Origin of the sequence: Kribbella sp. NPDC048928 (assembly GCF_043197975.1) — a bacterium.
Lineage (GTDB): Bacteria > Actinomycetota > Actinomycetes > Propionibacteriales > Kribbellaceae > Kribbella.
Genome location: NZ_JBICUC010000006.1, coordinates 483,618 through 539,564 on the forward strand (window position 1 = coordinate 483,618; position 55,947 = coordinate 539,564).

Below are 55,947 nucleotides of genomic sequence, written 5' to 3' on the forward strand. Positions count from 1 at the left end.
TTGTCCTTCTACCCGGCCGTCATGTGCCGGGGGGGGGTGGCCCCCCTCGTATTTCTCTTGTTGGTGTTTTGGGGGGGGCGGCTGTTGCCCCCGGGCCCCCCTACTCGCGTCTACCCACCCCACGCCGCCACCCCACGCCGCGCCGCGGCCGCCCCGGCCGCCCGGCCGCTGCATGCCGCGCTGCCGCCCGCCGCCCGCCCCAGCGGCCGCCCGCCCGTCCGCCGCCCTGGCCACCGCGCCCCGCTCCTCCACGCAAGCGGATATCCACTCGGGTTGGGGGTTCTCCGCTGGTATGCAGGCAGAGAACCCTCAGCGGGAGTGGATATCCGCTCGCGTTGGAGGCGCCGGGGGTGGGACGGGGCGGGAGGTTGAGGGAGCGGGGCCGGGGGCGCGGGCGGGGGCGGGCCGGGAGTGGGGGGCGGGAGTGGGCTAGTGGGAACTGCGGGCTATGGCGGTTATTTCGTTGCGGTTGTGGTGGAGCTGGCGGGCGTGGAGTACGTCGTACTGGTCGTTGAGGACCTGGAGGCCGCGGCGGGCGCCGTCCAGTGGGTTCTTGCCGCCGCCCTTGAGCGTGACGATCGCGAGACCGCCGCGGTGCAGGTGGGCGGCCGCGTCGAGCATCATCCGCGCGCTCGTCACCTGATCCATGCGCATGTCGTTCACCACGACGTCGAACGTGACCCGGTTGGCCGCGAAGAACCGCCCGGCGGTGGTCGCCTCGTGATGGATCCGCCGATCGCCGCGCAGCCGCGGGTCCAGCGCGCCGGGGTCGACCGACCACACCTCCTGCCCGTGCAGCCGCAGGATCCGCGTCCAGCCGCCCGGCGAGGCGCCGAGGTCCAGTGCGTTGCCGCCGTTCGGCAGGTCCAGCCCGAAGGTCGCGATCGCCTCCTCCAGCTTGAACTCCGACCGCGACACCCGCTCCTCGCCCCGAGCCAGCCGCATCTGCCCACCAGGCCAGTCCGACAGGCTGTCCGCGAGCCGGTTCACGCCGATCAGTAGCTGCTTGCCGGCGACAGCCCCCGACACCACAACGTCCTGCCCGGAGCGCTCGACGGCGACGCCGCGGCTCTCCAGGGCCCCGGCGATCAGCCGCCGGTACGAACCGCCGGTGCCCGCGCCGTCGATCCAGGTCTGTACGGCGACCGTCCGCGCCGAGAACTCCTCGAGCAGTGTCGTCGCCAGCTCGGACTCGGTCGGCAGCTCGTCGAGCGGGTAGCCCGCAACCTCCCGCGTCAGGTGCCGGACGAACATGATCCGCCCCACATCGCACGCCGCGGCCAGCTCGCCCACCGGGACCCCGTCGACCCGCCCGAGCTCCGCCCCGACCCGCTTGATCCGCACATCCCGCCCGAACTCGCCCCGCAGCTCGCGCACAGCCAACTCGTAGCTGTCGGCCGCGGCCGAGAACAACACACTCCTGCCGCCGCTCACCCCGGAACCGTACCGAACGACAGGACGTAGTCATGTACGTAGATGCCCCCGCACGCCTGGCGAGCCGCGCCACCTCGGCGCCGGAGGGGACCACCTCCTGTCCTTCGGTACGCGTTAGCCTTCCGGGCGTGGAGGAATTGACGGTTGAGGTGCTGCGCGCCTGGGCCCGGACCGCGCTGGCCGACCTGGCCGGGGCGCGGACCCGGATCGACGAGCTGAACGTGTACCCGGTGCCGGACGGCGACACCGGCACGAACCTCTACCTGACCTGGGAAGCCGCCTGCGACGCGCTGCCCAAGGGCGAGCTGACCTTCACCGAGGCGATCCAGGCCTTCGGCCGCGGCGCCCTGCTCGGCGCCCGCGGCAACTCCGGCGTGATCACCTCCCAGCTGATCCGCGCCTGCGGGAACCGCCTCAGCGAGAACCTCCCACGCGACAAGGCCGACAGGGCCGACAACGCCGACAACGCCGACAGGGCCGACAGGGCCCACAGCGCCAACCGGGCCGGCGGAGTCCTCGCGGACCTCCCGATGAGCGAACCCGCCGCCTTTGCCGACGCGCTCCAGTACGCCGCCGACGCCGCGTACGGTGCGGTGGCGCAACCCGTCGAAGGCACCATGCTGACTGTCGCCCGGGCCGCCGCGACCGGCGCGATGACCGCGGCCAGCGACGGGAAGACACTCGCCGACGTCTGCCTGGCCGCCGTCGCGTCCGCCCGGCAGGCCCTCACCAGAACGACCGAGCAGCTCGACGTACTGCGGCTTGCGGGCGTCGTCGACGCGGGCGGTGCTGGTCTGGTCGTGATCCTGGGTGCGATGGAGTCCGTGCTCACCGGGCGGCAGGTGCGCGTCGACGTACCGGCGCGGGTCGAGCCGCACACCGAGGGCACCGCGAGGCTGGACGGGCCGGCGTACGAGGTGATGTACCTGCTGGACGCTGCGGACGACAAGATCGGCGACTTCCGGCAGAGCCTGGCTGCGCTCGGCGACTCGGTCGTCGTGGTCGGCGGCGACGGGCTGTGGAACGTACACGTCCACACTGACGACGTCGGCGCCGCGATCGAGCACGGCATCGGCATCGGCCGCCCGCACCGGATCCGCGTCACGCACTTCGACGACCAGGCGCACCACCACGACCCGGCCCCGGGACGCGCCGTGATCGCGGTCGTCGCCGGCGAAGGGCTGGCCGGGCTGTTCGCCGAGGCCGGCGCGCGGATCATCCGCGGCGGTCCCGGACGGCGCTGTTCGACCGGCGAACTGCTGCAGGCGATCGAGCAGTCGCAGGCGCCCGAGATCGTGATCCTGCCCAACGACCACGATTCGATCGCGGTCGCCGAGGCCGCCGCCACCGCCGCGCGTCAGGACGGCATCCGGGTCGCCGTGATTCCCACCCGCGCGCAGGTCCAGGGGCTGGCCGCGATCGCCGTCCATGATCCGGAGCGCAGCTTCGACGACGACGTCGTGCACCAGTCGGCCGCCGCCGGGCAGACCCGGCACGGCGCGGTGACGATCGCGGTGAAGGACGCCTGGACGATGGCCGGCCGCTGCCGGATCGGCGACGCGCTGGGCGTCGTGGACGGTGATTTCGCGCTGATCACCGATGATTTGCAGGCGGCCGCGCTGCAGGTCGTCGACCGGCTGCTCGGCGGCGGTGGTGAGCTGCTCACGATCGTCACCGGCCGGGACGCGGACCCCGCGCTGGCCGTCGCGGTCGAGCGGCACGTCCGGCGGCAACGCAAAGATGTCGACGTCGTGGTGTACGACGGTGGGCAGGACAGGTACCCGTTGCTGATCGGGGTGGAATGACGGTGTTGACATGAAGGCCGACATGGACCGGAAGCTCCGCGACTTCCTCGGCGCCAAGACAGCCAAGACGTTCGCCGAGGTGCTCGAGATCGAGACCGTCGGCGAGCTGCTGCGGCACTACCCGCGGCGGTACCTGAAGAAGGGCGAGCTGACGCCGTTCGACGAGCTCGAGGTCGGCGACCAGGCGACCGTCAACGGCCGCGTCAAGAAGGTCACGGCCCGGGCGCTGGACAGCAAGATCGAGATCAAGCCCGACCAGGTGCAGCGGTTCCGCAAGCAGCGGACCATCACCAAGGTCGTGGTCACCGACGGGCGCAACGACCTGGAGATCGCGTTCTTCAACCAGCCCTGGCTGCTGACCAAGCTCACGCCCGGTACGTCGGCGCTGTTCTGGGGCGAGGTGACGAAGTTCCGCGACACCCTGCAGCTGAAGGGCCCGGGCACCGAGATCCTCGACTCCGAGGACCTGACCGAGGCCGAGATCGAGCGCCGGGCGCGGCCGTTCCGACCGCTCTACCCGGCTACCGCGAAGTTGCCCACCGCAACCATCGAGCGGTCGATCAAGATCGTGCTGGACAGCCTGGACGACCGGCTGGAGGACCCGGTCCCGGACCGGATCCTGCAGACCGAGAAGCTGCTCGGGCTCCGGGATGCTCTGCAAATGGTGCACCTGCCGGACACCGAGAAGGACATCCACGACGCGCAGCAGCGGTTCCGGTTCGAAGAGGCGCTGGTGATGCAGACGATCCTCGCCCAGCGTCGCGCCGTGACCGACGAGCTCAACGCCGTGCCCCGGCCGCGTACCGAGGGTGGGCTGCTGGACGCCTTCGACGAGCGGCTGCCGTTCGCGCTGACCGAGGGGCAGGCGGAGGTGGGGGAGGAGATCTTCGCCGATCTCGCCCGTTCGCATCCGATGCACCGGCTGCTGCAGGGTGAGGTCGGTTCCGGCAAGACCGTGGTCGCGCTGCGGGCGATGCTGTCCGTGGTCGACAACGGCGGCCAGGCGGTGCTGCTGGCACCGACCGAGGTGCTCGCGGTGCAGCACCACAAGACGCTCACCAAGATGCTCGGTGAGCTGGCCGAGCAGGGCATGCTCGGGGGCGCGGACAACGCGACGAAGATCGGCCTGCTGACCGGTTCGCTGAACGCGGCAGGTCGCCGGACGGCGATGCTCGACGCGGCCAGTGGCGCAGCCGGGATCGTGGTCGGGACACACGCCCTGTTGGAGGACAAGGTCCAGTTCGCCGATCTCGGGCTGGTGGTGGTGGACGAGCAGCACCGGTTCGGCGTCGAGCAGCGGGCCGCGCTGAGCGCGAAGTCCGGTGAGAACACCCCGCACGTACTGGTGATGACCGCGACCCCGATCCCGCGGACGGTCGCGATGACGGTCTTCGGCGACCTCGCGGTGTCGACGCTCACCCAGCTCCCGGCCGGCCGCTCGCCGATCCAGTCGTCGGTGGTCCCGGCCAAGGAGAAGCCGGACTGGCTGCAGCGCGCCTGGACGCGGGTCCGCGAGGAGGTCGGCAAGGGCCATCAGGTGTACGTCGTGTGCCCGCGGATCGGCGACGACGTCAAGAACGCGGCGGACGAGGAGGGCGAGCTGCTCGAGACCGACGAGGGCGGGAAGAAGCAGGCCCGCCCGCCGATCTCGGTGATGCAGGTGTACGACGCGCTCACGGAGATCCTGCACGACCTGCGCGTCGAGATCCTGCACGGGCGGCTGCCGGCCGACGAGAAGGACGCGGTGATGACCCGGTTCGCGGCCGGCGACATCGACGTACTGATCGCGACGACGGTGATCGAGGTCGGTGTCGACGTACCGAACGCATCGACGATGGTGATCATGGACGCCGACCGGTTCGGTATCTCGCAACTGCACCAGCTGCGCGGCCGGGTCGGGCGCGGCAAGGTGCCCGGGCTGTGCCTGCTGGTCACGGACATGCCGATGGCGGCGAGCCCGTACCAGCGGCTGGTGGCGGTCGCCTCGACGACCGACGGGTTCGAGCTGTCCCGGATCGACCTCGAGACCCGGCGCGAGGGTGACGTGCTCGGCGTCGCGCAGTCCGGGAAGCGGACGAGCCTGAAGCTGCTGAGCGTGCTGCGCGACGAGGACATCATCCTCTCCGCCCGGCACGAGGCGACCCAGATCGTCGGCGTCGACCCCACCCTGTCCGAGTTCCCGGCCCTCCGATCGGTCATCCGCAGCGCCTTGGAGTCCGAGACAACGGAATACCTGGAGAAGACTTGACTGTATTGGATGCCGCGACTCCGTCGCGGCGGTCACGGGGCTCCAACTCCCGGTCTTCCCTCGTCGCTCCGCTCCTCAGTCCAGACCGGGAGGCCCCGTGACGCGAATTGTCGGTGGGGTGGCTGGGGGGCGGCGGATCGGGGTGCCGGCGGGGAGTGGGACGCGGCCGACTGCGGACCGGGTGCGGGAGGCGCTGTTCTCGTCGCTGGAGTCGGAGTTCGGCAGTTTCGACGGGCTGGCGGTGCTGGACCTGTACGCCGGATCAGGCGCGATCGGGCTCGAGGCGCTGTCCCGTGGTGCCACGCAGGTCGTCCTCGTGGAGTCGGACCGCCGGGCCGCCGAGGTGATCGCGGCGAACATCAAGGTCGTCGGGCTGCCCGGGGCGAGACTGCTGACCCGCCCGGTGGAGGCGGCGGTCTTCGATCAGGTGTTCGACCTGGTGTTCGCGGACCCGCCGTACAAGCTGGAGACGGCCGAGCTGCAGGACGTACTGACCGGCCTCGCGGCGAGCGGCCGGCTCGCGGACGACGCGGTCGTGGTCGTCGAGCGCGGGAAGCGGGAGCCGTGGGACTGGCCGGAGGGCTTCGCCGCGCTCCGAGACCGCAAGTACGGCGAGGCGCGGCTTTGGTACGGTCACCGCCATGGCCAAGGCGAGAACGGCGAGGTTCCGCAATGAGTAGGGCGGTCTTCCCCGGGACCTTCGACCCGCCCACCGTCGGGCACCTGGACATCGTCACGCGGGCCGCGGCCGCGTTCGACGAGCTGATCGTGGCGACCGGCGTGAACCAGTCGAAGAACCGCCTGTTCGGGCCGCAGGAGCGGGTCGAGATGCTCACCGAGCTGGTCGAGCCGTTCCCGAACGTCCGGATCGGTACGTTCGACGGGCTGCTCGTCGACTACTGCCGGGCCGAGGGCGCCGGGGTGATCGTGAAGGGGCTGCGCTCGGCGGCCGACTACGATTACGAGCTGCAGATGGCGCAACTGAACCGGCGGATGACCGGCGTCGACACGCTGTTCTTCCCGACCGCGCCGGAGAACGCGTTCATCTCCTCGAGCTGGGTGAAGGAGATCGCCCGGCTCGGCGGCGACGTGAGTACGTTCGTGACAGCAGCCGTACACTCCCGGTTACAGAACAAGCTCTGAGTTCCCCCCGGATTGGGTCGTACGGCGGGGAGTTGGTAGTCTTGACAACCGGTCTCGACGAGACCGATATCTTGCCTTGCCCATGCCTGAAAGGTTTGCCCTGAGCGTCCTGGACCCGCGGTCCCCACTCGTGATCGACACGCACGAGCTGACACGCCGCGCCGGGTCCCAGCGCGAAGTCTCCTTTACGGCACCGGCGCCGGTGGATCTCGGTATCGACGTGATCGGCGTCCCCGAAGGCGATCCGATCCAGTTCGATCTACGGCTGGAATCGGTGGTCGAAGGGGTGCTCGTCACCGGAACGGCCCGTGGCCGTCTGGTCGGGGAGTGCGCGCGGTGCCTGGTTGACATCGAGGACGAGTTCCTCGCCGACATCCAGGAGCTGTACGTCTACCCGGAGAGCGAAGCCGAGCCGGACGAGGCCAGCCGGATGGAGGGCGATCTGATCGACCTCGAGCCGGTGCTGAGGGACCAGGTGGTGCTCGCACTGCCGTTCCAGCCGCTGTGCCAGGACGACTGTCCGGGTCTGTGCCCCGATTGCGGGGTGCGCCTGGCCGACGAGCCCGGCCACCGGCACGAGGAGCGGATCGACCCCCGCTGGGCCGCCCTCGGTAACCTGCAGGACCAGCAGGACAACTGAACAGAGCAGTACCGAAATCGTCAGACTGAGCCGGCCGGGTCCCACCAAGGCCTCCGGCCGAACCGAGGAGTCATAACCGTGGCCGTTCCGAAGCGGAAGATGTCGCGCAGCAACACCCGCAGCCGCCGGGCCCAGTGGAAGACCACTGCCCCGTCGCTGGTGACCTGCGTGAACCCCGCCTGCCGCGCGAAGCACCTGCAGCACACCGTCTGCCCGAACTGCGGCCAGTACGGCGCGAAGGGCGAGCGTCGCCAGGTCGTCGAGAGCTAAACGGCACCAGTCACAGTGAATTCGGTCAACGAAACGGGGCTCTACGCCGAGCTGAACGAGCGGCTCGGCGTATCGCTGGCTGACAATTTGCTGGAGCACGCCTTCACCCACCGTTCGTTCGCGTACGAGAACGGTGGGTTGCCGACGAACGAGCGGCTGGAGTTCCTCGGGGACTCCGTGCTCGGCGTCATCGTCACGGAGTCGCTGTTCCGGAACCATCCGGACCTGAGTGAAGGCCGCTTGGCCAAGCTCCGGGCCGCGGTGGTCAACATGCGTGCGCTCGCGGGGGTCGCCCGTGAGCTCAAGCTGGGCAAGTACCTGCGGCTCGGCCGCGGGGAAGAGGCCACCGGTGGTCGGGACAAGTCCTCGATCCTCGCCGACTGTGTGGAGGCGCTGATCGGCGCCGTCTACCTGGATCGCGGCTTCGAGGTCGCGGGCGGGGTGGTGCACCGGCTGTTCGACGACCTGATGGAGTCGTCGGCGCGGCTGGGGGCCGGCCTGGACTGGAAGACCTCGCTGCAGGAGCTGGTCGCCCAGCTCGGCGTGGGCGTCCCGGAGTACGTGATCGCTGAGTCCGGTCCGGACCACGCGAAGACGTTCGAGGCCCGGGTCCGGATCGGCTCCGACACGTACGGTCACGGCATCGGCCGGAGCAAGAAGGAAGCCGAGCAGCAGGCTGCCGAGACCGCCTGGAAGGCTCTGCGCGCCGCGCATCCCGACAGCGTGGACCCTTCGCAGCAGCCGTAGCCGACCTCAGTGCCAGAGCTTCCTGAAGTAGAAGTTGTTCGACGGGGTCTGGCCGGGTTTCTCACCGGCCGGACCGTCGACTCGGTCGAGGTGCTGCATCCTCGCCCGGTCCGGCGTCATGTCGCGGGGCCGGAGGACTTCGTGTCCCGCCTCAAGGGCCAGGTGTTCGCGGAGCCGGCCCGCCGCGGGAAGTACCTGTGGCTGCCGCTGACGTCCGGGGATGCGGTGCTGACGCACCTCGGGATGAGCGGCCAGTTCCGCGTCCAGCCGGCCGGCGCGCCCGACGAGCGGCACCTGCGCGTCCGGTTCCGGTTCGCCGACGACGGTGAAGAGGTCCGGTTTGTGGACCAGCGGATGTTCGGTGGTCTGTCGTACTCCGAGGGTGGCGCGGAGCTGCCCGCCGAGATCGCGCACATCGCCCGGGACCCGTTCGACCCGCTGTACGACGTCGACGCCGCGATCGCGAAGATCCGCCGCCGCCGGACCGGCCTGAAGCGGGCGCTGCTGGACCAGACCGCGGTCAGCGGGATCGGGAACATCTACGCCGACGAGGCGCTGTGGCGGGCCAAGCTGCACTACGCGCGGGCGACCGAAACGCTGAAACCCTTGCAAACAAGGGCAATCCTCGAGCAGGCGCAGGCCGTGATGGCCGAGGCACTGACCGTTGGCGGCACCAGCTTCGACGCCCTGTACGTCAACGTGAACGGCGAATCGGGGTACTTCGAGCGCGGGCTGAACGTTTACGGCCAGGAGGGATCGCCGTGTCCGCGGGACGGCCGGCCGATCCGTCGCGAGCCGTTCATGAATCGTTCCTCGTACCGGTGCCCGAAATGTCAGCCCGTTCCACGGCAGGTTCGCTGGTGAGCGAGGTATCGTTAACAAATGTGGCCCAGGTTGACCCGTCGGCCCCGCCGGTGTCACCCTGAAAGACGGCACAACTTTTCGGCGCTCCCGCATGACCTGGACTGAGGAGCGCGACCGGCCAGAACCCTTCCGGAGGACAGCACAATGGCCAAGGCTCTTCTAGGGCATCTTGGAGGCACTGACCCGCGCATGCTGGAGCAGGTTCGTCTGCTCAACCGGCGTGTCGCCGATCTGGAGGCGCACGTGATGCGGCTTCAGGCAGAGAACGACCACCTGGTGGCTCAGATCCACGAGGGTCGGCTGCTCACCGTCGACGAGGCACTGCGCACCCCCGCTTCCGTCTGACAAAGAGTTACTTTCTTACCGTCCGCTTCATACTCCGAACGGCGGTGGCCCCCGTCCGGGCCTCCGCCGCCGCATGTTGAGTGTGTTCTGTATGTTCACCCAATGTTGTGCTCCCTGATCTACCGCCGGCCGGCTCTGAACGGCTCGGCCTCCGCTGGAATCCGCGAATCTCTTTGTAGACTGCGCAGCGGAACAACTTCCCCCGGGTAGCGGCAGCGTGATGAATAGCTACGACGGTTCCTTAGGTATCGTCTGTCCTTTCACGGGTTGGAGAGCTTCGCCTTGTACCTGAAGAGCATGACGCTCCGGGGTTTCAAGTCGTTCGCGTCCGCGACGACGATGAACTTCGAACCAGGCATCACCTGCATCGTCGGGCCGAACGGCTCCGGCAAGTCCAACGTCGTCGACGCCTTGGCCTGGGTGATGGGTGAGCAGGGCGCGAAGTCGCTGCGCGGCGGCAAGATGGAGGACGTCATCTTCGCCGGCACCTCCGGCCGGTCCCCGCTGGGCCGCGCCGAGGTCGTCCTGACCATCGACAACACCGACGGCGCGCTGCCGATCGAGTACGCCGAGGTGACGATCAGCCGGATGATGTTCCGCAACGGCGGCTCCGACTACCAGATCAACGGCCAGAACTGCCGGCTGCTCGACGTCCAGGAGCTGCTCAGCGACTCCGGGATCGGCCGCGAGATGCACGTCATCGTCGGCCAGGGCCAGCTGGACTCGATCCTGCGCGCCACGCCGGAGGGCCGCCGCGGGTTCGTCGAGGAGGCCGCCGGCGTCCTGAAGCACCGCAAGCGCAAGGAAAAGGCGATCCGGAAGCTGGAGGCCACCGAGGGCAACCTGAACCGGCTCGGGGACCTGATCAGCGAGATCCGCCGCCAGTTGAAGCCGCTCGGGCGCCAGGCGGAGGTGGCGCGACGGGCGGTGACGATCCAGGCGGAGGTCCGGGACGGCCGCGCCCGGCTGCTCGCCGACGACATCGTCCAGGCCCAGTCCGCGCTCGAGGCCGAGCTGCGCGACGAGGCCGCGCTGACCGAGCGCCGGACCGAGACCGAGGCGAAGCTGCGCGAGGCGCGCGAGCTGGAGGCCGAGCTCGAGGACGCGCTCCGCGAGGACGCGCCGGCGCTGCAGGCCGCTCAGGACACCTGGTACCAGCTGTCCGGCTTCGGCGAGAAGATCAAGGGCACCGCGCGGATCGCCGCGGACCGGATCCGTTCGCTGAACGACGAGGCCGAGGAGCCGCGGCCGGGCCGAGACCCTGAGGAGCTGGAGCTCGAGGCCGCCCGGGTCCGTGAGACCGAGGCGCAGATCGAGGCCGAGGTCGAGGCGCACTCCGAGCTGCTCGCCGAGTCCGTCGAGCGCCGCCAGCAACTGGAGGCGCAGGAGGCCGAGGAGGAGCGCCGGATCTCCGCGCTGATCCGGGCCGCCGCGGACCGTCGCGAGGGGCTGGCCCGGCTGACCGGCCAGGTGAACGCGCTGCAGAGCCGCGCGGCCGCCGCCGGGTCCGAGATCGGCCGGCTCGCCAACAACCAGCGTGAGGCGGAGCAGCGGGCCGCCAAGGCGCAGCACGACTTCACCGCCCTGGAGACCCAGGTCGCCGGGCTGGACGCCGGTGAGAAGGGCCTCGACGAGGAGTTCGAGGGTACGCAGGCCGTCCTCGACGAGATGGACGAGCGGCTGGCGAAGCTGCGCGCCGAGGAGCGCGACGCCGAGCGCGAGCGCACCGGCCTGGCCGCGCGGAAGGAAGCCCTCGAGCTCGGCCTGAACCGCAAGGACGGCGCCGGCGCACTGCTGGCCGCCTCGGAGCAGGTCAACGGGCTGATGGGGTCCGTCGCCGCGCTGCTGAGCGTTCGGCCCGGGTACGAGACCGCGATCGCCGCGGCGCTCGGCGAGGCCGCGGACGCGGTCGCCATCACCCACACGGACGCTGCGCTGGATGCGGTCGGTCACCTCAAGGAGCACGACCTCGGCCGCGCCGGGATGCTGCTCGGCGACGCGCCGGCCGACGACTACTCGATGTGGCCGGTCCTGCCGTACGGCGCGTTGTACGCCGTGGATGTCGTCGAGTGCCCCGAGACGCTGCGGCCCGCGCTGCGCCGGCTGCTGCGCAAGGTCGCGGTCGTCGACGACGTGGACGCGGCCCGATCACTGCTCCGGAACCTGCCCGACGTCACCTGTACGACCCGGGTCGGCGATGTCCTCGGAGCGCATTTCGCGTACGGCGGGTCGGATGCGGCGCCGAGCCTGATCGAGGTGCAGTCCGCGGTCGACGAGGCGGCGGAGAAGCTGACCGAGGCGACGGCGCGCAGCGAGCGGCTGCGGTTCGAGCTGCAGGCGCTGGAGGACGAGCGGGCCCGGCAGAAGGAGTCCGTCGAGATCACGCTCGCCCGGCTGCACGAGTCGGACGCGGCGATGGCCGCGGTGGCGGAGCAGCTGGCGCACTTCGGCTCGCTGGCCAAGGCGTCCCGCGGCGAGGCGCAGCGGATGGCCGAGGCGATCGCAGCGGCCGAGGAGGAGCGCGACAAGAACCTCTCCGGTCTGGCCGAGCTCGAGGAGCGCCTCGTGGACGCCGAGGCGTTCGACGAGGACGGCGACGAGCCGGACACGTCGGAGCGCGACCGGCTGGCCGACGCCGCCAAGGCGGGGCGTGCGACCGAGATGGAGGCGCGGCTCGCGCTGCGGACCACCGAGGAGCGGGCGCGGGCCTTGTCCGGTCGGGCGGACTCGCTGGAGCGGGCTGCGCGGCAGGAGCGCGAGGCGCGGGCCCGGTCGATCGCGCGGGCGGCACGGCGCGCGCGGCAGGCGGAGGCGGCCAACGCCGTACATCTGGCCGCCGGTCACGTACTGGCGCGGCTGGAGTCCTCGCTGCAGCTGGCGGCGTCCGAGCGGGCGGCGATCCAGGCGCAGCGGGCCGATCGCGAGCAGGCGCTGGCGCAGGCACGTTCCGCGACCCGGAACCTGAGCTCCGAGCTGGAGCAGCTGACCAACACCGTGCACCGGGACGCGCTGGCGCGGGCCGAGCAGAAGATGCGGCTCGAGGCGCTGTACGAGAAGGCGCTCGGCGAGCTCGGCGTCGAGGTCGACGCGCTCGTCACGGAGTACGGGCCGGATCAGCTGGTGCCGCCGGTGCCTTCGCCGGACCAGGAAGAACAGCCCGAGGGTGAGCCGTTCAACCGGACCAAGGTCGAGAAGCGGCTCAAGCAGGCCGAGCGGGCGCTGAACCAGCTGGGCAAGATCAACCCGCTGGCGCTCGAGGAGTTCGAGGCGATGGAGGAGCGGCACCGCTTCCTGTCCGAGCAGCTCGACGACCTGAAGAAGTCCCGGCGCGACCTGATGGACATCGTCAAGGAGGTCGACGAGCGGGTCGAGCAGGTGTTCACGCAGGCGTACCAGGATGTCGAAATCGCGTTCGAGCACGTGTTCAGCCGGCTGTTCCCGGGTGGTGAGGGCCGGCTGGTGCTGACCGACCCGAGCGACATGCTGGCCACCGGTATCGACGTCGAGGCGCGCCCGCCGGGCAAGAAGGTCAAGCGGCTGTCGCTGCTGTCCGGTGGTGAGCGGTCGCTGGTCGCGGTCGCGTTCCTGGTCGCGCTGTTCAAGGCCCGGCCGTCGCCGTTCTACATCCTCGACGAGGTGGAAGCGGCGCTGGACGATACCAACCTCGGCAGGCTCCTGGAGATCTACGAAGAGCTCCGCGAGAACAGCCAGCTGCTGGTCATCACCCACCAGAAGCGCACGATGGAGGTCGCCGACGCTCTCTACGGCGTCACCATGCGCGGCGACGGCGTCTCCGCCGTAATCTCCCAACGAATCCGCGAGGCGGAACCTGTGTAGCACCGCGTGTCTCATCGCGCTACGCTGGTTCCATGAAGGTAATCACGCAGCGCGAGTTCCGCAATCATTCCGCGGCGGTGATGGATGCCGTCGAGGCGGGCGAGACCTACCACATCACCCGGAACGGCAGCGAGGTCGCGGAGCTGCGGCCGTTGGCCCCACGGCGTCAGCCCACCACCGAGGAACTGCTTGCTGAGGCTCGACTGCTGCCTCGGATCGACGGCGCCGCGATGCGGCGCGAGGCTGACGAGTTCTTCGGCTCCGAGGACCGGATCGGAAACCACGACGATCCGTTCGAACGCGCGTGAGCGGACGGCCTCTGGTGGGTGTGCTCGACACCTGCGCCTATATCGACCTGCTGGACCTGGAGACGACGAGCCTTCCGGAGCGTTGGGAGCTGACGGCCGTCTCGCTGGCCGAGCTACATCAGGGCGTCGGGATGGCCAAGGACCCGTTCACGCGCGCGGCACGCACGGAGGTTCTGAGCTCGGCGCTGAAGAAGTTCGACCCGCTGCCGTTCGACGCGCCGGCGGCGACGCGGTACGGGACCTTGGTCGCACTAACGGTGGCGGCGGGGCGCGATCCTCGGCCGCGGCGGATGGATCTGATGATTGCGGCAACCGCGTCCAGTCGGAACCTTCCGCTGTACACGCGGAACGCCGCTGACTTCAAAGGCTTGGATGGATTGGTGACCGTCCGGTCCGTGTGACGCGTTGTCAGGCCGTGATGGTCATTGACGCCAGTTGGTCGGACTGGACGTCGAAGGTGAAGTGCGAGGGGCCGTTGAAGCCCTCGCCGCCGACCTGGGTCAGGATCGTCAGGGGATTGCCGGCCGTGCTGACCTGGGTGTCGGTGAAGGTGGCTCGTTTGCCGATCAGCTCGTTGGTGCTCCACGAGCCGATCTGGTCGTGGCCGCGGAACTCGCGGCCCCAGTCGTTCACGTAGCCGTCGGGCGCGAACGCGGCCACGAAGGCGTCGTTGTCCTGCGCGTCGATCGCGTCCAGCGCGCGCCGGACCGCGGCGGGAATCTCATCGCTCATGGCGAAACGATAGCCCCGCGGTTGAACCGGTCGGTGGATCCGTACGTGTGCGGGGTGAGGTTCCGACCGAGGAGGATCCAGGATGAAGCGACTGAGCAGCGTGGCAGCGGCCGTCGGGGTGATGGTGCTCGGGCTGGGCGGACTGACGGCCTGTGGTGGCTCGGATTCGGGCGGCACCGACTCGGGCGCACCGGCGGCGCCGAGCAGCCCGGCCGGTCAGCCGGCAGTGAAGCTCGCCACCGCGGACGTCAGCGGCCTCGGCAAGGTCGTTGTCGACGGCAACGGGCGGACCGTGTACGTGTTCGACAAGGACACCGCGGGCAAATCGAACTGTGCGGGCGACTGCCTGGCCAAGTGGCCACCGGTGGCCGCAGGCGACGGCGCACCGCAGCTGGAGGGGATCGACGCGTCCCTGGTCAGCACCGTCACCCGGTCGGACGGCACCAAGCAGCTGGCCATCAACGGGCTGCCGTTGTACCTGTTCGCCAGTGACAGCCAGGCGGGCCAGGCCACCGGTCAGGCGGTCGGCGGCATCTGGTGGGCCGTCGGCGCGGACGGCAAGAAGATCACCACCCAGCCGAGCGGTTCAGGGAATGGCAACGGCTACTGAGGCTCTCCCGGTGTCGGCACCGCCGATACCCGGTATCGTGCGGTCGGTGGGTGAGACCCCGGGGCGGCACGACGCCGAGACCCTGATCCGTGCGCTGTACGCCGAACACGGGCGCAGCCTGCTCGCATACGCGACCCGGCTCACCGGCGACCGTGCGGCGGCCGAGGACGTCGTACAAGAGACCCTGCTGCGCGCGTGGAAGCACGCTGACGACCTGATGTCCGGGCACGGGTCGGTACGGGGCTGGCTGCTGACCGTGGCGCGCAACCTGGTCACGGACCGGGCCCGTGCTCGTGCAGTACGTCCGGCCGAGGTGGCGGACGTGGTGGACAGGCCCCCGGTCGAGGTGGATCACTCCGAGTCGGTGGTGAACACCATGGTGGTGATGGAGGCACTCGACAAGGTGTCGCCCGAGCACCGTGAAGTACTCGTGCAGCTGTACTACCGGGGCCGGACGGTGTCGGAAGCTGCAAAGGAACTGGGCGTTCCGCCCGGTACGGTGAAGTCGCGTTCGTACTACGCCCTCCGAGCTCTGCGCGCGGTGTTGGCAGAGAAAACCGCGGAGGTGTCCCATGAGTGAGCACGATCGTACGCAGCTGGGCGCCTATGCCCTGGGTGCACTGGAACCGGCAGAGGTTGCTGAGCTCGAGGAGCACCTGGCGACCTGCGCGGAGTGCCGCGCGGAGCTGGCCGAGCTGACCGAGCTGAAGGACTTCCTGGGTGAGGTCCCGCCGGAGGCGTTCCTTGACGGGCCGCCGGACGGTGGTGACCTCCTGCTGCAGCGAACGCTGCGCGAGGCGCGCTCCGAGGAGGAGCAGCCGCCGGTCCACGAGCCGGCCCCGGTGCCGGCGAAGCGCCGGTCGCGGTGGTTGCTGGTCGCTGCCGCGCTGGTCGTCGTTGCGGGTGCACTGGGCGGCGGCGTCGCGATCGGACGATCCACGGTGCCGGCCGACGACCAGCCGGTCGCAGGGGCCAAGCAGGTGACAACAGCGGACTCGACCACTGGTGCCACCATGGCCGCCACGGTGGAGCCGCGACCAGGCTGGAGCTGGGTGCGAGTCCAGGTGACGGGGCTGAAGGCAGGCGACCAGTGCGAGATGGTCGTAACGAACAAGGACGGCTACTCGTGGGTCGCGGGTAGTTGGCTGGTGTCGGAGAAGGCCGCCAAGAACGGCAGCACGTTCGGTGGCGGCGTGCTCGTCCCACTCGACCAGGTGCGCTCTGTGGAGATCAGGACCGTACAGGGGAAGCACGTGGTGACAGCCACCATCTAACGCGGTTGCCCGGCACGAGAGGATGGGCCTGTGGCTACTACCTCCGAAGACCTGCGGGAGCGCCGTAAGAACGCGGCGCAGAACTGTGAGCGCTGGCTGTCGAACAGGCGAGTGCCGGCGGCGGACCAGTTGCGCCAACTCGCGGAGGTGGTCACCGACGACCAGCTCGATGCCTACGGCAAAGGTGGCGAGGTAGAGGCTCTGGAGCAGGAAGTGGCCGACCTACTGGGCAAGCCGGCCGCGGTGTTCCTGCCGACCGGCATCATGGCGCAGCAGAGCGTACTGAGGGTGTACGCCGACCGCGCCGGCACCAACCGGGTAGCAGTGCACGGGATGGCTCACCTCCTGACCGCAGAGCTGAACGCTCTGGAGGAGGTACACCACCTGCGCATCGAGCGGATGACGTCAGATCCGAGGCAGCCACGCCCCGATGAGTTGGCTGCGATCCCCGGTCACCTGGCTGCTGTGACGCTGGAGCTGCCGCTGCGGGACGGCGGGTTCGTGCTGCCGACGTGGGACGAGCTGGTGATGTTCTCCGAGACCTGTGCGGAGCGGGGCGTACCTCTGCACCTCGACGGCGCACGGCTGTGGGAGAGCACGCCGTACCTCGGCCACAGCCTCGCCGAGGTCGCTGCACTCGCGTCGACGGTGTACGTGTCGTTCTACAAGGTTCTCGGTGGGATCAGCGGCGCTGCGCTCGCCGGGCCCGAGGACGTGATTGCAGAGGTACGTCGGTGGCAGCGCCGGCTCGGCGGCAACCTCTACTCGCTCTTCCCGTACGCCGTGTCCGCGCGGCACGGGCTGCGAACGGTGCTCCCGCTGATGGACGACCTGCACCAGCGCGCGGTCGAGGTCGCAATGGCCTTGCAGAGCGAGGGATTCCGGGTCTTCCCGGAGCCTCCGCACACGAACTCGTTCCGTCTGTACGCGCCGCGCGCCGCGGAGTCGATAGAGCTGGCCGCCGTCGAACGGATGGAGCGGACCCGCGAGTCGTTGAGTTTCTCGTGGCAGTCGGCCGGCGTCCCGGGCTGGTCGTGGACCGAGCTGGTGATGACGCCGTTGACGCTGGACTGGCAGGTCGACGAAATCGCCAAGGCGTTCGGGGAACTTCTGGCCCGCTGAGGACGTCTGGCTTGGTGTTGGGGCAGGTGGGGAATCCGGGGAGAGAAGTGCTGACATTCGTCGTCACCATGGTGGTTCTGCTGGTTCTGTCGGGGCTGGTGCTCCTGGCTGTAGCGCGGGGTGAGGGAAAACATTTCGGGTAGCCTCACGGCATGCGGAGGCTGATCTTCCAGGAGTACATGACGCTCGACGGCTACGCTGCCGGGCTCGACGGCGGGCTGGAGTTCTTCAGCTCGATCCCGGAGCACCCGGACGACAACCTCGAACTGCTCGAGGGCATCGACACCATGCTGCTCGGCGCGCAGACGTACCGCGAGTGGGTCGACCTCTGGCCGACCGAGCGGATGGCCGATCATCCGATCGCGGTGAAGCTGAACGCCCTCCGGCTCGTGGTCGTGTCCACGAAGCTGCAGGACGCGCCGTGGGGTTCGTACGAGCCGGGTCTGGTGGTCCACGACCTGGATGCGGTGCGCGCGCTGAAGGCGGAGGACACCGGCAAGGACATCATCCTCTGGGGCAGCATCACGCTGTTCCAGTCGTTGCTGCGGGCCGGGCTGGTCGACGAGATCCAGCTCCGGATCTGCCCGATCCTGCTCGGCGCCGGCAAGAGCGCGTTCCCCGCCGGCCAGTCACCCGTCGCCATGGACCTGCTCGAAGCACGCCCCTGGGGTGCCGGCGGCGTACTCCTGCGGTACCGGCCTAGCTGACCGCGTCGACGATCGCCTTCACGATCGGGGCGGCGATGGTGATCGTGGGCAGGACGAGCAGCGCGACCGCTGCGGTGTAGGTGACGGCGGAGAGGGCACGTTCGTTGCCCGCGGGGCCTGCGAGCCGTTGCACCCGCAGTACGGTCGACGACTTGGCTGCGGCGAGGGCCGCGTCCGGCGCCGGTGCGCCCGCCAGTGCGACCAGTGCGCGGGCCAGTGGACGTGGGCCGTTGCGGCGTCGTGCGTCGTCGTCGGCGAGCAGCTCGACCAGGGTGCGCGCTTGCTCCAGCGCTACGTCGCTACGTACCCAGCGGGGGAACGCGTGGTGCAGCGCGGTGAACTCCTCGAGCACCAGGTCGTGGCGGGCACGCAGGTGCGCCTGCTCGTGGGCGAGGACCGCCTTCAGCTCACTGTCGTCCAGCCGGTCCAGTGCGCCGACCGAGACGACGACCCGTGCGCCCCGGAGCGCCGGCAGGCAGTACGCGAGCGGTGTCTCCTCGGCCAGTACCCGGAGTCCTGGGATCAGCCCGTCCGGTGTGGCCAGTACGTCGACCAGGTCGCGGTGACGTTTGCGCCTCGCTCGCGTACCGACGGCTACGCGGCCTATCGCCCACAGCAGCCGTACGACGACCAGGGCGACCATGGCGAGGATCAGCGCGGCCACGAGGTCCCGTACTGACGTGGGGTTGAACCGCGGCTGGCCGGGCCGCCCTGCGATCGAGTAGGACAGTGCGATGCCGGCGCCGAGTGCGGCGAGTACGGCGGCCAGTGCGATCGCCTGCCAGAGGATGACGGCAGCACGGGGGACCCGGTAGGGCCAGTCGGAACGAGCCAGCAGGGCCGGGGCCGGGCCGGTGAGCACCAGCGCCAGGACGGCCAGCAGGACCGCTGCGGTCACCCCTGCTCGTCCAACCGGGACAGTGCATCGCGCAGCAGCGCAGCCTCCTCGTCGGAGACCTGACCGACGAATCGGACCAGTGCCTCGCGCCGGTCACCGGCGCGGTCGAGAGCGTCCCGCATGAGGTCGGCGGCGAGCTCCTCGCGCGGTGCGGCCGCGCTGTAGCGCCAGGCCTTGCCGTCCCGCTCGCGGTCGGTCAGCTTCTTCTTCGCCAGCCGGTCCAGCACGGTCATGACGGTTGTGTACGCCAGTTCGCGAGTGCCGGACAGCTGCTCGTGCACCTCGCGCACGGTCAACGCGCCCGATGCGGCCCAGAGCTGCTCCATCACCAGCCGCTCCAGGTCCCCCAACGGACGGGGCTGCGCCTTTTCCTCACTGGCCACGTGACCAGTATAACTACACGTCGTAGTAGATCTGCGCTAGCATCTACTACGTAACGTCGTAGATGCCCTGGGGAGGGCCGCGTGGACACCCTGGATCTGGCTCGCTGGCAGTTCGCGATCACTACCGTGTACCACTTCTTCTTCGTGCCGGTGACGATCTCGCTGGTCGCGATCACCGCCGGGCTGCAGACCGCCTGGTACCGGACCGGGAAGGAGAAGTACCTCCGGCTGACCAAGTTCTACGGGAAGCTGTTCCTGATCAACATCGCGATGGGTGTGGTCACCGGCCTGGTCCAGGAGTTCCAGTTCGGGATGAACTGGAGCGACTACTCGCGGTTCGTCGGTGACGTGTTCGGCGCCCCGCTGGCGCTCGAGGGGCTGCTCGCGTTCTTCCTCGAATCGACGTTCATCGGCCTGTGGATCTTCGGCTGGGAGCGGCTGCCGCGGCTGGTGCACCTGGGCTGCATCTGGATGGTCGTGCTCGGCACGCAACTGTCGGCGTACTTCATCCTGGCGGCCAACTCGTGGATGCAGAACCCGGTCGGCTTCCGCTACAACGCCGACCGCGGCCGGGCCGAGCTGACGGACCTGGGGGCGGTGCTGACCAACAAGGTCGTGCTCGTCACCTATCCGCACACGATCTTCGCCGCGTTCATGGTCGGTGGCGCCTTCGTCGCCGGGGTCGCCCTGTGGCATCTGCTGCGGCGCCCAGACACGGATCGCGCCGTGTTCCGCTCGGCGCTCAAGATCGGTGCCTCGGTCGTCCTGGTGGCGAGCGTCGGGGTGGCGATCAGCGGTGACCTGCAGGGCAAGGTGATGACCGAGGTGCAGCCGATGAAGATGGCGGCGGCCGAGGCCCTGTACGAGACCGAGAAGCCGGCATCGTTCTCGGCGTTCACGATCGGCACGCTGGACGGGTCGAAGGAGATCTTCTCGATCAAGGTCCCGTACCTGCTCTCGTTCCTGGCCACCGGGCATTTCGACGGCGAGGTCAAGGGCATCAACTCGCTGCAGGACGCGTACGAGCAGCTGTACGGCCCCGGCTCGTACAACCCGAACATTCCGCTGACGTACTGGACGTTCCGGCTGATGATCGGCGTCGGGATGCTGTCCGCGGCGATCGCACTGTGGCTGCTGTGGACGACCCGCCGCGGCCGAGCGCCTGCTCGGTGGCTGATCTGGCTGGCGGCCCCGCTGCCCCTGCTGCCGCTGGTCGCGAACACGTTCGGCTGGATCTTCACCGAAACCGGCCGGCAACCCTGGCTGGTCTTCGGGTTACTGCCGACGGCGTCAGGGGTGTCGCCCGGTACGACGAGCGGCGAGGTGATCACGTCGCTGGTCGGGTTCACCGCGCTGTACGGCGTCCTGGCGGTGGTCGAGACCAAGCTGCTGCTCCGGACGATCCGCGCCGGGCTCGCCGGGACGGACGGGCCACCTGAGGAGCCGTCCGGCCAGCCCGACAAGCCGCTGTCGTTCGCGTACTGAGGGGTTCGAGATGGAACTGACGACCGTGTGGTTCATCGCGATCGCGATGCTGTGGACGGGGTACTTCGTCCTCGAGGGTTTCGACTTCGGGGTCGGGATGCTGTACCGCGTGCTCGGCCGCGACGAGCGCGAACGGCGGGCCGCGATCACTACGATCGGTCCGGTCTGGGACGGCAACGAGGTGTGGCTGATCATGGCCGGCGCGGCGACCTTCGCGGCGTTCCCGGAGTGGTACGCGACGCTGTTCAGCGGGTTCTACCTGCCGCTGTTCGCGATCCTGGTCGGGCTGATCCTGCGCGGGGTCGCGCTGGAGTACCGCGGCAAGCGCGACGATCCGGTATGGCGGTCGCGGATGGACGTACTGATCGTGGTCGGGTCGGTGCTGCCCGCGCTCCTCTGGGGCGTTGCCTTCGGCAACATTGTGCGCGGCGTACCGCTGGACGCGTCGCACGAGTACGTCGGCAGTCTCGGCACCCTGCTCAACCCGTTCGCGCTGCTCGGCGGCCTGACCTTCGTCGCCGTCTTCGTCACGCACGGCGCGATCTTCCTGGCGTTGCGCACCACCGACGACCTGCGGAACCGGGCCAACCGGCTCGCCATCCGCACCGGTGCGGTCGCCGCAGTGCTCGCGATCGCGTTCCTGGCCTGGGCGCAGGCGTTGCGCGGCGACACGGTCTCGGTCGTGATCGCGATCGCGGCGGTCCTGGCCTTCGCGGGCGGTTTGGTCGCGAACGTGCTGCGCCGCGAGGGCTGGGCCTTCCTCGGTACGACGTTCGCGATCGGCCTGGCCGTGGTGTCGTTGTTCGTCGCACTGTTCCCGGACGTGATGCCGTCGACACTGGAGCCTGGGTCCACGCTGACCGTCGTCGGGGCGGCCTCCTCGGCGTACACCTTGAAGGCGCTGACGATCATCACGGCGATCTTCCTGCCGCTGGTCCTGCTGTACCAGGGCTGGACGTACTGGGTGTTCCGCAAGCGGATCGTGGCCGCATGAAGCCACTCGACCCGCGGCTGCTCCGGCGCGCTCGTGGCGCACGGGTCTTCCTGGCTGCCTCAGCACTGATCGGTGTGCTGAGCGGCGCACTCATCATCGTGCAGGCGGTCCTGCTGGCTCACGGCATCGCAGGTGTCGTACTGCGAGGCAGTGGGGTCACGACAGTGGCCTGGGGTCTGCTGGCCGTTGTTGCTGGACGGGCGCTGCTTGTCTGGGCGCAGGAGGTCACCGCACAGCGTGCTGCGGCCGTGGTGAAGTCGACGCTGCGCCGGCAGGTGCTGGAGCACTCCCTCAAGCTGGGCCCGCTGTGGCTGAGCGGCGAACGCAGCAGTGCGCTCACAACGCTGCTGACAAAGGGCCTGGACGATCTGGACCCGTACTTCGCCCGCTACCTGCCACAGCTCGTACTGGCATCCACCGTGCCGGCCGGTGTGATCGGGTGGATGGCGACCGGCGACCTGATCGCCGCGGGGACAGCACTGATCACGCTGCCGCTCATCCCGATCTTCATGGCGCTGATCGGTTGGGTGACGCAGGCGCGTAGCCGGCGCCGGCAGCACGCGTTGGCGGTGCTCGCGCATCACTTCGCGGATGTGGTGGGTGGACTGACCACGCTGAAGCTGTTCGGCCGGGCGAAGGCGCAGGAGTCCGCGGTACGACGAGTGACCGACCAGCACCGCGCCGCGTCGATGGGGAGCCTGCGGGTCGCGTTCCTGTCGTCGTTCGCGCTGGAGCTGCTGGCGAGCCTGTCGGTGGCGTTGATCGCGGTCGGTGTCGGGCTCCGGCTCGTGAACGGCAAGCTCGGGCTGGAGACCGCCTTGATGGTGCTGATCCTGGCGCCGGAGGCGTACCTGCCGTTGCGACAGGTCGGTATGCAGTTCCACGCGAGCGCCGACGGTGTTGCTGCGAGCGAGGAGGTGTTCCGCGTACTGGAGACACCGCTGCCCGAGCGCGGCGATCGCACCGACGTACCTGATCTCCGCGTGACGCCCTTGTCCTTGTACGACGTGACGGTGAGGTACCCGGGTCGTGAGGAGCCTGCCCTGGACGGGTTCGACCTGGAGTTGCGGCCGGGGGAGGTGGTGGCGTTGACCGGAGCGAGTGGTGCTGGGAAGTCGACTGCGCTGGCCGTACTGCTCGGGTTCGTCGCACCGGAGCGAGGTGTGGTCGTGGCTGGTGGCAGCGCGGCCGACGAGTTCGATCCGGCGGAGTGGCGACGGCAGTTCGCCTGGGTACCGCAACGCCCCGGCCTGCGGCTGGGAACGGTCGCCGACAACGTACGGCTCGGCCGGCCGGACGCGTCCGACGACGACGTTCGGCTGGCGCTCATCGCCGCAGGTGCTGGCGAACTGGAGCTGGACAAGGCGGTGGGGGAGCAGGGCCAGCAGTTGTCGGGTGGTCAGCAACGACGGGTCGCATTGGCACGAGCCCTGCTCACTGAGGCACCGGTGTTGTTGCTCGACGAACCAACTGCCGGACTCGACGCCGACACCGAAGCCGCGGTGGTCAGCGGACTGCGTTCCAGCGGCCGTACGGTCCTGATGGTCGCTCACCGCCCGGCGCTGATCGCAGCGGCCGACCGCACAGTCACCGTCGGAGCACGAGAGTTGGTGCACGCGTGAAGGGATTGGTCCGTCCGCAGCGCGGTGTCGTGTGGCGCCTCGTACTGGCCTTGGCCCTGGGGGTCGCGGCAGCCGGCTCCGCCGTCGCGCTACTCGCTACCTCGGCGTGGTTGATCACAGCAGCGGCCGCACAACCACCTGTGCTGTTGCTGATGGTCCCGATCGTTGCTGTGCGTGCGTTCGGCGTCGGGCGAGGTGTGTTCCGGTACGTCGAGCGCCTGGTCGGTCATGATGCGGCGTACCGCGTACTGGGCGAGACCCGTGCTCGCATCACCGGACGCCTTGAGAAGCTGACCGTCCAGCGGCGAGGTGATCTGCTCGCGCGGCTGGTGCTGGACGTGGACGCGGTCCTCGACCTCTGGCTGCGGGTCCTGCTGCCCGTTGCGGTTGCCGCCGTGACAGCGGCCGCCACAGTCGGTCTCCTCGCGCTGCTGCTCCCGGCAGCCGGTGCAGCGGTCGCCCTGGCGGTCCTGGTCGCATGCACGGTCGTTCCGTGGCTGACCGCTCGCACCGCACAGCGGGCCGAGCGCAGCATCGCCGGAGCCCGCGGGGACGTCGCCGCCTCCGCCACCGAGACCCTGCTGACAGCGGCCGACGTACTGGCCTACAACGCGGTCGACACCGTTCTGGACGATTTCAGCCGCCGCGACGCCCGGCTGGCTGCTGCCGAACGCCGCTCCGCCTGGAGCACCGGCCTGGGGAGCGCCCTGCTCGTCCTCTGCATCGGCGGCGCCAGTGTGGCCGCGCTGGTCCTGGGCAGTACGGCGGACGTCAGCGGGCCGGTCTTCGCCGTACTGGTCCTCACCCCGCTCGCCCTGGCCGACGTGCTCGGCGGGATCCCGGCAGCTGCCCAACTGGCCATCCGGGTACGGGCGTCCCTCGCCAGAGTCCAGGAACTCGTAGACGCTCCGGACTCGGTCACTGAGCCCGCGGAGCCGCTGCCGCTGCCAACGGGACGCGATCTGCAGGTGAACCTGCTGCGGGTCGGGTACGGCGACACGGACGTACTGGACGGCCTCAGCCTGGACATGCCTGCTGGCAGCCGTGTGGTGATCACGGGGCCGAGCGGATCGGGCAAGAGCACGCTGGCGGCCGTACTGCTGCGATTCCTGGAGCCACGCGGGGGAGAGGTTCTACTGGATGGTGTAGACCTGGCCAGGCTCGAAGGTGATCAGGTGCGGTCAGTTGTCGGGCTGTTGACACAGGAGAGCCACGTGTTCGACACCAGCATCCGGGAGAACCTGCTGCTCGCGAAGCCGGGTGCGAGCGACCTGCGGCTGTGGAAGGCGCTCTACCGGGCCCGCCTCGGGACATTCGTCGAGACCCTGCCGGACGGTCTCGACACCATGGTCGGGGAGCACGGGGCCCGCCTGTCGGGTGGGGAGCGCCAGCGGCTCGCGTTCGCCCGGCTCCTGCTCGCCGAGCGCGACGTACTGGTCCTGGACGAGCCAACCGAGCACCTGGACGAGGAGACCGGCCGTGCACTCCTTGCGGATCTCTTCGCCGCGGCCGGCGACCGGACCGTGGTGCTGCTCACCCACCGCCCCGAGTTGGTGCCTCATCACGTACCGCGACAACTGGTTTGCCTGACGTGACGAATGCGTGCGGCGGGCCGGGCGTCTGTCAAGATGGGGAACCGTGACCTCACAGCTCATCTCGCTGCTCTCCGACCAGGCCCTGATCACCGTCGTCGTCGTGATCGCGGTCGTCCTGGTCGTCGGTACCACCGGTCTGGTCGTCGCCCGCCGGCGCCGCGGCGAGTTGCCGTCGGCCACCAAGCCGGCCGTCGAGGCACCCGACGCCGCCAAGACCACCGGAACCGCTGGGACCACAGCGGAGCCCCAGGTCGGTGAGGACGCCGAGGAGCCGCGCGACACGCCGACCCGCACGCTCGAGGACACCGAGCTGCCGGAGTCCGCGACGCCGACGGTCGAGAAGCCTGAGTCCGCGCAGGGCCGGCTGGTCCGGCTGCGCGCCCGGCTGGCCCGGTCCCAGGGCTCGCTCGGCAAGGGGCTCCTGGCACTGCTCTCCCGGGACAAGCTCGACGAGGAGGCGTGGGAGGACATCGAAACCACGCTGATCACCGCCGACGTCGGTGTGGCGCCCACCCAGGAGCTGGTCGAGAAGCTGCGCACCCGGATGCGTGTCGAGGGCGTCGGCGCCGCCCAGGCCCGGGAGGTCCTCCGCGAGGAGCTGATCGACCTGGTCGACCCGTCGATGGAGCGGTCACTCAAGGCGAGCCGCCGGGACGGGCAGCCCGCCGTCATCTTGATGGTCGGGGTGAACGGCACCGGCAAGACCACGACCGTCGGCCGGCTGGCCCGTGTGCTGATCGCCGAGGACAAGCGGGTGCTGCTCGGTGCCGCGGACACGTTCCGTGCCGCCGCCGCGGATCAGCTGCAGACCTGGGGCGAGCGGGTCGGCGCCCGGACCGTCCGCGGCCCCGAGGGCGGCGACCCGGCGAGCATCGCGTTCGACGCGGTCAAGGAGGGCATCGCGGAGGAGGCGGACGTCGTCCTGGTCGACACCGCCGGCCGTCTGCACACCAAGACCGGCCTGATGGACGAGCTCGGCAAGGTGAAGCGCGTCATCGAGAAGTCCGCCGAGGTGGACGAGGTGCTGCTCGTCATCGACGCCACCACCGGCCAGAACGGCCTGACCCAGGCGCGGGTGTTCGCCGAGGTCATCGACGTCACCGGCCTGGTCCTGACCAAGCTGGACGGTACGGCCAAGGGCGGCATCGTGATCGCGGTGCAGCGTGAGCTCGGCGTACCGGTCAAGCTGGTCGGCCTCGGCGAGGGTCCGGACGACCTGGCGCCCTTCGACCCCGAACAGTTCGTCGACGCCCTGCTGGATTGATGTAGAGAATCGGCCACCGGTTCCGTCTCCGGACAAAGGCTCTACCTACGAGGAGATGACATGACCAAGTTCATGCTGCTGATGTCGATGGACGGCGGGAACACCGACGTACCGATGCTGGAGTGGGACAAGGCCGACATGGACGCCCACATGAAGCACCTGGGCGACTCGATCGAACGCCTGCGGCAGAGCGGCGAGCTCGTGGAGGTGAACGCGCTCACCTGGCCGAAGCACGCCAAGGTGGTGCGGGCGACCGGCGTCAGCGCGCCGGTGCTGACCGACGGTCCGTTCGCCGAGTCCAAGGAGGTCCTGGCCGGGTACACGATGGTCGACGTCGTGTCGGAGGAGCGGGCGCTGGAGATCGCGGCGGAGCAGTCCTGCGCTCCCGGGCCGGGCGGCGTCCCGTTGGAGCAGCCGATCGAGGTCCGCCGGGTGATGGACGGGGACGGCGATCTCCAGGACTTCTGACTACGAGCTGGAGGACCTGCTGCGGGAGCTGACGCCGCAGGTCCTCGGGGCCGTGGTGCGTTGGTCCGGTGACTTCGCAGCGGCCGAGGACGCCGTACAGGAAGCACTGCTCGCAGCCGCGACCACCTGGCCCCGGGACGGCCGGCCGGACAGCCCGAAGAGCTGGCTGATCCAGGCCGCCTCCCGGCGACTGATCGACGAGGTCCGCCAGCAGCAGGCCCGCCGGCGCCGTGAGGAACGCGCGGCGCTCCGCGAAATACCGCTCGGAGAGGTCGAGGAGTACGACGACACGCTCCGGCTGCTGTTCTTGTGCTGCCATCCCACGCTCACGCCCGCGTCGGCGATCGCCCTGACGCTCCGGGCGGTCGGCGGACTCACCACAGCCGAGATCGCCACTGCGTACCTGGTGCCCGAGGCGACCATGGCGCAGCGGATCAGCCGGACCAAGCAGAAGCTCAAGGGCGCGAGCTTCGAGCTGGACGCGGACGCCGACCGCCTGCGCAACGTGCTGCACGTGCTGTACCTGATGTTCAACGAGGGCTACACCAGTACGAGCGGGGCCGAGTTGCACCGCAGCGATCTCTCCGGTGAGGCGATCCGCCTGGCGCGCGCCGTACGGGCTCAGCTGCCGGATGACGGACAGGTCACCGGACTGCTCGCCCTGATGCTGCTGACGGACGCCCGGCGTGGTGCACGCACTGGCCACGGCGGAGAGCTCATCCCACTGGCGGAGCAGGACCGGACGCTGTGGGACCGCGAGTACATCACCGAGGGAGTCGCGCTGGCGGTGGAGGCGTTCGACACGCCACCGCTGGGGGAGTACCAACTCCAGGCGGCGATCGCCGCGCTGCACGACGAGGTGGACCGCGCCGAGGACACCGACTGGCCGCAGATCCTCGCGCTCTACGGCCTGCTCGAGAACCTGTCCGGCAACCCGATGGTGAAGCTGAACCGCGCGATCGCGGCCGCCATGGTGGACGGCCCCGACGCGGGCCTGAAGCTGCTCGAGCCGCTGGACTCCGAGCTGGCCGGTCACTACCGCCTGGACGCCACCCGCGGGCACCTGTACGAGATGCGCGGCGACCACGGGACCGCCGCCGAACACTTCCGTGCGGCGGCCCGCGGTACGACGAGCCTGCCGGAGCGCGACTACCTGATGGGCAAGGCCGCAGCGATCAGTTAGTCCGCCGGTGCCCGCCGACGGGTGTGTCCAGAACGGCGTTGTCCGCCGCAGCGGACAGGTCGTTCCACCACAGGATCTCTCCGGTCGGGGTCTGCTCCTCGTCCTGCTTGGCAGGGCCTTCCGGCAGCTTGCCCAGCCGCTCCACCTGCTCCGCCAGTGCGTCGAGGACCGAGCGCAGTTGGACGTGAGCGACCCGGGTGAACGTCCGGACGTACTCCAGCTCGGCCACCGGGGCATCGGTGGCCGGGATGTGCTTCACGGCGGACTCCACCGAGTCGTGGGCCTGCTTCAGCGCCTCACGCTGCTGTGACCGCGCGTTCTCCACCAGGTCCTTGGCGTACTCCTCGGCCTCCGCCACCAGGTTGTCCGCGATCTGCTGCGCCTGGCTGAGCAACCCGACCGCGTGTGCGGTGATGTGCGCCCGCTGCTCCGCGTCCGTGGTGCTCTCGCGCAGCCGTTCGACCTCCGCACGCAGCGCGGACCGGTCCGCGTCGGCGTACTCGACCTGCTCCGACAGGTCGGCCAGGTATTCCGACACCTCCGCGGTGTCGTAGCCCTTCCGGCGGATGCTGAACAGCTGGTTCCGAATGGAGTACGGCGACTGCGCCGCTCTACGGGTGAACGGGTCTTGGCGCGTCACTGCTGACTCCCTGCCGAGGTCGTGGTCCCCAAGGACTCGGTGTGGATGGCCGTGGCCGGCACTCCGGCCGCGGTGAGTTCCGCGACGGTGTGCCGGACCATCGCGGGCGAACCACACACCAGGGCGGTGCGGTCGGCCCACGGACCGTGGCCGGCGGCGACCGCGCCGACCTGGCCACGCTGACCTGGGTACGACGTGTCGTCCGACACCACTGGTGTGTAGCTGAACCAGGGCCTCTGGGTGAGGTTGCTGAGTTGCTTGTGCTCGTAGAGGTTCCAGGGCATCCGGGCCCCGTGGAACAGGTGCACCCGGGGCACCTGCTGGGTGGCGGCCCGCCGGTCGAGCTGCTCGAGCATCGCCCGGAACGGTGCCAGACCCGTACCGCCGGCGATCATCAGCACGTCGTGGCCGGTGTCCTCCGGCAGCTTGAGCGACTCACCGACCGGGGCACCGATCCGGACCGCATCACCGCGCTTCAGCGAGCGAACCGCCGGACCGCTGACCTGACCGCCCGGGACCAGACCGATGTGCAGCTCGAAGGAACCGTCCTGGCGTGGTGCGTTCGCGGGGCTGAAGTAGCGCCAGCGCCGCGGCCGGTACGGGATCTCCATCGCCACCGACTGTCCGGGCCGGTAGTCCAACGGCTGCTCCGGGTGGATCTGCACCACCGTCACGTCCATCGTGCGCCGGTCCACACCGAGCACCTCGCCGGGCCACCAGGCCGGTGCGTCGTCCTCGGCGGACTCTTCGGCGGCCTGCACCATCACGCTGGAGACCAGGCCGTACGCCGCCGCCCAGTCCGCGGCCAGCTCGGGCGTCCACGCCGCGCCGAGGAAGTGCTGGAGGGTCGCCAGCAGCGATCCACCGACCGCCGAGTAGTGGTCCGCCACGGCACCGAAGCGCCGGTGGTCGCGACCGAGCTGCTGCAGGAACGGCACCACCTCGTCGAGCTGTGTGGCGTTGCTGACCACGGCACCGAGGGCGCCGACCAGCTTGTCGCGTTGCGCGGCCATCGAGACCGGGAACATCTCCCGGACCTCGGGGTGCGACAAGAACAAATGCGAGTAGAAGAACAACGGGACCTCGTCGCCGGCCTTGGCGACGAGAGCCCAGCTGTTCTTCAGCGCGTCGGGATCCATCGACCGCGTCAGTTGGCGGTGACGATGTCGCCCTGGGTCGCGCCCAGCGCCTTCACCACCCGGCCGATGATGTCGTCCGGCACCTCGTGGGCCTCGAGCGCACCGACCAGGTGCACCACCACCGCCCCGAAGTCGCCGCCGGTGATGCCCCGGCCCTTGTGCGCGTCGGCCAGCGCCTGGCCCTCGTACGTGACCGGGCCGCCCATCACCTGCGAGACCAGCTGCACCTGGTGCCGCTTGAGCCGGGCCAGGTCGCTGTTCGCGAAGTACCCGTTCAGCTGCGGATCCGCGAGGACGTTGCGGTAGAAGAGCTCCACCACGGATGCGATCGCCGGACCCCCACCGACCGCGTCGTAATCGCTGTCCCCGGCTGTTCCGGCCTGCGTCTGCTCGACCACGGCGCAACATCTCCCAACCTCGAAATTCGGTCCCCGAGCGGTGACGATCCGAGCACTCTGCGGCGTCACGGTCAAGCAGAAGACCGGGAATTACCGTAATCCGTCCGATCATCGTGCCGCTTGTTTCGGGGTCCGCCCGGGCGGGTAAACAGAGAGCCGGACAGGATGTTGCTGCAGGCAAGCATCAAACGTATTGTCCAAAGCCGGCGGCCGGTTCCTCGTTTGTTGCCAACAGCAACCGAAGCAGGATCCGTGCCTTGTACGGATCGAGGAAGCCACCGTCGATCAGCCCGCGCTGCAACAGATCGGTTTCCGATCCGGGGGAGCGGTAGGTGCTGCGCAGGATCGAGCCGGCGCCGGTCCGCGACGTGAGCACGACCGGTATCCGGTTCGCCAGCTCCCCGAGCACCGGAGCGAGTGCGGACGGCACGTGCCCCACGCCGTACCCGGCGACGACCAGACCTTGGTGAGTGTCGGCCAGCCCCCGCAGCAGCAGGCCGTCGTCGTCCAGCGTGACGGTGTAGAGCGCGACCTTGATGCCGTCCAGTGCAGCAGGCTCGGCACTGCCCTGTACGCCGTCCAGCCGCAGCGGCCTGGTGAGAACGCGGACCTGGTCCTCGACCACATGACCGATCGGGCCCGTGTTCGGCGACACGAACGTCCCCGTACTGGTGCTGTGCGTCTTGCGGACCCAGCGGGCCGCGTGGATCTCCTCCTTGAATACGACCAGCGCTCCGAGGTCACGAGCCGCGGGGGAGCAGGCGACGCGCAGGGCGGCCAGGAGGTTCGCCGGGCCGTCGGGGCCCGCCAGTGTGGGGTTGCGCATCGCGCCGGTGAACACCAGTGGCTGCGGATGCGGCCAGACCAGGTCGGCGAGGAAGGCGCTCTCCTCGAGGGTGTCGGTGCCCTGGGTGACGACGACCCCGGCGGCACCGGCTGTGACGGCCTTGGAAGCGGCGTCGATGACCTCGAGCAGCTTGGCTGCGGTGAGGTCGGCGCTGGGGATCTTCTCGACGTCCTGGATCTCGACCTGGTGTCCCAGGCCGGACAGCCCCGGCATGGCCGCGGTCAGGTCGTCGCCGGTGAGGCGCCGGTTGCCGGCCATCGAGATCGTTCCGCCCAACGTGAACAACGCGACGGTCACTGCGAGTCTCCTGTCATTTGGTTCGCGCTCTGACGTGCAGCCGCTCCCCCTGCGGGCCGTACAGACATAGCACCTCGGCCGGTCCAGGTCCCGGATTGGAGAACCAGTGCGGCACCCGGCAGTCGAACTCGGCCACCTCGCCCTCTTTGACGACGAAGTCCTGGTCGCCGAGTTTCAGCCGGACGCGGCCGGACAGCACGTAGAACCAGTCGTAGCCCTCGTGAGTCTTCTGCACGATGTCGTTGCCCGGAAAGCCCTCCGGGAGGATCTGCTTGAACGCCTGCAGCCCGCCTGGCCGCCGGCTCAGCGGAATGTGGATGCTGCCGTGCCGCCTGATCGGCTTCGCGTAGATCCGTGGGTCGCCGGTCGGCGGCGCGTCCACCAGCTCGTCCAGCTGGACCTGGTGGGCCCGCGCGAGCGGCAGCAGCAGCTCCAGCGTCGGTTTCCGCTGGCCGGACTCCAGCCGGGACAGCGTGCTGACCGAGATGCCGGTGGCCTCGGACAGCTGCGCCAGTGTCGTCCCGCGTTCGATCCGCAGTGCGCGCAGCCGCGGTCCGACCGACTCCAGGACATCCTCGTCGTTTGCCATACCGGCAAGAATACTTGTCGAAAATGAAAATCACACGCAGTCTCGGGGACAGACCTGAAGAACAGAGGAGTCCAGAGATGACGAAATACGACGTGATCGTGATCGGCGGCGGTGCGGCCGGGCTGAGCGGGGCGCTGGCGCTGGCCCGCTTCCGCCGGTCGGTCCTGGTGATCGACGACGGCACGCCGCGCAACGCGGTCGCCGACGGGGTGCACAACTTCCTGACCCGCGACGGGACGCCGCCGCACGAGATCTACGCCATCGGCCGGCAGGAGGTGCGGGGGTACGGCGGCGAGTTCGCGGACGGCTCCGTGACGACGGCCCGGCGCGAGGCGGACGGTGATTTCGTGGTGGAGCTGGCCGACGGTACGGCGTACCGGGGCAGGAGGCTGCTGGTCACGACCGGTCTCACCGACGTGCTGCCCGACGTACCAGGGCTGGCCGGGCGGTGGGGCAAGGATGTGGTGCACTGCCCGTACTGCCACGGCTGGGAGGTGCGGGACCAGGCCATCGGGGTGCTGGCTACCAGATCCATGGCGATCCACCAGGTGCAGCTGTTCCGGCAGCTGAGTGACGACGTGACGCTGTTCCTGCACACGGCACCCGAGCCGACCGAGGAGCAGTGGGAGGAGCTGGCAGCGCGCGGCATCGCTGTAGTGCAAGGCAAGGTCGAGGAGGTCGAGGTGATCGACGACCGGATCACCGGCGTACGGCTGGAGGGCGGCACGGTCGTCCCGCGGCAGGCGCTCGCGATTCAGACGACCGTTCGAGCCCGTGCAGGCTTCTTGGCCGACCTGGGTCTGGAAACGACCCTGGTGGAGGCGAACGGGGTAGAGGTCGGTACGGCGATCCAGGTGGACGGGCGGGGCGCTACGGACGTTCCTGGCGTTTTCGCGGCCGGCAACGTCAGCAACCCGATGGCCCAGGTCATGCCGTCCGCAGGGGCCGGTCTGATGGCCGCAGGTGGCCTCAACTTCGATCTGATCGCCGAAGAGACCCGTCTGGCAGTAGCAGCGCGGAGTAGTTGAGGAGTTGAATAGAGCTGGGAGGGTGGATGCGCGACACGGTCGACCCGGATTTCGCCTCGTTCGTGGATGCACGACAGGGCAGATGGCTCCGCACGGCGTACCTCGTGTACGGCGACGTGCACCGAGCCGAAGCGGTACTGCTGCACGCCTTCACGCAGCTGTCGACGCGCTGGCCCAGGGTGGACGACCCGGACATCTTCGTCCAGCGCCAGCTCTACCTGCCCGCCCTGCGGCCGTGGAACCGCGCGAAGCCGTTCGAGGGTGCGGAGGGCCAGGTCGAGCTCGCGCTGGCCGAACTGTCACCCGCACAGCGCGCTGTGTTCGTGTTGCTGCACCTGGAGGAGCTGACCGAGTTCGAGGTGGCGGACCTGCTCGGGATGTCGCAGACCGCCGTCCACACCCACGCCCTCACCGCGTTCGGCATCTTCCGTACGGCACTGGGCGCGGGGGACCGGAAGGACGCCCGATGAGACGCGAGGACGTACGGCCGCTGCTGGCCAAGGCGGTCGACCCGGTGCTCGACCCGGACCTGGCCGACGCGGCCTGGGCCGGCGGCCTGTCGGTACGCCGCCGGCAGCGCCGTGTCGTCCAGCTCGCAGTGGTGGCCGTGATCGCGATCCTCGTCGCGCTCTCGATCGTCATCGGCCTCAGCTGAAGGCTCACTCCGGCTCCAGGATCGTCCGCAGCGTCACCTCCGCCAGCAGGTCGGCGTCCTCGGGCGGCGGCATCGGCTGCCCGGTCAGCGCCCGGATCACGAACACCCCCGCCATCCACTCCACCATCAGCACCGGATCGGCGCTGGGTTTGATCGGTTCACCGCGGGCCCGGGCCCGCTCGAGGGCCTGCGCGGTCAGCTCGATCCGGCGCTCCAGCACACCCCGGTAGACCGCAGCGGACCGCTCGTCGCGGTTCGCCTCCGAGACCGCGAGCCGGATCATCGCCCGGCCCTGCTCGGTGTTCGCGAACGCCAGCGCGACCCGGTAGACCTGGCGCAGGTCACCCGCGATCGAACCGGTGTCCGCATCCGGGATCTCCAGATCGAACAAATCGGCCAGTGCGTCGTTGGCGAGCAGCTCCTTGCTGGCCCACCGCCGGTAGATCGTCGCTTTGCCGACCCCCGCGGCCTCGGCGACGTCGTCCACCGTCATCCCGTCGAATCCGCGCTCGAGCAGCAGCTGCACGGCGTACCTGCGGATCCGTGGTTCGGCTTCCGGGTCCCGTGGCCGGCCGCGGCGCGGCCTCACCCCGTGGTTCGGCTCCATTCGAATGTTCCCCAGGTCGGACGGGTGCAGTGGCGCGGCTGCGGCCCGTGTGGTCCAGGCCAGAGTGCCACACTCCGCTGCGTAGTGAGCGCCGTCACCTCGATGTCACCTGGGAGCGCGCTTTGTCACACGCCTGAAACAAACGGACCGATCGGCTGAAACCGCGCGCCGACACCGTGTGCGGAGTGGCCGAGCGGCGGGCTCCCCGGCGTTGTGGAGACCTCCCCGGACTGAGGACGCCGGCCACCCCCGTTCGATGGAAGGGATGACGTTGATGGAGATCAACGCCGGCGATACCGCCTGGGTGCTGGCCAGTGCCGCCCTGGTGATGCTGATGACCCCGGGACTGGCTTTTTTCTACGGTGGCATGGTGCGCGTGAAGAGCGTGCTGAACATGATGATGATGAGCTTCGCCACCATCGCCGTCGTCACCATCTTGTGGGTGGTGGTCGGCTACTCGCTGACGTTCGGCGGTGACTCCGGGCACGTGATCGGGAACTTCTCCGAGGTCGGCCTGAAGGGTCTGCTGGCGCCGGAGGCGGTGAGCGGGACGACGCCCACGCTCGCGTTCGTCGCCTTCCAGATGATGTTCGCGATCATCACCCCGGCGCTGATCTCCGGTGCGATCGCCGACCGGGCCACGTTCCGCGGCTGGATCGCGTTCGTGGTCGGCTGGACCTGCCTGGTCTACTTCCCGGTCGCCCACTCCGTGTGGTTCCTGGACGACGGCAACGGCGGCTGGATCGGCGACAAGCTGAAGGCCGTCGACTTCGCCGGCGGTACGGCGGTGCACGTGAACGCCGGTGCCGCGGCGCTGGCGCTGGCCATCGTGCTCGGCAAGCGGATCGGCTGGAAGAAGGACCCGATGCGGCCGCACAGCCTGCCGCTGGTCCTGCTCGGTGCCGGGCTGCTGTGGTTCGGCTGGTTCGGCTTCAACGCCGGCTCGGCGCTGACCGCGGGCACCACCGCCGCCGTCACGTTCGTGAACACCCAGGTGGCCACCGCGGCCGCCGTGATCGGCTGGCTGATCGTGGAGCGCCTCACCCACGGCAAGGCCACCACGCTGGGCCTGGCGTCCGGTGCGGTCGCCGGTCTGGTCGCGATCACTCCGTCCTGTGGCGCGGTCACCCCGATCGGCGCGATCATCCTCGGCCTGCTGGCCGGTGCCATCTGCGCGTTCGCAGTGTCGCTGAAGTACAAGCTCGGGTTCGACGACTCGCTCGACGTGGTCGGCGTCCACCTGGTCGGCGGTCTGTTCGGCTCGCTGGCGATCGGCCTGCTCGGCTCGGCGGCGGCGCCGTCCGCGGTCAACGGCCTGTTCTACGGCGGCGGTGCCTCGCAGCTCGGCAGGCAGGCCGTGGCCAACGTGGTGGTCGGGCTCTACTCGTTCGGGGTCGCGTTCGTCCTCGGCAAGGTGATCGACAAGACCATCGGCTTCCGGATCAAGGAGGACGACGAGCTCACCGGCGTCGACCAGGTCGAGCACGCGGAGACGGCGTACGACTACCTGAGCGCCGCCGGACTGCGCGGCGCGCTCTCGGCCCGCCCCGTTGCCGCAGCGGTAGCGGCCGGGAAGGACAATGACGCCACCGAGCCCTCGGAGAAGACTGAGCCTTCCGACAAAGAAGAGGCGAACGCATGAAGCTGATCACCGCGGTGGTGAAGCCGCACAAGCTCGAGGACGTGCGGGCCGCGCTGGAGACGTTCGGCGTCACCGGGATGACGGTCACCGAGGCGAGCGGGTACGGCCGGCAGAAGGGCCACACCGAGGTCTATCGTGGCGCCGAGTACGAGGTGGACCTGGTGCCGAAGGTGCGGCTCGAGGTGGTCGTCGAGGACGGCGACAGCGCGGACGTCGTGGACGTGATCGTGAAGGCCGCGCAGACCGGCAAGATCGGTGACGGCAAGGTCTGGGTCACGCCGGTCGAGACGATCGTCCGCGTCCGCACCGGCGAACTGGACGGAGACGCGCTCTAGATGATCGGCCGGACAGCATGATCGACCGTGCGGAGCAGCGGCGGGTCCGTGCCCAGGAGGCCGACGAACTGCTGCAACTGCTGCTGGCGAAGGCCTGCGACGCCCTCGGTGTACCTACCGAGGGCGTCGCCCTCGTCGCAGTAGGCGGGTACGGGCGTGAGGAGCTGTCGCCGTACAGCGACCTCGACGTGATGCTCGTGCACGCCGAGGGATACCCGCGGATCGACGAGCTGGCGGCCCAGATCTGGTACCCGCTGTGGGATTCCAGGACCAAGCTGGACCACAGCGTCCGCACCCTGGCCGAGGCGCAGCAGGCCGCTGCTGCCGACGACCGGGTCGCGCTGGGGCTGCTGGACGCACGACATGTCGCGGGCGACTCGCACCTGACCCTCCAGCTCCGGTCGGTCCTGATGGCGGACTGGCGACGTACGGCGAAGTCCCGCCTGCCCGGGCTGGCGCAGGCGTGCCGAGACCGCGCCACCACGATCGGAGAGCTCGCCCACCTCGCCGAGCCGGACCTCAAGGAGGCGTACGGCGGTCTGCGGGATGCCGTCGTACTGCGTGCTCTGGTGGCGTCGTGGCTGGTCGACGTACCGCATCCGGTGGTGGAGCGGGCGCGGCGCGATCTGCTCGAGGTCCGCGACGTACTGCATGAGGTGGCCGGCCGGGCCACGGACAGGCTGGTTGCCGACCTGGCTGGTGAGGTTGCGGCCGGGCTCGGGTTGTCGGGGCGGGACGAGCTCCTGCGACACGTGTACGCGACGGGTCGGAGGCTCGCCCACGTGTGTGACGTGTCGTGGCGACGCGTCGAGAGCTTGATGACCAGGCCGCCGCGGTCCCGGCGTCGTCAGCGCACCGGTGGGCCCCTGCTGCTTGCCCTGGACGACGGTGTGGGTCAGCACGAGGGCGAGGTCGTGCTGATGCCGGACGTCCGACCGGAACGCGACCCGGTGCTCGGCCTGCGTGCAGCGGCGGTGGCTGCTGACCGGGAGCTCGTACTGTCGCCGGCTGTCTGCGCACGGCTGGCAGCTGCGGCTGCTGACTTGCCGGAGCCCTGGCCGGGAGAGGCGCGGCGGCTGCTGTGCGCTCTGCTCGGTGCTGGTTCCGGGCTGCTCGAGGTGTGGGAGGCGCTGGACCAGGCCGGGTACGTGTCGCGGCTGCTACCGGAGTGGGACGCCGTACGGTTCCGGCCGCCGCAGTCGGCGATCCACCGGTACACCGTCGACCGGCACCTGCTGGAGACCTGTGTGGAAGCGTCCGCGATGGTGCGCGACGTACGGCGGCCTGACCTGTTGCTGGTCGCTGCCCTGCTGCATGACCTCGGCAAGGCGCTCGACGGCGACCACAGCGTCACCGGTGCGGGCATTGCGGCGGGTGTGGCCCGGCGCATCGGGTTCAACGACGCGGACGCGGACACGATCACGCTGCTGGTCCGGCAGCACCTGATGCTCGCGCAGGTCGCTACCCGGCGCGACCTGGAGGACCCGATGACCGTGGAGTTGGTCGTGGGGATCGTGCGCAGCACCGAGACGCTGGACCTGTTGGAGGCGTTGACGTACGCGGACGCCCGCGCGGCTGGTCCGGCGGCGTCCTCACCGTGGCGGATGCGGCTGGTGGGGGAGCTGTGCCGTCGCGTACGCAGCGACCTGGCCGGTGGTGGCGAGAGCATGTGGACCGAGACACCGCCGGTACCGGTGCCGGTGCTGCACCAGGTGGTGGGCGTCGGCCGACTCGGCCTCACGGTGACGGAGCACCACGGGGACCTCCGGGTGAACGTCGCCGTACCTGATCAGGTGGGGACGCTGTCTACGGTTGCTGCGGTACTGGCAGTGGAGCGGCTGGCTGTGCGGTCTGCTGTCGTCACGTCCGTTGAGGGCCTTGGCATCTCGCAGTGGACCGTCGCCGGATCGCCTCCCGATCCAGTGCGGCTCCGGGACCGGTTGGCCGTCGCGCTGCGGGACTCGTCGGACGTCGTACGGCGACTGACCGCGAGGGACTCGTCGCAGGCACGTGTCGCCGGCCGCGTCGACCTGCTGCCGGAGGCGTCCGAGACGGCGACCGTGCTCCAGGTGCGCGCTCATGACCGTCCGGGACTCATGTACGACGTCACAGCGGCGATTGCGGCCACCGGTGCGGACATCCGGTCCGCGCACGTCAGCACGCTCGGTGCGGAGTGTGTGGACGTGTTCTACCTGACCGACCGCCACGGCGCCCCACTCGAACCCGAAGACGCGCGGACGACCGCCAAGTCGGTGCTGGATCGCCTGACCTTCTAATCTCCCTACGTGGAACTTGTAGAGGCACTGCAGCGACAAGCGACCGCCTGTGAGGACTTGGGGTCGCCGATGTACGCCGAACTGCTCCGGCTGCTCGTCGACGACTACGAGGTCGGTGGGGTGTCGGTGCAGGTCCTGGAGGGGTACGACGGCCGGTCGTTCGGTGAGGCGATCGGGCTGCGGCTGCTGGCCGCAGTACACGGCCTGGTGCTGTCCGGTACGGCACCTGAGCTGGCGGCGTTCTACCCGAGTACGGGCGGTGCGTGGGACCCCGTGCTCGGCTGGGAGGCGTTCGAGCAGGTGCTGCAGGCGCGGATCGGGGAGGTGCGCTCGCTGCTGACCCAGCCGCCGCAGACGAACGAAGTAGGCCGTTCGGCCGCGCTGTACGGCGGTCTGTTGCAACTGGTCGCAGCGGTGCCGCTACCGGTGCGGCTGTTCGAGATCGGAGCCAGCGGGGGACTGAACCTGCGGGCGGACCACTTCCGGTACCTGGCAGACGGGACATCGTACGGGCCTGCTGACAGTCCCGTGGTGTTCGAGTCGGCCTGGACGGGACAGGTGCCGTCAGCGGACCTGCGGATCGCCGAGCGCGTCGGCTGCGACATCGCGCCGGTGGATCCACTGACCGACAACGGTGCGCTCACACTGACGTCGTACGTCTGGCCAGACATGACGGATCGCCTAGCTCGGCTGAGGGGCGCGTTGCGGATTGCCCGCGAGGTGTCGGCCGACGTACGGCACGAGGACGCCGTCTCGTTCCTGCGCGGACTGGAACTGTCCGAGGGCCACGTGACGGTGGTGTGGCACTCGATCATGTGGCAGTACCTCCGCCGCCCCGACCGCACCGCCATCGAGACCCGCCTCACAGAGCTGGGCGCGCAGGCCACCCCGACAACGCCCCTGGCCCACCTGAGCCTCGAACCGCACCGCGTCCTCACCCACGAACGCGGCTCGGACGGCTACGAGTACCGCATAACCCTGCAGACCTGGCCCACCGGCAAAACCCGAACCCTCGGCACCGCATCCCCCCACGGCCAGGACCTGGTCTGGGGCTCCTAGCTCAGCGCAGCTACCAGAGTGTCGGTGAGTTCGGCGGCGTAGCGGCCGTCGGGATCCAGGTCCGGGTCGAAGATGCCCACGTCCAGTCCGACGCAGTTCGGCGCGGCGAGCAGCGGCTGGAGCAGCGCCTGGAGCTGTACGTGGTCGATGCCACCCGGATCAGGACTGTCGACGGCCGGCATGATCGTGGCATCCAGGATGTCGACGTCCAGGTGTACCCAGAAACCGTCCAGCCCGTCGAAGTGCGCGAGCGTGCCCCGCGCCACGGCCGACGGATCCTCCGCAACCTTCGCGGCTGAGTACGTTGCGATGCCGGCCTTCTCCACATCGCCGGCGTAGTCGTCGTCCTCGCGGATTCCGATCAGCACCGCATCGGTGTTCCGCGTGTACGGTCCGCGCTCCTCGAGGTTCGTCAGGTCCTGCTGCCCGTGGCCCGTGATCAGCGCCAGCGCCTCGCCCCCGGCTGCGTCGACGTGCGGCGAGTTGTCCACGGTCCGGAAGTCCGAGTGCCCGTCGACGTACACGACGCCGTACCGCCCGAGCCGCTTCAACGCCAGCGTCGGCGCCAGCAGATTGCTGCACTCACCACCGAGCAGCACCACGAACTTCTCCTGCCGCAGGAACCCTTCCAGCCGATCCGCCAGCCGCACCGTGTACGTCGCCATCGCAGCCGCATTGAAAACCCCGTCACCGGGCTGCCACTCGCCAACGTCGTATCGAGGCGGCGTCACGCACCCACCGTCCTCCGCACCGATCCGCCCCACGAATCCCTGGTCCCGCACCGCCCCCGCCAACTTGTAGCACCCCGGCACCACCCCCACCCCCGGCGCCCGCAACCCCAAATTGGAAGGGCCATCCACCACAACCCGCACGACGCGATTCTCCTCTTCGCTCATCTGCGCTCAGGCCCATGGGGTCCGCGCGCCTGCTGCCCGGCTCCGCCGATGGTGGCCTGGCTTCGTGAACCGTCGCCGAGGGACGGCGTACGTCCAGTCGCGCCGTGCGCCGACGCCATCCCAGTCAGGAAGCGCGCCGCCGGGGCATCACCCACCACCGTCGGCTCCCCGGCGTCCGAACGGTACTTCTCCTCACCACCCGACCCGACCTGCGTATCCGAAGAAGCTGCCCCGCCAGGAGCACGCTCTGCGCCAGGCGCACGCTCCGCGCCGCCGGTCGCGACGTCTGGGCCCGGACGGGATGCCTCGCGGCGGATCTCGTCCACCTTCGAGTTCAGCGCCCGCCCGATCTCCTCCGCGACCTGCTTGCCCGCCTCCGACGACCGGCCCGCCAACCTCTCCCACGCCGGATGCAACATCGCCCCAACCAGCTCGCGCCGAACCGCCGGCTGATCGTCCGCGCGCACTACGTCGTGCAGCCGATTCTGTACGACAGCGTCCGCCAACTGGTCGAACTGCATCGACACCGGCTGCTGCCCGAGCTGGTCGATCAACTCCACCCGGTCGACCCGCAAGCCTGATGCCTGGTTGATCAGATCGTTCGCCGCCGCAGCCGTCCCGGTGCGCTGCGACGGATCGAAGGCCACCTGCGGATGCCCCGCCAGTTGAACGAACGCGCTGAAGTCTTCTGCGGTACGGACGGAGGTGATGCCGTCGTTCAGCCCCAGCGACCGATCGTCGCGGACCGCATTGGGCTCATCCGCTGCATCCAGGGCCATCTCAGCCTGCGTCGCTCGCTGCAGAACCGTAGCCAGGGCGCGCGCACGCAGCCGAGGATCGCTCCCCGGTACACCCGGCAGGCCGTCGCGGAGCAGTGTGCGGTTCACCTCGATCGTCCCGGTCAGGTGATCGAAGTGACCGAGCCCATTCGATGCGCGCAGCTCGCCGTTCCAGCGGCCGGCCCTGTTCGGCTGGAGTTGCGCGGCCAGGCCGTACAGCCGGGCGAACTCGACGTACGTCGCAGAGCCTCTCGGAACTTGCTCAGCCATCGGCCCGGGCGGGCTCATCGGTCGACGGGAACGGCGGGTTGCGAAGTGCGTGCTCCATCGACTCGAGGTCCTCACAGAGCGCCCGGATGTCCCACTCCTCCTCCGGCGTCGCACGGTCCGCGAGCGCCCAGATCTGTCGGCGGCCGTCCTCGAGCACAGCGATCTTCTCGTCGGTGCTGCCCTTCGGCGGATAGACCTCGACGTGGATGCGCTCGGCTTCCTTGTACAGCTCGCTGCGCACCGGGACCGGCGGCGGGGGAGTCGCCAGGTCGTCGACGAGGCCGGTGGTCCAGGTGAGTTCGTGTTCGGAGGCGTCGGCCGGGATCAGCGCGCGCAGGCGTACCTGTTCCTCGGCGACGTCGGCGGATCCGGCGCGGACCCGGTCCCGGGCGCGTTTGAAGGCCAGGTTGAAGGCTCGGGGATCGACAGGCATCGGGGCTCCTGGGGGGGTTGGGGCGATGACAGGACGGTAGCTGGTGAAGGTGCTGGGGCGTGGGAGTTATCCACAGGTTGGGGGGCCGGTAGACTCGGGGAGTTCATCGCTTCGAGGAAACGGACTGTTTCTCGTGTTCGACACGCTCTCCGATCGGCTCTCCACCGCGTTCAAGAACCTGCGGGGCAAGGGCAAGCTGACCGACGCCGACATCGACGCGACCGCCCGGGAGATCCGGGTCGCGTTGCTGGAGGCCGATGTCGCGCTGCCCGTGGTGCGGGAGTTCATCGCGGCGGTGAAGGAACGGGCCAGCGGCGCCGATGTGCGCGGCGGGCTGAATCCGGCGCAGCAGGTCATCAAGATCGTCAACGAGGAACTGGTCAACATCCTCGGCGGCGAGACCCGCGAGCTGCGGATGGCGAAGCGGCCGCCGACGGTGATCATGCTCGCCGGTCTCCAGGGCGCTGGTAAGACCACCCTGGCCGGCAAGCTCGCCAAGTGGCTGCGCGAGACCCGCCACCAGACCCCGATGCTGGTCGCCGCGGACCTCCAGCGGCCGAACGCGGTCACCCAGCTCCAGGTGGTCGGCGAGCGCGCGGGCGTACCGGTGTATGCGCCGGAGCCCGGCAACGGTGTCGGCGATCCGGTCGACGTGGCCCGCAAGGCGATGGACGAGGCCCGCGCCAAGCAGCACAGCGTGGTGATCGTCGACACCGCCGGCCGGCTGGGTGTCGACGAGGAGCTGATGAAGCAGGCCGCGGACATCCGCGACGCGGTCAGCCCGGACGAGATCCTGTTCGTCGTCGACGCGATGATCGGCCAGGACGCGGTCACCACCGCGCAGGCCTTCCTGGACGGCGTCGGCTTCGACGGCGTCGTACTGTCCAAGCTCGACGGTGACGCCCGCGGTGGTGCCGCGCTGTCGATCGCGCAGGTCACCGGCCGCCAGGTGATGTTCGCCAGCAACGGCGAGAAGCTCGAGGACTTCGACGTCTTCCACCCCGACCGGATGGCGTCCCGCATCCTCGGCATGGGCGACGTGATGAGCCTGATCGAGCAGGCCGAGCGCACCTTCGACGCCGAGGAGGCCGCGAAGACCGCGGCCAAGCTGGCCAAGAAGGGCGGCAAGGACTTCACGCTGGACGACTTCCTCGCCCAGATGCAGTCGGTCCGCAAGATGGGCCCGCTGACCAAGATCTTCGGCATGCTGCCCGGCGCGAACCAGTTCAAGGACCAGCTGGAGAACTTCGACGAGCGCGAGATCGATCGGATCGAGGCGGTCATCCACTCGATGACGCCGGCCGAGCGGACCGATCCGAACATCATCAACGGCTCCCGCCGGGCCCGGATCGCGAAGGGTTCCGGCACCGAGGTGGCGACCGTCAGCGGCCTGGTCGAGCGGTTCTTCGAGGCCCGCAAGATGATGGCCGCGATGGCCTCCGGCAAGGGCATGCCGGGGATGCCCGGGATGCCGGGCATGCCAGGCGTGGGTGGTGGCGGCCGGAAGGCCAAGCAGCAGCAGAAGAAGGGCAAGAAGCGCGGCTCGGGCAACCCGGCCAAGCGTGCCAACCAGGCCACCCCGCAGCCGGAGGCGCCGCAGCCCGGCCAGCTGCCGGCCGCGTTTGGCGGCCAGAACGGCGGCGACTTCGAGCTGCCCGACGACCTGAAGAAGATGCTCGGCGGCAACTGACCGCTTCCCGAAAGGGCACAGTGCGCCGCGCCTGGAGGAGGTACGGCGCACCGTGACGGGTTGTCCCGAAACCCTCGACGACTAAGATCGTGCCTACGCCCGAGCGACACCAACTGCGGAATGCGTCGAGGACGGTCTGGATGAGGCAGCGGTTCAAGAACCTGGACACGTGGCGAGGGAAGCTGAACGCCACCTGTGCCTGCTTGGCCCCGCCGACCGCCATGGTCGCCGTCTTCGTGGTCGGCGGCGTCACCTCGAACACGTTCATCGTCGACGCGCACGCGCTCGCCGCACCGCGCCAGGACGCGGTCTTCGACGACCTCGCGAACAGCGTGCCGACCCAGCCGGGCGTCGACGGCAGCCTGCCGACCCAGGCGAAGTCCACCATCGAGGTTCCGTTCACCGGGACGACCGACGGCACCGTGCAGCCGGTTCCCGGGGTCTTCGGGGACGCCTCGGGTATCCCGGGCACCGTGCTGGCGGCGTACCAGAAGGCCGCTCACGATCTCGCGCTCTCGATGCCGGGCTGTCACATCACCTGGCCGCTGCTCGCCGGGATCGGCAAGGTCGAGTCCGACCACGCCAGCGGCGGCAAGGTGGACGTCAACGGCAACACCCGCGGGAAGATCCTCGGCCCGGTCCTCGACGGCGGCCCCGGGATGGCGGCGATCGCCGACACCGATCAGGGTGCGTACGACGGCAGCGCGACCTGGGACCGCGCCGTCGGCCCGATGCAGTTCGTGCCCGGTACCTGGAAGACGTTCGGTGCCGATGGCAACGGCGACGGCGTCAAGGACCCGCACAACGTGTTCGACGCGTCCCGCGCGGCGGGGGACTACCTCTGCTCCGGCGGCGCGAACCTGTCCGACCCGCAGGGCCTGGTGCAGGCCGTGCTGCGCTACAACCACTCGATGGACTACGTGTCCACGGTCCTGCGCTGGATGCAGTCGTACAGCAAGGACACGGTGAGCCTCCCCGACCGTCCAGGCCAGATCGACACCGCCACCGACGACGGCAACTCGCACAACGACACCACAGACCGGACGTCGACCTCGACGTCGACCACCCCGCCGACAACCGCACCGACCACGCCGCCGGCAACCACGACCCCGGCGGCTCCGACGTCGCACCCGACGCCTGGCAAGACGACCGGCTCGACCAAGCCCACCAAGCCGACGACCACGCCGAGCCACGCGCCGGAGACCTCGACGCCTCCTACGTCCACGAAGCCGCCAACCACCAGCACCCCGCCGACGACGACCCCGCCGACCACTGAACCGCCGACGACGACGCCGCCGACCACCGATCCGCCGACCACGCCGCCGACCTGTACGCCGCCGACGGGCGACCCGACCGAGGAGCCGTCGAAGGACCCGTCGACGACCCCGGCGCCGGGTGACTCGCCGACGACGACTCCGTCCAGTGAGCCAACGGACTCGGAGACGCCGACCCCGCCGCCGACCTGCGACTCCACGCCGCCGACGTCCCCGCCCGCTGCCGGCGGCTGAGCCGCAACCGGCCGAGTGAGCCCGGCGAGCAGCACGAAGCGCGCGAGTTGTAAGGTCCGAACGGCTGCACGAGCAGTCTCCGAGGTAGTTGGGTTCGTTACCTCGGTGCCGGTTTTCCGAGCGCTTTCTGTGGCCCGTAACTTTGCGTCGTCTTGATGTAACTTTCCGGTGCTTGGTTCGTTGAAGGGGCTATGCGCCTAACCCGTAGTGGTAACCGTCGGGTCAAAATCATCATCGCTTCACTCTGTACCGCCCCGCTCCTGGTCGGGGCCGTTGTGACCGTCGCCTCCGGGGGGACCGGTGCCGCCGATCAGCTCACGGCGGGCAGCCCGGTCGCCCCATCGCCTGGGGCCGGGCTGAACAGCGGTGAGTTCGACGAACTGACGATGATCGTGCCTCAGCGTCCCGGAGTGGACGGCCAGCTCGGATCCGACAAGCCTGCCCGCGCCGACGTCCCGGTCCAGGGGGCCACCGACGGCCGCTCGGTCGTCCGTCCCGGCCGGCCGGGTGCCGTGAACGGCATTCCCCGCGGAGTCTTCCCCGCGTACCGCCGGGCCACCGCGAATCTCGCGGTCGTCCGGCCGAACTGTGGACTCACCTGGCCGCTGCTCGCCGGCGTCGGCAAGGTCGAGTCCGACCACGCGAGCGCCGGCCGCGTCGACGTGGCCGGTACGACCCGCGGCCGGATCCTCGGCCCGCAGCTGAACGGCCGGCACGGCAACGGCCGGATCACCGACACCGACAAGGGCAAGTACGACGCCGACGCGACCTGGGACCGCGCGGTCGGCCCGATGCAGATCATCCCGCAGGTCTGGGACGAGTTCGGGGCCGACGGCAACGGTGACGGCTTCCGCAACCCGAACAACGTGTACGACGCGGTCACCACGGTCGCCGTGGTGCTGTGCTCCGAGGGCGACGACCTGCGGAACCCGCGCGACCTGGTCACCGCCCTGCTGCGCTACCAGCACTCCAAGGACTTCGTCGCCACTGTGCTGAAGTGGATGCGCGTCTACAGCAAGAACGCGGTCCTGGTGCCGAACGCGAAGGGCAACATCGCCGCGGCGAAGTCGACCGGCAACGCCGACCGCCGGGTCGACCCGCGCCAGGTGCCGGACATTCCGGACGACCCCAAGACGCCGAGCCCGACCGCGGCCAGCACCACCGCGACGCTGCCGCCGGAGGTTCCGGCCTCGACGCCGTTGGACAAGCCGACCGAGCCGGACCCGATCGACATCCCGACGGACTCGCCGACGCATCACCCGACCGGCACGCCGACGAAGACGCCGACCAAGACCCCCACGAAGACCCCCACGAAGACGCCGACACCCACGCCGACGCCGACTCCGACCCCCACGCCGACCGACACTCCGACGGACACGCCGACCCCGACGGACACCCCGTCCGGATCGCCGTGCGCCGGCAACGAGACCACCACCCCGACCTGTACGCCGGGCGGCGGCTCGCACGGGTAGGTCTGTCCACGAGCGCGGCCCGGGCGGGTCAGCAGATACGGTCGGCCTATGACGACCGGCGTACTCAGACTGACCGGCACGGTGCTGCCGGCCGGTGAACAGCAGGAGCTTCATCTCAGCGGTGGGCTGGTCATCGACCGGCCCACCGCTGCCGATGTCACGACCGTGCACACCGGCGGCTGGATCGTGCCCGGCCTGGTCGACGCGCACTGCCACATCGGCCTCGACCAGCACGGTGGCGTCGACGAGGAGACCCAGGAGCTGCAGGCGATCGCGGACCGCGAGGCCGGCGCACTGCTCGTCCGGGACGCCGGTTCGCCGGTCGACACGCGCTGGATCGACGACCGCGAGGATCTGCCGAAGATCATCCGGGCCGGCCGGCACATTGCCCGCTCGAAGCGGTACCTGCGCAACTACGGCTGGGAGATCGAGCCCGACGAGCTCGTCGCGTACGTCGAGCAGGAGGCTCGGCGTGGTGACGGGTGGGTCAAGCTCGTCGGCGACTGGATCGACCGCGAGGCCGGCGACCTGACCCCGTGCTGGCCGGCCGACGCACTCAACGCCGCGATCGCCCGCGCGCACGAGCTCGGCGCCCGCGTCACCGCGCATGTGTTCGGCGAGCACGCCCTGCCGGATCTGCTGGCCGCGGGCATCGACTGCCTCGAGCACGGTACGGGCATCGAGCCGGACCTGCTCGCTCAGATGGCCGAGCACGAGGTGGCGGTGGTGCCGACGCTGATCCAGTTGGAGAACTTTCCCCAGTACGCCGAGCAGGCGGCCGGCAAGTTCCCGACGTACGCCGCCCACATGCGCGACCTGTACGAGCGCCGTCTGCCCCGGTTGCGGGACGCGTTCGAGGCCGGCGTACCGGTCTATGCGGGGACCGACGCGGGCGGCGTCCTCGGGCACGGGCTCGTCGCGCAGGAGATCCAGGCGCTGACCACGATCGGGATGTCGGGGGAGCAGGCGCTGGCCGCGGGGTCGTGGGCGGCCCGCGAGTGGCTCGGGGCGCCGAGCGAGCTGCGCCCTGGCGATCCGGCGGATCTGGTGGTGTACGACGAGGATCCGCGGGCGAATCCGGCGGTCCTGACGCACCCGCGACTGATCGCTCTGCGTGGGAGCGTGATCTTCTCTCGGTGACGGGAAGAAATTCACTCAAACGCTGGTATAGACGGAAGATCTTCCCTTAGCGTGGCTTTCGGGACCGCCGACGCCCCTCGGCGGACCAGTTACGGGAAGGAACCGCCCCATGTCCCGAGTACCAAAACTGGCTGCGCTCCTGGGCGCCGGCGCACTCGCGCTGACCGCCGCTGCGGCGCTGCCGAGCAACGCCGCCCAGCCCTCCACCGCGCAGCCTTCCACGGCGCAGCCCTCCACCACGAGTCTCGCGAACGCTTTCCAGAGTGCGTCGGCGAGGTACGACGTACCGCGAGAGGTGCTGGTCGGTGTCGGCTTCGCGGAGACGCACCTCGACGGCCACCACGGCGCACCGAGCCAGGCGAACGGCTACGGCGTCATGCACCTCGCGAGCAACAACGTGAACCCGACGATGTCCGAGGCAAGCAAACTCACCGGGCTGCCGGTCGCGAAGCTGTCCAAGGACGACACGTCGAACATCCTCGGCGCCGCCGCCGTTCTGGACTCGTACGCCGACCAGGCCGGCCTGAAGAACCGCTCCGACCTCGGCACCTGGTACTCCGTGATCGCGAAGTACTCGCACTCCGCCGACGCCGCTACCGCCCGGCTCTACACCGACGAGGTCTACAAGGTCATCGGCCTCGGTGTCCGTACCGCCGGGGTGTCGACCGAGCCGCAGCAGGTGACACCGGACCTCGGTGCGTACGCAAAGGTCGCCCCGCTCGGCACCAGGTCCAAGGCGTCGGTGCAGGCCGCCGACTACCCGGGAGCCATCTGGAACCCGGCCTGCACCTGCAACTACCAGACGGGTCGTACGCAGGCCATCACCACGATCGTGATCCATGTGACCCAGGGCTCGTACGCCGGCACGATCAGCTGGTTCAAGGACCCGGCGGCGCAGGTCAGCGCGCACTACGTGATCCGGTCCAGCGATGGTCAGATCACGCAGATGGTGGCCGAGAAGGACACCGCCTGGCACGCACGGAGCGCGAACCCGTTCGCGATCGGCATCGAGCACGAGGGCTACGTCGACCAGCCCTCGTGGTTCACCGACGCGATGTACCGCTCGTCGGCGGCGCTGACCGCCAATATCGCCGACCGGCGGGGCATCCCGAAGGACCGCGACCACATCAAGGGCCACAGTGAGATGCCAGGCAACGACCACACGGACCCAGGACCGAACTGGAACTGGGACTACTACATGCAGTTGGTAAACGGCGGCGACCCGAACCCGCCGGAGTACAACTTCAGCACCTGGGGCAACGGCGTGAACGTCCGCTCGGCCCCGAAGCTGTCCGCGTCCGTGGTGACGTCGCTGGCCGGCCCGACGCGCGTCTTCGTCGAATGCCAGACGAAGGGCGACACTGTGACGGCCGGTGGCTACACCAACGACTGGTGGGCGAAGCTCCGCGACCAGAAGGGCTACATCACCAACATCTACATCGACGACCCGAACGCCAAGCTGCCAGGTGTTCCCGACTGCTAGACCCTCGAAGGTAGAGCCTGCGGTACCGACACTCGCCCGGCCGTCCCGCACCATTGACTCATGATCACCAAGATCCTGACGCGGGGCGGCCGGGCGAGTGCGTACCTCCTGGTGCGTTATCTGCGGGCGCTCCTGCTGTTGCTGGCGCTGCCGAACGGCCTGCTGCTCGGCTGGCTGATCACACCGTTCACCGCCGCACTGGTGAAGCTGGCCAACAGCGAGCGCCGTCGGGCCGCCAAGTACCTGCGGGCCGGAGCACCGGACTTGCTGCCGCCTGCGCTGCCGCGGGCGCCCGGAGATGTGGTCACCCTGTTCAGGGACAGGTCGTTCAAACGCAGTCTGCGCCTCCTGCTGATGCCGCTGGTGATGATCCCGGAGCTCTTCGTTTCGGTGTTTGCCTTGGTCGGTGTTCCGGCTGCCATCGCCGGCATGCTGTTGTGGAAGCTAGACCCGGGTGGCTTCACGCTGATGGGCGTCCCGGTGGACAACTGGACCGAGGCTCTGACCAACGGCACCGGGCAGGTGCTCAGCAGCCTGGCTGTGCTGATCTGGGTCGTGCCTGCGGTGGCACGCCTGCATGCGGGTGCCGTACTGGACCTGCTGGAGCCGAGTGCGGACCAGTTGGAGACGGCCAGGCTGGAGCGTCGGGTAGAAGAACTCACCCAGAGCCGGGCCGGTGCGGTGGACTCCCACGGCGCCGAGCTGCGACGGATCGAGCGGGACCTGCACGACGGTACGCAGGCCCAGCTGGTGTCGCTGGCGATGCGGATCGGTATTGCCAAGCAGACGATGGCGCAGGACCCGGAGAAGGCCGCGAAGCTGCTCGACGACGCCCGTGACGGTGCAGAGCAGGCGATGACCGAGCTGCGCGGCGTACTGCGCACCATGTACCCGCCGATCCTCGCTGACCGCGGTCTGGCCGGAGCGGTGTCCGCACTGGCCGCTCGGTGCCCACTGCCGGTGGAGCTCCGCATAGGCGAGCTTGGCGAGGTCCCGGCCGCTGTAGAAGCCGCTGCGTACTTCGTCGTCGCGGAGTCCCTCACCAACATCACCAAGCACAGTGCGGCCGGCCACGTCGACGTACTGCTCGAACGGCGTGACCACGAGCTCTACCTCGCCGTCACCGACGACGGGATCGGTGGAGCGCGGGTGAACGAGCAGTCCGACCTGCTGGGCCGGGGGAGCGGTCTACATGGCATGCTGCACCGCGTGCAGGCGATCGACGGCCACATGGAGCTGCTGAGCCCGATCGGTGGGCCGACCACGGTCGAGGTGATCCTTCCGTGCGGGTGATCATCCTCGAGGACAACCCGATCCTCGCCGAAGGCCTGAGCCTGCTGCTGGACAACTCCGGTTTCGAGGTCGCCGCGATCGCCACCGACGCGGACGAGTTCGCGAAGGCGATCGCGGAGCACGAGGTGGACATCACGGTGGTCGACGTACGGCTGCCACCCACGTTCACCGACGAGGGCCTGCGGGCCGCGATCGAAGCCCGCCAGGTTCGGCCGGGGCTCCCGGTGCTGGTGTTCTCGCAGTACGTCGAGGAGGTGTACGCCGCCGAGCTGCTGGCGGCCGGCAGCGAAGGCGTCGGGTACCTGCTGAAGGACCGCGTCTCGCGCGTCGACGAGTTCCTCGAAGCAGTACGCCGGGTCGCGGCCGGAGGCACCGTGCTGGACCCGGAGGTGGTCAGCCAGCTGATGGTGAAGCGCAGCAGCCCGCTCGACCGCCTCACGCCGCGCGAACGCGAGGTGCTCGGGTTGATGGCCGAAGGGCTCGGCAATGCTGCGATCGGCGCGAAGTTGTTCATCTCCGACGCGGCCGTGCACAAGCATGTCGGCAACGTCTTCTTGAAGCTGGATCTGCCGCCGACCGACTCGGGACACCGCCGCGTGCTGGCCGTTCTCGCGTACCTCGGGCTCTGAACCCTTGACGCTCACGCCGCGCTGGTCCACTCTCGTTCACTGAGAGCGCTCTCATCCACCGAACCGCCCCTAGGTGAGGAGAGTTCACATGAAGGTCCTCCTGGCCGCCGTACTCACGGCGGCCGTACTGACTGTGCCTGCGACCCAGGCACTTGCGCAGCCGCTGGCTGTTCCTGGCCAGGCTGCCGCTATGCAACGTGACTTCGGGCTGAGCGAGCAGCAGATGCAGCAACGCCTGGCCGCCGAGACGTCAGCCGCCAAGCTGCTGCCGGCAGCTCAGAAGGCTGCCGGCGCCTCCTACGGCGGGGCCTGGTACGACGCGCGTACACAGCAACTGGTCGTCGGAGTGGTCGGCCAGGGCCACGCGACCGCCGTACGCGCCACAGGTGCACAGGTCGTCGCCGTACCCGTGTCAGCAAAGGCCCTGGATCAGCAGAAGGCAGCTGTCGACAGGGCGGCCGGTAAGGCAGTACCGGCTGCTGTTAGCGGCTGGGCCGCCGACCCGAAGTCCGGCACGGTTGTGGTCAACGTCCAAGCAGGTAAGCGTTCCAAGGCCGTCGACGCGTTCGTCGCCAAGCTGGCGAAGGCAGGTGCTGTGACAGTCAAGGAGGTCGCGGCACAGGCACCACGCACGTTCTCGGCCGGTACGGTCGGCGGCGACCCGTACTACGTCAGCAACATCCGCTGCTCGATCGGCTTCTCGGTGTACGGAGGCTTCGTCACCGCGGGGCACTGTGGTCGCAGTGGCACGGTCAGCGGCTGGGACGGCTCGGCCATCGGCTCGTTCCAGGGCTGGTCGTTCCCGGGCAACGACTACGCGTGGGTCTCGGTCGGCAACGGCTGGTGGACCGTGCCGGTGGTGCTCGGCTGGGGACAGGTGAGCGACCAGCTCGTCCGTGGGTCGTCGGAGGCACCCATCGGTTCGTCGGTGTGCCGCAGTGGCTCGACGTCGCACTGGCACTGCGGGACGATCCTGGCCAAGAACGAGACCGTCAACTACGGCAACGGCCAGCTGTTCTACGGCGCGACGAAGACCAGCGTCTGCGCCGAGGGTGGCGACTCCGGTGGGTCGTTCATCACCGGCGACCAGGCGCAGGGCGTCACGTCCGGCGGCTGGGGCAACTGCAGCAGCGGCGGCGAGACCTGGTTCCAGCCGGTCAACGAGATCCTCCAGACGTACCACCTGACCCTCCATACCGCCTGAGAAACAACAACGTCCGAAGAACCGAGGGTTTCAACCCTCAGTTCTTCGGACGTTGGTCGGTCGGGTCAGGCGGTTTCGTTCGGTACCGGCTCGAGGGACGGCTTCTCGTCGTCCTTCTTGGTGGCCAGCGAGTCGATCAGCTGCTTGGCCAGCGCGAAGCCCGAGCCACCCATGGTGATCGTCTTCACCAGGGTGTCCTCGATGCCCTGGGCACCGTTCAGCACGACCATGTTGCCGACCTTGTCGAACGAGCTCGCCGCCGCGGTGACGATCGCCGGGTAGGCCTCGGCCAGCTGCTGCGCCACGACCGCCTCGGTGTTGGTCGCCAGCGCCTCGGCACGGGCCTTGATACCCGCGGCCTCGGCCATCGCCTTCGCCTGGACGGCGGACGCCTCGGCCTTACCGGTGAGCTCGGTGGCCTTCGCCTGTGCCTCACCGCGGAGCTGGACCTCCCGGGCGTTCGCCTCGGCGGCCGCAATCTGCGCGTCCCTGGCCGCTGAGGCCAGCGTGCGCTGCTTGTACGCCTCGGCGTCGGCCGGCTTCAGCACCGACGACTCCAGCTGCTTCTCGGCCAGCGAGGCGTTCAGCTTCGCGGTCTCCGTCTCGGCGACGACGACCTCCTGCTTGGCCAGTGCGGCCGCCAGCGGGCCCGCCTGGAACGACTTCGACGTGGCCTGGTCGACCTCGGCCTGGTAGCCGGCCTTCGCGATCTCGCTCTCCCGGATCGCGGCCGCCTTCGCCGCGGCCGCAACCTGCTCGCGCTCGGTCGCTTCCCGGTCCCGCTCGGCCTGCGCGATCCGGGCCGCGGCCTCGACCGCAGCGGCCTGCGGACGGCCGAGGTTCTTGATGTAGCCGGACTCGTCGTCGATCTCCTGGATCTGCAGCGAGTCCACGACCAGGCCGAGCTTCTCCATGTCCCCGGCCAGCGAGCCGCGGATGTTCGTGGTCAGCGTTTCCCGGTCGTGCAGCATCTCCTCGACCGTGGTGGAACCCACGATCGCCCGCAGGTGACCCGCGAACAGCTCGTGGATGGTGCCCATCACCTGCTCGTCGCTCTGCTCCAGGAACCGCCGGGCGGCGTTCGCGATCGAGCCGTAGTCGTCACCGACCTTGTACGCCGTGACGCCCTTGATGTGCAGCGGAATGCCCTGGCTGGACACGCAGGTCACGGTCAGCGGCGTGGCCCGGATGTCCAGCGGCAGCCGCCGGACGGTCTGGAAGCCGGGCAGCACCGCGGTACCGCGGCCGACCACGATCTTGAAGCCGAGCGTCTCGTTGACCTGCTCGGTGCTCGAGTGCGCGCCGAGGCCGGAGATGATCAGCGCCTCGTTCGGCTCCGCCACCCGCCAGACCATCCGGAACAGGATCAGTAGGACGACCACCGCGATCGCCGCGATGATCAGGTACGTCCAGAGCATTTCCCCTCCAAGGGAACTGAGTTAGATAGCGCGAGCGACGTACACGGTGCGGGGTGGGTCGAAGTCGACCACGATCACCTGTGTCCCCACCTCGAGCACCTCGTCGGTCGCGGGGTAAGCGTAGAAGGCCTCGGTGGCACCACGGACCGGCAGCATCACCTCGCCGACGATGCCCGGTGCGATCCGGCCGATCACCCGCCCCCGCTTGCCTACCATGTTGCTCCTCCGACGCACCGCTGCTGCTCTGGGTTCCGCAGCTTACCGTGGGGGTCCGCAAAGTGGTTGCCGCTGACAACGACAAGGGACGGCAGCTGCCGTACTTCGGCGCAGCACCGGGCCGGGTAAAGTTCCGGGCACGGGCCCGGGTCCAGCCGGCCGGAGCAGGAGTAGAGGTGATCCTGGCGTGAAGCTGACGATCCTGGGTGGGGGCGGATTCCGGGTCCCGCTCGTTTACCACGCGTTGCTCGGCGACCACGGCGCCGGGCGGATCACCGACGTGATGCTCTACGACACCGATCGGACCCGCCTCGCGGCGATCGGCGCGGTTCTCGGCCAGCAGGCTGCGGCTGCCTCGGCCGAGCTGGGTGGTCTCGCGGCGCCGGTGGTCACCGAGACGACCGACCTCGACGAGGCCCTGCGTGGTGCCGACTTCATCTTCTCCGCCATCCGCGTGGGCGGACTCACCGGCCGTACGCTCGACGAGCGGGTCGCCCTGGACCTCGGTGTGCTCGGCCAGGAGACAGTCGGCGCAGGCGGGATCGCGTACGGCCTCCGGACGCTCCCCGTCGTACGGCAGATCGCTCAACGGATCGCGGCGGTCGCCCCGGACGCCTGGACGATCAACTTCACCAACCCGGCCGGCATGGTGACCGAAGCGATGATCCCGTTCCTGGGCGATCGGGTCATCGGCATCTGCGACTCACCGTCCGGTCTGGGGCGCCGTGCTGCGTTGGCGCTCGGCGTGGATCCGGCGACCGCGTTCTACGACTACGCGGGCCTCAACCATCTCGGCTGGCTCCGGGGCCTCCGATCCGGCGGCGTGGATCGGCTCCCGGAGCTCCTGCAGTCGCCGGACGCCCTGAGCTCGTTCGAGGAAGGCCGTCTGTTCGGTGCGGACTGGCTCCGCTCGATCGGCTCTATTCCGAACGAGTACCTGCACTACTACTACTTCGCGCGCGAGACGCTGGCCGCCGTACAGGCTGTGCGTCAGACACGTGGGGCGTTCCTGCTGGAACAGCAGTCCACGTTCTACGCGGACACCGGTGCGCATCCGGATCAGGCGCTGGAGCTGTGGCGGAAGACGCGGGCCGAGCGCGAGGCGACGTACATGGTGGAGAGCCGTGAGGTCGCCGACGCGGGGGAGCGCGACGAGCGCGACATGGCGGCCGGCGGGTACGAGCAGGTCGCGCTGTCGCTCATGCGGGCGATCGGGCACAACGAGCGGGCGTCGTTGATCCTGAACGTCCGCAACCGGGGCGTACTGCGGCACCTGGACGACGACGCCGTGGTCGAGGTCCCGTGCACCGTGGACGCGAACGGGGCGCTTCCGCTGACGGTGTCGCAGCTGAGCGACGATCAGGCCGGGCTGGTGTGCGCGGTGAAGGCAGTGGAACGTACGACGATCCAGGCCGCGACCACCGGTTCGCGTGAGGCGGCGCAGCGGGCGTTTGCGCTGCATCCGCTGATCGACTCGGTCACGGTGGCGCACCAGTTGCTCGACACGTACGCCGCCGAGCTGCCCGGCCTCCGCCAGTTCGTCAAGCACTGACCCCTCGCGGGCGGCCTCGTGGGACCGCGGGAATTGGTTGTCGCCGTGGGATCTGGCAGAATGTCAGGCTGAGTCCGTCCAGGTTTTGTGCAGCCCTCTAACTCCACTGTCCTGGTGCGGCCCATTCGAGCACTCGGTCGTTGTCCCCACGACGCGCTGTGTTGCTCACCCAGTCTGTATTTCCAAGGGAGACCACCCGAAAGTGGCAGTCAAGATCCGTTTGAAGCGCATCGGCAAGAAGCGCACCCCGCACTACCGCATCGTCGTCATGGACGCCCGCACCAAGCGGGACGGCCGGGCGATCGAGGAGATCGGGATCTACAACCCGAAGACCGAGCCGTCGTTCATCCGCGTCGACTCCGACCGGGCGCAGTACTGGCTGGGCGTCGGCGCCCAGGCGAGCGAGGCCGTCGAGGCGATCTTCAAGGCCTCCGGCGACTGGCAGAAGTTCAAGGGCCTGGACGCCCCGGCGCC

Annotated in this window: 56 protein-coding genes and 1 pseudogene (1 of these 57 cut by a window edge); 42 read left to right on the forward strand and 15 right to left on the reverse strand. The window is 69.4% G+C overall.

Annotation, left to right across the window (positions count from 1 at the left end):
* Positions 1-429 precede the first annotated feature (429 nt).
* Positions 430-1,434, reverse strand: coding sequence for an SAM-dependent methyltransferase (locus ACGFI6_RS27480; protein WP_393123416.1), 1,005 nt, complete (start codon positions 1,432-1,434; stop codon positions 430-432).
* A 128-nt stretch (positions 1,435-1,562) separates the two neighbouring features.
* On the opposite strand from ACGFI6_RS27480, the gene ACGFI6_RS27485 reads away from it, so the two are divergent.
* The 12 genes from ACGFI6_RS27485 (at position 1,563) to ACGFI6_RS27540 (ending at position 14,042) form a co-directional block, all read left to right on the forward strand.
* Positions 1,563-3,239 carry a DAK2 domain-containing protein gene (locus ACGFI6_RS27485; protein ID WP_393123418.1) on the forward strand — a complete coding sequence of 559 codons (1,677 nt, stop codon included), beginning with the start codon at positions 1,563-1,565 and terminating at the stop codon, positions 3,237-3,239.
* 10 nt (positions 3,240-3,249) lie between these two features.
* A complete protein-coding gene (gene recG / locus ACGFI6_RS27490) occupies positions 3,250-5,487 on the forward strand; it encodes an ATP-dependent DNA helicase RecG (RefSeq protein ID WP_393123420.1) in 2,238 nt (745 codons plus the stop codon).
* Between the two features lie 97 nt (positions 5,488-5,584).
* Entirely contained in the window at positions 5,585-6,163 is a 579-nt protein-coding gene (gene rsmD / locus ACGFI6_RS27495) for a 16S rRNA (guanine(966)-N(2))-methyltransferase RsmD (protein ID WP_393123422.1), read from the forward strand.
* Complete coding sequence (gene coaD / locus ACGFI6_RS27500; RefSeq protein WP_393123424.1) at positions 6,160-6,630, forward strand: pantetheine-phosphate adenylyltransferase; 471 nt, start codon at positions 6,160-6,162, stop codon at positions 6,628-6,630. The genes rsmD and coaD overlap by 4 nt, the downstream gene beginning before the upstream one ends.
* Positions 6,631-6,712: 82 nt before the next feature.
* Positions 6,713-7,270, forward strand: coding sequence for a YceD family protein (locus ACGFI6_RS27505; RefSeq protein WP_393123426.1), 558 nt, complete (start codon positions 6,713-6,715; stop codon positions 7,268-7,270).
* A gap of 78 nt (positions 7,271-7,348) precedes the next feature.
* A complete protein-coding gene (gene rpmF / locus ACGFI6_RS27510) occupies positions 7,349-7,540 on the forward strand; it encodes a 50S ribosomal protein L32 (RefSeq protein ID WP_130387616.1) in 192 nt (63 codons plus the stop codon).
* 15 nt (positions 7,541-7,555) lie between these two features.
* A complete protein-coding gene (gene rnc / locus ACGFI6_RS27515; protein ID WP_393123429.1) occupies positions 7,556-8,287 on the forward strand; it encodes a ribonuclease III in 732 nt (243 codons plus the stop codon).
* A 9-nt stretch (positions 8,288-8,296) separates the two neighbouring features.
* Complete coding sequence (gene mutM, locus ACGFI6_RS27520; RefSeq protein WP_393123431.1) at positions 8,297-9,151, forward strand: bifunctional DNA-formamidopyrimidine glycosylase/DNA-(apurinic or apyrimidinic site) lyase; 855 nt, start codon at positions 8,297-8,299, stop codon at positions 9,149-9,151.
* A gap of 189 nt (positions 9,152-9,340) precedes the next feature.
* A complete protein-coding gene (locus tag ACGFI6_RS27525) occupies positions 9,341-9,496 on the forward strand; it encodes a hypothetical protein (RefSeq protein WP_238151152.1) in 156 nt (51 codons plus the stop codon).
* 282 nt (positions 9,497-9,778) lie between these two features.
* Positions 9,779-13,333, forward strand: a complete 3,555-nt coding sequence (gene smc, locus ACGFI6_RS27530; protein WP_393123698.1) for a chromosome segregation protein SMC — start codon at positions 9,779-9,781, stop codon at positions 13,331-13,333.
* 32 nt (positions 13,334-13,365) lie between these two features.
* Positions 13,366-13,641 (forward strand): type II toxin-antitoxin system Phd/YefM family antitoxin, encoded by a 276-nt coding sequence (locus ACGFI6_RS27535; RefSeq protein ID WP_393123434.1) that lies wholly within the window; start codon positions 13,366-13,368, stop codon positions 13,639-13,641.
* Positions 13,638-14,042, forward strand: coding sequence for a type II toxin-antitoxin system VapC family toxin (locus tag ACGFI6_RS27540; RefSeq protein ID WP_393123436.1), 405 nt, complete (start codon positions 13,638-13,640; stop codon positions 14,040-14,042). The genes ACGFI6_RS27535 and ACGFI6_RS27540 overlap by 4 nt, the downstream gene beginning before the upstream one ends.
* A gap of 7 nt (positions 14,043-14,049) precedes the next feature.
* On the opposite strand, the gene ACGFI6_RS27545 is transcribed toward ACGFI6_RS27540, so the two are convergent.
* A complete protein-coding gene (locus tag ACGFI6_RS27545; RefSeq protein WP_393123438.1) occupies positions 14,050-14,373 on the reverse strand; it encodes a nuclear transport factor 2 family protein in 324 nt (107 codons plus the stop codon).
* 82 nt (positions 14,374-14,455) lie between these two features.
* Here ACGFI6_RS27545 and ACGFI6_RS27550 point away from each other — a divergent pair, with 82 nt between their 5' ends.
* From ACGFI6_RS27550 to ACGFI6_RS27570, 5 genes are all read left to right on the forward strand, one after another.
* Positions 14,456-14,983: a hypothetical protein gene (locus tag ACGFI6_RS27550; RefSeq protein ID WP_393123440.1), complete on the forward strand. Its 528-nt coding sequence runs from the start codon at positions 14,456-14,458 to the stop codon at positions 14,981-14,983.
* Positions 14,984-15,029: 46 nt separating this feature from the next.
* Positions 15,030-15,563, forward strand: a complete 534-nt coding sequence (locus ACGFI6_RS27555; RefSeq protein WP_393123442.1) for a sigma-70 family RNA polymerase sigma factor — start codon at positions 15,030-15,032, stop codon at positions 15,561-15,563.
* The gene (locus ACGFI6_RS27560; RefSeq protein WP_393123443.1) at positions 15,556-16,257 is read left to right on the forward strand and encodes an anti-sigma factor family protein; all 702 of its coding nucleotides are present in this window, start codon (positions 15,556-15,558) and stop codon (positions 16,255-16,257) included. The genes ACGFI6_RS27555 and ACGFI6_RS27560 overlap by 8 nt, the downstream gene beginning before the upstream one ends.
* 30 nt (positions 16,258-16,287) lie before the next feature.
* Complete coding sequence (locus ACGFI6_RS27565; RefSeq protein WP_393123445.1) at positions 16,288-17,379, forward strand: threonine aldolase family protein; 1,092 nt, start codon at positions 16,288-16,290, stop codon at positions 17,377-17,379.
* Positions 17,380-17,531: 152 nt separating this feature from the next.
* The gene (locus ACGFI6_RS27570; RefSeq protein WP_393123447.1) at positions 17,532-18,086 is read left to right on the forward strand and encodes a dihydrofolate reductase family protein; all 555 of its coding nucleotides are present in this window, start codon (positions 17,532-17,534) and stop codon (positions 18,084-18,086) included.
* On the opposite strand, the gene ACGFI6_RS27575 is transcribed toward ACGFI6_RS27570, so the two are convergent.
* Both ACGFI6_RS27575 and ACGFI6_RS27580 read right to left on the reverse strand, forming a co-directional pair.
* The gene (locus tag ACGFI6_RS27575) at positions 18,079-18,984 is read right to left on the reverse strand and encodes a M56 family metallopeptidase (RefSeq protein ID WP_393123449.1); all 906 of its coding nucleotides are present in this window, start codon (positions 18,982-18,984) and stop codon (positions 18,079-18,081) included. The two genes, ACGFI6_RS27570 and ACGFI6_RS27575, sit on opposite strands and share 8 nt — an antisense overlap.
* Positions 18,981-19,367: a BlaI/MecI/CopY family transcriptional regulator gene (locus tag ACGFI6_RS27580; RefSeq protein WP_393123451.1), complete on the reverse strand. Its 387-nt coding sequence runs from the start codon at positions 19,365-19,367 to the stop codon at positions 18,981-18,983. Before ACGFI6_RS27580 ends, ACGFI6_RS27575 begins: the two co-directional genes overlap by 4 nt.
* An 81-nt stretch (positions 19,368-19,448) precedes the next feature.
* Between ACGFI6_RS27580 and ACGFI6_RS27585 the strand changes: the two genes are divergently transcribed.
* From ACGFI6_RS27585 to ACGFI6_RS27615, 7 genes are read left to right on the forward strand one after another with little or no spacing between them, the layout of a single operon-like run.
* The gene (locus ACGFI6_RS27585; RefSeq protein WP_393123453.1) at positions 19,449-20,852 is read left to right on the forward strand and encodes a cytochrome ubiquinol oxidase subunit I; all 1,404 of its coding nucleotides are present in this window, start codon (positions 19,449-19,451) and stop codon (positions 20,850-20,852) included.
* 10 nt (positions 20,853-20,862) lie between these two features.
* Positions 20,863-21,846 (forward strand): cytochrome d ubiquinol oxidase subunit II, encoded by a 984-nt coding sequence (gene cydB, locus ACGFI6_RS27590; RefSeq protein ID WP_393123455.1) that lies wholly within the window; start codon positions 20,863-20,865, stop codon positions 21,844-21,846.
* Entirely contained in the window at positions 21,843-23,468 is a 1,626-nt protein-coding gene (cydD, locus tag ACGFI6_RS27595) for a thiol reductant ABC exporter subunit CydD (protein WP_393123457.1), read from the forward strand. Before cydB ends, cydD begins: the two co-directional genes overlap by 4 nt.
* Positions 23,465-25,063, forward strand: a complete 1,599-nt coding sequence (gene cydC, locus ACGFI6_RS27600; protein WP_393123459.1) for a thiol reductant ABC exporter subunit CydC — start codon at positions 23,465-23,467, stop codon at positions 25,061-25,063. Before cydD ends, cydC begins: the two co-directional genes overlap by 4 nt.
* A 43-nt stretch (positions 25,064-25,106) precedes the next feature.
* The gene (gene ftsY / locus ACGFI6_RS27605) at positions 25,107-26,327 is read left to right on the forward strand and encodes a signal recognition particle-docking protein FtsY (RefSeq protein WP_393123461.1); all 1,221 of its coding nucleotides are present in this window, start codon (positions 25,107-25,109) and stop codon (positions 26,325-26,327) included.
* 60 nt (positions 26,328-26,387) lie between these two features.
* A complete protein-coding gene (locus ACGFI6_RS27610) occupies positions 26,388-26,795 on the forward strand; it encodes a YciI family protein (RefSeq protein ID WP_393123463.1) in 408 nt (135 codons plus the stop codon).
* Positions 26,779-27,978 (forward strand): RNA polymerase sigma factor, encoded by a 1,200-nt coding sequence (locus tag ACGFI6_RS27615; protein ID WP_393123700.1) that lies wholly within the window; start codon positions 26,779-26,781, stop codon positions 27,976-27,978. The genes ACGFI6_RS27610 and ACGFI6_RS27615 overlap by 17 nt, the downstream gene beginning before the upstream one ends.
* Here the strand turns inward: ACGFI6_RS27615 and ACGFI6_RS27620 are convergent.
* The 5 genes from ACGFI6_RS27620 to ACGFI6_RS27640 all read right to left on the reverse strand — a co-directional run bounded on the left by ACGFI6_RS27620 (position 27,971) and on the right by ACGFI6_RS27640 (position 31,888).
* Entirely contained in the window at positions 27,971-28,618 is a 648-nt protein-coding gene (locus ACGFI6_RS27620) for a DivIVA domain-containing protein (RefSeq protein ID WP_393123465.1), read from the reverse strand. The two genes, ACGFI6_RS27615 and ACGFI6_RS27620, sit on opposite strands and share 8 nt — an antisense overlap.
* On the reverse strand, positions 28,615-29,757 hold the full coding sequence (locus ACGFI6_RS27625; protein ID WP_393123467.1) for a globin domain-containing protein: 1,143 nt from the start codon (positions 29,755-29,757) through the stop codon (positions 28,615-28,617). Before ACGFI6_RS27625 ends, ACGFI6_RS27620 begins: the two co-directional genes overlap by 4 nt.
* 8 nt (positions 29,758-29,765) lie before the next feature.
* Positions 29,766-30,155: a group 1 truncated hemoglobin gene (locus ACGFI6_RS27630; RefSeq protein WP_393123469.1), complete on the reverse strand. Its 390-nt coding sequence runs from the start codon at positions 30,153-30,155 to the stop codon at positions 29,766-29,768.
* A 184-nt stretch (positions 30,156-30,339) separates the two neighbouring features.
* On the reverse strand, positions 30,340-31,299 hold the full coding sequence (locus tag ACGFI6_RS27635; protein ID WP_393123471.1) for an asparaginase: 960 nt from the start codon (positions 31,297-31,299) through the stop codon (positions 30,340-30,342).
* A 13-nt stretch (positions 31,300-31,312) separates the two neighbouring features.
* Positions 31,313-31,888 carry a cupin domain-containing protein gene (locus ACGFI6_RS27640; RefSeq protein WP_393123473.1) on the reverse strand — a complete coding sequence of 192 codons (576 nt, stop codon included), beginning with the start codon at positions 31,886-31,888 and terminating at the stop codon, positions 31,313-31,315.
* 77 nt (positions 31,889-31,965) lie between these two features.
* Between ACGFI6_RS27640 and ACGFI6_RS27645 the strand changes: the two genes are divergently transcribed.
* Genes ACGFI6_RS27645 through ACGFI6_RS27655 form a run of 3 tightly spaced genes read left to right on the forward strand, consistent with a single transcriptional unit; the run spans position 31,966 to position 33,571 of the window.
* The gene (locus tag ACGFI6_RS27645) at positions 31,966-32,916 is read left to right on the forward strand and encodes an NAD(P)/FAD-dependent oxidoreductase (RefSeq protein WP_393123475.1); all 951 of its coding nucleotides are present in this window, start codon (positions 31,966-31,968) and stop codon (positions 32,914-32,916) included.
* 26 nt (positions 32,917-32,942) lie between these two features.
* Entirely contained in the window at positions 32,943-33,386 is a 444-nt protein-coding gene (locus ACGFI6_RS27650; protein ID WP_393123477.1) for an RNA polymerase sigma factor, read from the forward strand.
* The gene (locus ACGFI6_RS27655; protein ID WP_393123479.1) at positions 33,383-33,571 is read left to right on the forward strand and encodes a hypothetical protein; all 189 of its coding nucleotides are present in this window, start codon (positions 33,383-33,385) and stop codon (positions 33,569-33,571) included. The genes ACGFI6_RS27650 and ACGFI6_RS27655 overlap by 4 nt, the downstream gene beginning before the upstream one ends.
* Before the next feature lie 4 nt (positions 33,572-33,575).
* Here the strand turns inward: ACGFI6_RS27655 and ACGFI6_RS27660 are convergent, their stop codons facing one another.
* Entirely contained in the window at positions 33,576-34,160 is a 585-nt protein-coding gene (locus ACGFI6_RS27660) for a TetR/AcrR family transcriptional regulator (RefSeq protein WP_393123481.1), read from the reverse strand.
* A 283-nt stretch (positions 34,161-34,443) separates the two neighbouring features.
* Here ACGFI6_RS27660 and ACGFI6_RS27665 point away from each other — a divergent pair, with 283 nt between their 5' ends.
* Genes ACGFI6_RS27665 through ACGFI6_RS27680 form a run of 4 tightly spaced genes read left to right on the forward strand, consistent with a single transcriptional unit; the run spans position 34,444 to position 39,490 of the window.
* Complete coding sequence (locus ACGFI6_RS27665) at positions 34,444-35,820, forward strand: ammonium transporter (protein WP_393123483.1); 1,377 nt, start codon at positions 34,444-34,446, stop codon at positions 35,818-35,820.
* Complete coding sequence (locus ACGFI6_RS27670) at positions 35,817-36,155, forward strand: P-II family nitrogen regulator (RefSeq protein WP_131346991.1); 339 nt, start codon at positions 35,817-35,819, stop codon at positions 36,153-36,155. Before ACGFI6_RS27665 ends, ACGFI6_RS27670 begins: the two co-directional genes overlap by 4 nt.
* 17 nt (positions 36,156-36,172) lie before the next feature.
* Complete coding sequence (locus ACGFI6_RS27675) at positions 36,173-38,431, forward strand: [protein-PII] uridylyltransferase (RefSeq protein ID WP_393123486.1); 2,259 nt, start codon at positions 36,173-36,175, stop codon at positions 38,429-38,431.
* A gap of 9 nt (positions 38,432-38,440) precedes the next feature.
* The gene (locus ACGFI6_RS27680; RefSeq protein ID WP_393123488.1) at positions 38,441-39,490 is read left to right on the forward strand and encodes a DUF2332 domain-containing protein; all 1,050 of its coding nucleotides are present in this window, start codon (positions 38,441-38,443) and stop codon (positions 39,488-39,490) included.
* On the opposite strand, the gene ACGFI6_RS27685 is transcribed toward ACGFI6_RS27680, so the two are convergent.
* From ACGFI6_RS27685 to ACGFI6_RS27695, 3 genes are all read right to left on the reverse strand, one after another.
* Positions 39,487-40,221 (reverse strand): arginase family protein, encoded by a 735-nt coding sequence (locus ACGFI6_RS27685; RefSeq protein ID WP_393123490.1) that lies wholly within the window; start codon positions 40,219-40,221, stop codon positions 39,487-39,489. The two genes, ACGFI6_RS27680 and ACGFI6_RS27685, sit on opposite strands and share 4 nt — an antisense overlap.
* Before the next feature lie 161 nt (positions 40,222-40,382).
* Positions 40,383-41,435: a hypothetical protein gene (locus tag ACGFI6_RS27690; RefSeq protein ID WP_393123492.1), complete on the reverse strand. Its 1,053-nt coding sequence runs from the start codon at positions 41,433-41,435 to the stop codon at positions 40,383-40,385.
* Complete coding sequence (locus ACGFI6_RS27695) at positions 41,428-41,868, reverse strand: hypothetical protein (protein ID WP_393123494.1); 441 nt, start codon at positions 41,866-41,868, stop codon at positions 41,428-41,430. The genes ACGFI6_RS27690 and ACGFI6_RS27695 overlap by 8 nt, the downstream gene beginning before the upstream one ends.
* A 133-nt stretch (positions 41,869-42,001) precedes the next feature.
* Between ACGFI6_RS27695 and ffh the strand changes: the two genes are divergently transcribed.
* The 8 genes from ffh to ACGFI6_RS27735 all read left to right on the forward strand — a co-directional run bounded on the left by ffh (position 42,002) and on the right by ACGFI6_RS27735 (position 52,287).
* Positions 42,002-43,558 (forward strand): signal recognition particle protein, encoded by a 1,557-nt coding sequence (gene ffh / locus ACGFI6_RS27700; protein ID WP_393123496.1) that lies wholly within the window; start codon positions 42,002-42,004, stop codon positions 43,556-43,558.
* 140 nt (positions 43,559-43,698) lie between these two features.
* Positions 43,699-45,066, forward strand: coding sequence for a lytic murein transglycosylase (locus ACGFI6_RS27705; protein ID WP_393123498.1), 1,368 nt, complete (start codon positions 43,699-43,701; stop codon positions 45,064-45,066).
* Between the two features lie 275 nt (positions 45,067-45,341).
* A complete protein-coding gene (locus ACGFI6_RS27710) occupies positions 45,342-46,538 on the forward strand; it encodes a lytic transglycosylase domain-containing protein (RefSeq protein ID WP_393123500.1) in 1,197 nt (398 codons plus the stop codon).
* A gap of 48 nt (positions 46,539-46,586) precedes the next feature.
* Positions 46,587-47,678: an amidohydrolase family protein gene (locus ACGFI6_RS27715; RefSeq protein ID WP_393123502.1), complete on the forward strand. Its 1,092-nt coding sequence runs from the start codon at positions 46,587-46,589 to the stop codon at positions 47,676-47,678.
* A gap of 109 nt (positions 47,679-47,787) precedes the next feature.
* Positions 47,788-49,161, forward strand: coding sequence for an N-acetylmuramoyl-L-alanine amidase (locus ACGFI6_RS27720; protein WP_393123504.1), 1,374 nt, complete (start codon positions 47,788-47,790; stop codon positions 49,159-49,161).
* 60 nt (positions 49,162-49,221) lie between these two features.
* The gene (locus ACGFI6_RS27725) at positions 49,222-50,454 is read left to right on the forward strand and encodes a histidine kinase (protein ID WP_393123506.1); all 1,233 of its coding nucleotides are present in this window, start codon (positions 49,222-49,224) and stop codon (positions 50,452-50,454) included.
* Positions 50,445-51,083: a response regulator gene (locus tag ACGFI6_RS27730; protein WP_393123508.1), complete on the forward strand. Its 639-nt coding sequence runs from the start codon at positions 50,445-50,447 to the stop codon at positions 51,081-51,083. Before ACGFI6_RS27725 ends, ACGFI6_RS27730 begins: the two co-directional genes overlap by 10 nt.
* Positions 51,084-51,171: 88 nt before the next feature.
* Complete coding sequence (locus tag ACGFI6_RS27735) at positions 51,172-52,287, forward strand: alpha-lytic protease prodomain-containing protein (RefSeq protein WP_393123509.1); 1,116 nt, start codon at positions 51,172-51,174, stop codon at positions 52,285-52,287.
* Between the two features lie 65 nt (positions 52,288-52,352).
* On the opposite strand, the gene ACGFI6_RS27740 is transcribed toward ACGFI6_RS27735, so the two are convergent.
* On the reverse strand, positions 52,353-53,705 hold the full coding sequence (locus ACGFI6_RS27740; RefSeq protein ID WP_393123510.1) for a flotillin family protein: 1,353 nt from the start codon (positions 53,703-53,705) through the stop codon (positions 52,353-52,355).
* Positions 53,706-53,726: 21 nt separating this feature from the next.
* Positions 53,727-53,921 carry a hypothetical protein gene (locus ACGFI6_RS27745; protein WP_141852289.1) on the reverse strand — a complete coding sequence of 65 codons (195 nt, stop codon included), beginning with the start codon at positions 53,919-53,921 and terminating at the stop codon, positions 53,727-53,729.
* A gap of 62 nt (positions 53,922-53,983) precedes the next feature.
* On the opposite strand from ACGFI6_RS27745, the gene ACGFI6_RS27750 reads away from it, so the two are divergent.
* The 3 genes and pseudogenes from ACGFI6_RS27750 to rpsP form a co-directional block, all read left to right on the forward strand.
* A complete protein-coding gene (locus tag ACGFI6_RS27750) occupies positions 53,984-54,112 on the forward strand; it encodes a hypothetical protein (protein WP_393123512.1) in 129 nt (42 codons plus the stop codon).
* A complete protein-coding gene (locus ACGFI6_RS27755) occupies positions 54,109-55,473 on the forward strand; it encodes a 6-phospho-beta-glucosidase (RefSeq protein ID WP_393123514.1) in 1,365 nt (454 codons plus the stop codon). The genes ACGFI6_RS27750 and ACGFI6_RS27755 overlap by 4 nt, the downstream gene beginning before the upstream one ends.
* A gap of 202 nt (positions 55,474-55,675) precedes the next feature.
* Positions 55,676-55,947: pseudogene (gene rpsP, locus ACGFI6_RS27760) on the forward strand (30S ribosomal protein S16) (its annotated part continues 175 nt past the right edge of the window); the annotation flags it as partial.

What these genes read in the sequence shown, in the direction of transcription:
- recG (WP_393123420.1), top strand. Translation starts at nt 3,250, where the DNA reads ATGAAGGCCGACATGGACCGGAAGCTCCGCGACTTCCTCGGCGCCAAG.
- coaD (WP_393123424.1), top strand. Translation starts at nt 6,160, where the DNA reads ATGAGTAGGGCGGTCTTCCCCGGGACCTTCGACCCGCCCACCGTCGGG.
- ACGFI6_RS27505 (WP_393123426.1), top strand. Translation starts at nt 6,713, where the DNA reads ATGCCTGAAAGGTTTGCCCTGAGCGTCCTGGACCCGCGGTCCCCACTC.
- ACGFI6_RS27525 (WP_238151152.1), top strand. Translation starts at nt 9,341, where the DNA reads ATGCTGGAGCAGGTTCGTCTGCTCAACCGGCGTGTCGCCGATCTGGAG.
- ACGFI6_RS27535 (WP_393123434.1), top strand. Translation starts at nt 13,366, where the DNA reads ATGAAGGTAATCACGCAGCGCGAGTTCCGCAATCATTCCGCGGCGGTG.
- ACGFI6_RS27545 (WP_393123438.1), bottom strand. Translation starts at nt 14,373, where the DNA reads ATGAGCGATGAGATTCCCGCCGCGGTCCGGCGCGCGCTGGACGCGATC.
- ACGFI6_RS27550 (WP_393123440.1), top strand. Translation starts at nt 14,456, where the DNA reads ATGAAGCGACTGAGCAGCGTGGCAGCGGCCGTCGGGGTGATGGTGCTC.
- ACGFI6_RS27560 (WP_393123443.1), top strand. Translation starts at nt 15,556, where the DNA reads ATGAGTGAGCACGATCGTACGCAGCTGGGCGCCTATGCCCTGGGTGCA.
- ACGFI6_RS27570 (WP_393123447.1), top strand. Translation starts at nt 17,532, where the DNA reads ATGCGGAGGCTGATCTTCCAGGAGTACATGACGCTCGACGGCTACGCT.
- cydB (WP_393123455.1), top strand. Translation starts at nt 20,863, where the DNA reads ATGGAACTGACGACCGTGTGGTTCATCGCGATCGCGATGCTGTGGACG.
- cydD (WP_393123457.1), top strand. Translation starts at nt 21,843, where the DNA reads ATGAAGCCACTCGACCCGCGGCTGCTCCGGCGCGCTCGTGGCGCACGG.
- ACGFI6_RS27610 (WP_393123463.1), top strand. Translation starts at nt 26,388, where the DNA reads ATGACCAAGTTCATGCTGCTGATGTCGATGGACGGCGGGAACACCGAC.
- ACGFI6_RS27625 (WP_393123467.1), bottom strand. Translation starts at nt 29,757, where the DNA reads ATGGATCCCGACGCGCTGAAGAACAGCTGGGCTCTCGTCGCCAAGGCC.
- ACGFI6_RS27640 (WP_393123473.1), bottom strand. Translation starts at nt 31,888, where the DNA reads ATGGCAAACGACGAGGATGTCCTGGAGTCGGTCGGACCGCGGCTGCGC.
- ACGFI6_RS27645 (WP_393123475.1), top strand. Translation starts at nt 31,966, where the DNA reads ATGACGAAATACGACGTGATCGTGATCGGCGGCGGTGCGGCCGGGCTG.
- ACGFI6_RS27650 (WP_393123477.1), top strand. Translation starts at nt 32,943, where the DNA reads ATGCGCGACACGGTCGACCCGGATTTCGCCTCGTTCGTGGATGCACGA.
- ACGFI6_RS27655 (WP_393123479.1), top strand. Translation starts at nt 33,383, where the DNA reads ATGAGACGCGAGGACGTACGGCCGCTGCTGGCCAAGGCGGTCGACCCG.
- ACGFI6_RS27665 (WP_393123483.1), top strand. Translation starts at nt 34,444, where the DNA reads ATGACGTTGATGGAGATCAACGCCGGCGATACCGCCTGGGTGCTGGCC.
- ACGFI6_RS27670 (WP_131346991.1), top strand. Translation starts at nt 35,817, where the DNA reads ATGAAGCTGATCACCGCGGTGGTGAAGCCGCACAAGCTCGAGGACGTG.
- ACGFI6_RS27675 (WP_393123486.1), top strand. Translation starts at nt 36,173, where the DNA reads ATGATCGACCGTGCGGAGCAGCGGCGGGTCCGTGCCCAGGAGGCCGAC.
- ACGFI6_RS27690 (WP_393123492.1), bottom strand. Translation starts at nt 41,435, where the DNA reads ATGGCTGAGCAAGTTCCGAGAGGCTCTGCGACGTACGTCGAGTTCGCC.
- ACGFI6_RS27695 (WP_393123494.1), bottom strand. Translation starts at nt 41,868, where the DNA reads ATGCCTGTCGATCCCCGAGCCTTCAACCTGGCCTTCAAACGCGCCCGG.
- ACGFI6_RS27705 (WP_393123498.1), top strand. Translation starts at nt 43,699, where the DNA reads ATGAGGCAGCGGTTCAAGAACCTGGACACGTGGCGAGGGAAGCTGAAC.
- ACGFI6_RS27715 (WP_393123502.1), top strand. Translation starts at nt 46,587, where the DNA reads ATGACGACCGGCGTACTCAGACTGACCGGCACGGTGCTGCCGGCCGGT.
- ACGFI6_RS27720 (WP_393123504.1), top strand. Translation starts at nt 47,788, where the DNA reads ATGTCCCGAGTACCAAAACTGGCTGCGCTCCTGGGCGCCGGCGCACTC.
- ACGFI6_RS27725 (WP_393123506.1), top strand. Translation starts at nt 49,222, where the DNA reads ATGATCACCAAGATCCTGACGCGGGGCGGCCGGGCGAGTGCGTACCTC.
- ACGFI6_RS27735 (WP_393123509.1), top strand. Translation starts at nt 51,172, where the DNA reads ATGAAGGTCCTCCTGGCCGCCGTACTCACGGCGGCCGTACTGACTGTG.
- ACGFI6_RS27740 (WP_393123510.1), bottom strand. Translation starts at nt 53,705, where the DNA reads ATGCTCTGGACGTACCTGATCATCGCGGCGATCGCGGTGGTCGTCCTA.
- ACGFI6_RS27745 (WP_141852289.1), bottom strand. Translation starts at nt 53,921, where the DNA reads ATGGTAGGCAAGCGGGGGCGGGTGATCGGCCGGATCGCACCGGGCATC.